This window comes from Sphingopyxis sp. YR583, from assembly GCF_900108295.1.
Taxonomy (GTDB): Bacteria; Pseudomonadota; Alphaproteobacteria; order Sphingomonadales; family Sphingomonadaceae; genus Sphingopyxis.
The window spans coordinates 1-55,859 of record NZ_FNWK01000001.1 but is presented as its reverse complement, the minus strand read 5'-3'; the positions used below and the strand labels follow the sequence as shown (position 1 = coordinate 55,859).

The following is a 55,859-nucleotide window of genomic DNA, read 5'->3' as shown; positions in this document are numbered from 1 at the left end:
CTTTATGCGAAGAACCTGACCGACAGTGAGGGTAAGACGTCGCTGGAAGCCCCGGCCAATATCCCGCTCGGCGCAGCTGGAACCGGTGTCATCCGTCCGCGGACGCTCGGCGTCACGTTGACCGCCGGTTTTTGACGGAACAGGAGTTGGACCAGATGAACGCGCCTATCGGCAGGCTGGAGGGTAGCCTGACCCTGCCGCAACCCTATCTGCTGTTCCTCGGCGATACGACCAATCCGGCCTATGCCAAGACCGCCTTCGGCCTCGCCGATTGGGCGGGAGATCGCTGCACGGGCGAATGGTCGATCGACGGCTGTGCGGTTTCGACCGGGCTGCCGCGCCTGTCGCCCGCCGAAGCGCGGGCAACGGGCGCGCGGTCGCTGGTGATCGGCGTCGCCAATCAGGGTGGGATCATCGGCGCGGCGTGGGTTGTGGTGCTGGTCGAGGCGATGGAGGCGGGGCTCGACATCGTCAGCGGGCTCCATACCAAGCTGACAAGCGTTCCAGCGCTCGTCGAAGCGGCGGCGCGCACGGGGCAGCGGTTGATCGACATCCGTACCCCGCCGCCCGCTATCCCTGTGGGAACCGGACGCAAGCGGAGCGGAAAGCGGGTGCTCACCGTGGGTACTGACTGCGCGCTCGGCAAGAAATATACCGCGCTCGCGTTGCACAGTGCGCTCGTGGCGCGCGGCCTCGATGCCGATTTTCGCGCGACCGGCCAGACGGGCATCATGATCGCGGGTGGCGGTATGCCTATGGATGCGGTGGTTTCGGATTTTGAAGCGGGGGCGGCGGAGATGCTGAGTCCCGATGCTCCGGACACGCACTGGGATGTGATCGAGGGGCAGGGATCGATCTTCAATCCGGCTTATGCGCCGGTGTCGCTTGGATTGCTCCATGGGAGCCAGCCCGACGTGTTCATCGTATGTCACGATCCGACGCGCAACGTGATCTTGGGCATGGAGAGCTTTGCGTTGCCTTCGGTCGAGGAGGTTATCGACATGACGATCCGCCTTGGCAGCCGGACCAATCCGGCGATCCGCTGTGGCGGCGTCAGCTTCAACACATCGAGCTATGACGCCGACGCGGCCGAAGCCCTGATGGCAGCCGAACGGCAGCGACTGGGCTTTCCCGTCGCCGATCCGATCCGCGGCGGCGCGGCGTTCGACGCGCTGGTCGAAAGCATTCTCGCGTGAGTGTGGGCGAGACGGGCAGCGGGTCGAGCTGGTTCCAGCGCTACCTGCTGCCCGGTTTTGCGCTGAAGGCCGTCATTATCGGTGGCGGCTATGCAACGGGGCGCGAGCTGGCGGAATATTTCGTGCCGTCGGGGCCATGGGGTGGGCTGTCGGCGATGCTGCTCGCGACGTTGATCTGGAGTGTCGTCGCGGCGCTGACCTTCGCGCTCGCAATCAAGCTCGGTGCTTATGATTATCGGAGCTTTTTCAAGGGGCTTCTTGGCCCCGCCTGGATCGCTTTCGAGGTCGCCTACATCATCTTCGTCGTCCTGATCCTCGCGGTGTTCGGCGCCGCGGCGGGCGCGATCGGCGCCGCGACCTTCGGTTGGCCCGAACTTGCCGGCGTGCTGTTGCTCGCCGTGTCGATCGTCGCGGTCACCGCATGGGGCACCGGTGTGGTCGAGCAGATGTTCAAATATGTCTCGATCCTGCTTTACGCGGTCTATGGGCTGTTCCTCGTCCTCGCGCTCGCCAGCTTCGGCGGGCTGATCGAGCAGGGGTTCGCGAATGCGCCGCCGCCGTCGGGAAACTGGATGGCGGGCGGCCTGACCTATGCCAGTTACAATATCGTCGGTGCGGTGGTGATCCTGCCCGTGCTGCGCCACCTACGGCACCAGCGCGATGCCGTCGTCGCCGGGCTGATCGCGGGGCCGCTGTCGATGCTGCCGGCGATCCTCTTCTTCGTCGCGATGATGGCCTTCTATCCCGCGATCGGCGACGAGACCTTGCCGTCCGACTTCCTGCTCCGCCAGATGACCGTGCCGGGTTTCCATGTCCTGTTCCAGGTAATGATCTTCGCCGCGCTGCTGGAAAGCGGCGCTGGGTCGGTCCATGCGATCAACGAGCGTATCTCGGGCGCGATCGAGAGCCGCGGGCGTCCCCCGCTCTCGACGGCCGCGCGCGCGATCATCGGTGCGGTGATCCTCACCGGCTGCATGTTCGTCGCGGGCGAGATCGGCCTCGTCGACCTGATCGCGAGCGGATACCGCTTCCTTGCCTGGCTGTTCCTCGGCGTGTTCGTCCTGCCGCTCATCACCATCGGAACCTGGCGCCTGCTGCGCCCGTCCACCGCTCCCCATATGGAGGCCCTGCCATGAAACGCCTGTTTGCCCTGTCGCTGATGCTGTCGGCCGCTGTGCCTGCATGGGCCGAGCCGCCCGCCGATATCGGCGAGAGCGTCGAGGCGCTCCGCAAGAAGGTTGGCGCCGCGGGCGTGTCGATTGCGATCGTCGAGGATGGCAAGACGACGCTCTCGCGCGGCTGGGGCGTGCGCAAGATCGGCGAGCGCGGGGCTGTCGATGAACAGACGATCTTCCAGACCGGATCTACGGGCAAGGCGATGACCGCCGCCGCGCTCGCGATCCTGGTGGACGAGGGCAAGATTGCGTGGGACGATCCCGTCATCAAGCATATGCCGTGGTTCCGCATGTATGACGCATGGGTCACGCGCGAAATCACGATCCGCGACCTGCTCGTCCACCGCAGCGGGCTGGGGCTTGGGCAGGGCGACCTGATGTTCGTGCCGCGCACGCACCTCACGCGCAAGCAGACCGCCGAACGCGTCGCGTTCCTCAAGCCCAAGACCAGTTTCCGGTCGGCCTATGCCTATGACAATATCCTTTATGCCGTTGCCGGCCAGCTGATCGAGGAAGTCACCGGGCAGACGTGGGAGGACTTCATCCGTGCGCGCGTCCTGCGCGCAGGCGGCATGAAGAATGCGACGAGCGACAGCGAAGACCGCTTCCGCATTCCCAACCGGTCGTGGCCGCACGCGCGCCTGTCGGGCGCGCTGCGCGGTCTCGGCCCGCAGGCGGCGCTCAACGAGCGCGACGAGCTTGGACGAAATGGCGCGCCCGCGGGCGGGCTCGCGCTCAGCGCCGACGACATGGCCGCTTGGCTCAAGATCCAGCTCGCGCACGGGGCGCTGCCGAACGGCAAGCGCCTGTTCAGCGAAAAGCAGGCGGCCGAAATGTGGGCGCCCGTCACGCCGATGCCGATCTCGCCGCTGCCCGAGCAGCTCAAGCCCGCGCAGCCGACACAGCAGGCCTATGCGCTCGGCTGGCAGGTACAGGATTATCGCGGCCACCGGATCATCTCGCATGGCGGCGGGGTTTTCGGTTCGATCACGCGCGTCGTGATGATCCCCGACAAGAATGTCGGCTTCGCGATCATGATGAACAGCGAGGACAGCGGCATGCTGCTGGGCCTCACCTACGACCTGCTCGACCATTATCTTGGGTCACCCGATTATGGCTGGATCCAGAAATGGGAGGATTGGTATCAGTCGCGGCTCGCGGGCGGCGTCGAGTATCTGAAACAGGCACAGGCCTCACCGGCAAAGAGCGGTCCCTCGCTCGCGCTGGCGGGCTATGCGGGCCGCTACCGCGATCCGTGGTATGGTGACATCGTGATCGGGCAGGCGTCCACTGGCCTGACGATCGATTTCACCTCGACGCCGCGGATGGCGGGGCGGCTCAAACATTGGCAATATGACAGCTTCGTCACCGATTTCGACGATCCGGCGATCGAGCCCGCCTATGTGACCTTCGCGCTCGACGCCGAGGGCAAGATCACCGGCGTGACGTTGAAGGCGGTGAGCAAGATCGCCGATTTCAGCTGGGATTATCAAGACCTCGACCTGAAGCCCGTGGAGGACAAGAAGTGAAGCGTTTTGCCATATTGCTGACCGCAACCGCGCTCACCGCCTGTTCGACCGGCGAGGACAAGCCGAAGGCAGCCGAGGCGCCGCTGCACAGCCGGATGCTCGTGCTCGATACGCATCTCGACACGCCGCTCCACTTCGAGCGCGCGGGCTGGAGCTTCGCCGATCGTCATGCGCTCGCCGACGATATGGCGCAGCTCGATATTCCGCGGATGAAGGACGGCAATCTCGATGGCGGCTTCTTCGCCATCTATACCGATCAGGGACCGCTGACGCCGAAGGGCTATGCAGACGCGCTCGCCTTCGCGCGCAAACGCTCGGACCTGATCGACAAAACCATCGCGGCGAATTCCGGCACGATCGCGCCCGCGCTGACCGCGGCCGACGCGCTGCGGCTGAACAAGGAAGGCAAGCTCATTGCCTTCAAGTCGATGGAGAACAGCTATCCGCTCGGCGAAGACCTGTCGCTGCTGCGGGAGTTCTACGACAAGGGCCTGCGCCTTGCCGGGCCTGTCCATTCGAAGGACAATCAGTTTGCCGACAGTGCGACGGGCGAGGGACGCTGGAAGGGGTTGAGCCCGCTCGGCAAGCAGTGGGTCGCCGAGATGAACCGCCTAGGCATCGTGATCGATGCGAGCCATTCGTCCGATGCCGCGTTCGACCAGATTCTCGCGCTGTCGAAATATCCGATCCTGCTCTCGCACTCGAGCCTGCGCTCGGCCTATGACCATCCGCGCAATCTCGACGAAGGCCGCTTGAAAGCGCTTGCGGCGAAGGGCGGGGCGATGTGCATCTCGACGATTTTCATGTCGGAAATGAACATGTCGCCGGCGCGCGCCGAACTGTTCGGAAAATATGAGCGTATCGGTCAGATCACGCCCGCCGAGCAGGCTGACCTCAACCGCCAGTGGCGCGAACTCGACAAGACCGAGAAGCTCTGGGCGGCCGATTTCGACGGCTATATGAAGATGGTGCTGCGCGCGATCGAGGTCGGCGGCGTCGACCACATCTGCTTCGGCGCCGACTGGGACGGCGGCGGCGGCTTGCCGGGGTTCGAGGATATTTCGGCGCTGCCCAAGGTCACCGAGCGGCTGAAGGCCGCGGGCTATTCGGACGCGGACATCGAAAAGATGTGGAGCGGCAATATCTTGCGTGTCCTTGCCGCACAAGGGAAGCCGACCGCATAAGCCAAAAAAGGGAGCCGGACAGGTAGGATGCTCGCCTGCCAATTCGTTGGCCGCAGGGAGAAAACGGAAAAATCCCTGCGTTCATCATCTCTGTCGCGTCCGATTAACACGGCTCCACAAGGTCATGGCATGTCCGATGCCTTCGGGCCGAAGCGCGCGGGGAGGGGACGTGCGCGCCCGTCTCGATGGGTGGATTAAAGCGGCGTGCATCTACCCCCGTAAGGTTCAAGATTTGACCGGCTGATTGTACCAACGGCGCCAGAAGGCCCGATGGTACAGTGGCTTTCGCACCTCTCAGGTCTCCAGCCATATGGCCCACCCGGCTATTCCCGATGCAACGGACGCAACCCGCGTCGTGCAGGGAAAGGGCAAGTGCCATGAAGATCGTCGTGATTGGCGGAACCGGATTGATCGGCTCGAAGGTCGTCAGCAAATTAAATGCTCTGGGACATCAGGCGGTCGCTGCCGCGCCGAACACCGGCGTCAACACGCTGACCGGCGAAGGGCTTGCCGAGGTATTGGAAGGAGCCGAGGTCGTCGTCGATCTCGCCAACTCGCCAACCTTCGATAATGCCGCGATCACCTTCTTCACGACCGCTGGTCAGAATGTCGCCGAGGCCGAGAAGGCAGCCGGTGTCGGGCATCATATCGCGCTGTCGGTGGTCGGCACCGAGAAAATGGGCGTCAGCCCCTATTTCCTCGCCAAGCAGGCGCAGGAAAAGCTGATCCGCGAAAGCGGCATCCCCTATACGATCATCCACGCGACTCAGTTTATGGAGTTCCTGCGCGGGATCGGCCAGTCGGCGGTCGTCGGCGACGAAGTTCATTTGTCGCACGCCTATATCCAGCCGATGGCGGCCGAGGATGTGGCCGACGCCGTGACGGCGGTCGCGCTCGCCGAGCCGGCCAACGCGACGGTCGAGATCGGCGGGCCCGAGAAATTCCACCTCGACGAGATCATCGGCAAAGTGATGGCGTTCGACGGCGACACGCGCCCGATCGTGGTCGACGCCGAGGCGCGCTATTTCGGCCTGCGGCTCGAGGATGACTCGCTGATCCCCGGCGCTGGTGCCAAGCTCGGCTCGACGCGCTTCGACTGGTGGCTGGAGAATGTCCCGCCGCCGCCGAAGAAATAATCATCCGCGATCCAAGGGGAGATCATCATGCTCAAGACGATTTGTATCTGGACGGCCATCATCCTTGGCATTGGTGCCGAAGCGAACGGGCTCTTCATGCTCTGGTCGCCCGGCGACTGGTATCTGGCCGTTCCGGGCGTCACGACGACGGGTCCGTTCAACCAGCATTTCATCCGCGATATCGGCCTGATCTTCCTGTTCGTCGGAACGTCGCTCCTTATTGGCGCCTTCCGTCCGCAATATCGCGTGTTGCTGTGGAGTGCGGCGACGCTCTGGCTTTGGGGCCATGCGCTGTTCCACTTCTGGGAAGTCGCGGTCGGCATCTGCGGCCCGGACGCCATCGCGCGCGATTTTCCGGCGGTCACCTTGCCCGCAATCCTGACGGCATTGCTGAGCATCTGGGCGATCGCCGATGCGCGGCAGGAGCGGACACGCGCCGCTTCCGCCTTGTAACCCTCTACGAAGACCAAGGAGAATGATAATGACTCCCCGTATGAATATCTTCCAGGCCGCGCCCGACGCGATGAAGGCCATGCTTGCCGTCGAGGCGACGTTCGAAACTTCGGGTATCGAGCACAGCCTGCTTGAGCTGGTGAAGCTGCGGGCATCGCAGATCAACGGCTGTGCCTTTTGCATCCATATGCACGTCACCGACGCGGTGAAGCATAGTGAAACCAATATGCGCATCCATCTGCTCGATGCCTGGCGCGAATCCCCGCTCTACACCGATCGCGAGCGCGCCGCGCTGAACTGGACGGAATCACTGACCGGCATCGCCGAGACGGGCGCGCCCGACGCGGATTACGAACTGCTGAAGGCGCATTTCGACGACAAGCAGATCGCCTATCTGACCGTTGCGATCGCCGCGATCAATTTCTGGAACACCGTCCAGATCAGCCTTCGCGCCGTTCATCCGGTTGAACAGGCCGCGGCGGCATAAGTCCCCGGGGTGCCGGACCTGCGACCCTGCCGTCCGGCACCGATCCCGGCTGCCGGGGCGCCGCCCTCCGGTGTCCCGGCAGATCCCCGTCCGTCAGGAGATGATCGATGAAGCTCTATTATTGCCCCTGGGCTTGCAGCCTTGCCGCCCATATCGCACTTTTTGAAGCGGGCGTCCCGTTCGAGAATGAGAGCGTCGATATTCGGACGAAAGTCACAGAAAGCGGCGCCGATTTCAACAGTGTGACGCGCAAGGGCTATGTCCCCGCGCTGCAGCTCGACAATGGCGAAGTCGTAACCGAGAATATTGCGGTTCTCGACTATCTCGCCGGCGTTTATCCGCAATTCGGCGTTGCGGGGCCGCTCGGCCGCACGCGGCTGGTCGAAGCGCTGGCCTATATTTCGACCGAACTGCACAAGAGTTTCAAGCCATATTGGCACAATGGAACCGACGAGCAGAAAACCGTCGCGAGCGCCTATATCCAGGCGCGGATGCGGCTCCTCGGCGACACGATCAAGGGTGATTATCTGTTCGGCGACCAGCCGACGGTCGCCGATTTCTATCTGTTCGTGAACACCCGCTGGGCCGAACGCTTTGGCATCGAAATTCCGCCTGCGATCGCCGCCATCCACGATCGGCTGAACGCACGTCCTGCCGTGCAGGCGACGCTGAAGGCCGAAGGGCTCGCCTGACTATCCAGCCATGCGTCTCTTGCCTCTTGGCATTTTGTGCTACGCTGCGCCGAGCAGGCCAGCAGTAACCGGAGTTCCCGATGCCGACGCGTCCCTTCGACTTCCATAATGCCGCCGGCGACCGTCTTTCAGGTCGCCTTGAGCTTCCTGTTGGCTCGACGAAGGCATGGGCGTTGTTCGCGCATTGCTTTACGTGCGGGAAGGATAACAAGGCCGCCGTCCGGATATCGCGCCGCTTGGCCGGTGCCGGTATCGGAGTCCTGCGTTTCGACTTTACCGGGCTGGGTGCGAGCGAGGGCGAATTCGGGGCGTCGGGTTTCAGTCACAATGTGCAGGATCTGATCGCTGCTGCCGGCGCGATGACGGATGAGGGTATGCCGCCGATGTTGCTGGTCGGGCACAGCCTAGGCGGAGCGGCGGTCATCGCGGCGATGGAATCGCTGCCCGGCATTCATGCCGTTGCAACGATCGCGGCGCCCTTCGACGTCGAACATGCCCTCCATCAGTTCGACCCGAAGGGGCTGGAGACGATCGAGCGAGAAGGTAGCGGCATCGTCGCGATCGGCAACCGGCCTTTCACCGTCCGCAAGGAGTTTGTCGCCAGCCTGCGCGAGCAGGATCAGGGCGCGCGGCTCGCAAAGCTGAAACGGCCCTTGCTGCTCCTCCATTCGCCGATCGATCAGGTGGTCGGGATCGAAAATGTCACCAGCATGTACCTTGCGGCCAGGCATCCGAAGAGCTTCGTCTCGCTCGACGGCGCCGACCATTTGCTGACAGATGCGCGCGACGCGGATTTTGCGGCCGACATGATCTCGACCTGGGCCGGACGCTATCTGCCCGCTATGCCGCCGACCGCCGGGAGTCAGTTCGATGCCGAGGCCGAGGAAACGCGGCTCGGCAAATTTCAGCTCGCGATGCGGGCAGGGAAGGCCGCCTTCATTGCTGACGAGCCTGAAAGCGTCGGCGGACTAGGGTCGGGGTCGACGCCCTTCAACCTGCTCTCCGCCGCACTCGCCGCCTGTACGACGATGACGCTACGCCTTTATGCCGACCGCAAGGGATGGCCGGTCGAACGCATCCGCACCGGCGTGACGCATCGAAAAGACAAGGGTTTCGACAAGCCCGACATCTTCAGCCGCCGCGTCGAGATCGAGGGGGCGATCGACGAGGCGCAGCACGCCGAACTGATCGGCGTCGCCGACCGTTGCCCCGTGCACCGGACTCTCGAGACGGGATCACGCTTCGAGGCGACCGAAGCGGGGTGGGCGGATGCCGTCCCGGCCGGAGACCAGGCACTCGCTTAGTCCAGGGCGATTGTCGCGTCTCGGTTCTGCCGCCCTTTGTGCCTTTGGCTTAGGTTTTCCGCACATATCGCGGAGGATTGCCATGAAAATCACCATCATCGGCGGAACCGGATTGATCGGCCGCCGCCTTGCCACCCGGCTGCGCGAAAGCGGGCATGAGGTCATTGCGGCCGCCCGGTCGACCGGCGTCAACACGATCAGCGGCGAGGGGCTGGCCGAAGCGCTCGAAGGCGCCGATGTTGTGGTGGACGCCTCAAACTCGGGCTATGGCGACGCTGCCGACATGCGGTCCTTCTTTGCGGCATCGAGCGATAATATATCGTCGGCTGCCCGTGCCGCCTCGGTCGGGCATCTCATCGCGCTGTCCGCGGTCGGTGCGGATACGCAGAAGGGCGGCTATTTCCGGGCCAAGCGCGATCAGGAAGAGCGGGTGTCGAACGCGGGCGTCCCGTTCACCATCGTCCGGTCGACGCCCTTTTTTGAATTCGTTTACAAGATTGTCGACGCAAGTGGGGACGGCGACCGGATGCCGCTTGCGCCCGTCACGATGCAGCCGATCGCCGCCGACGATGTCGTCGCGGCGCTGGCGGAGGTGGTCGCCGAAACGCCGGCGAATGACATTATCGAGATTGCCGGACCCGATATCTTTGGACTTGCCGAACTCGCGACCGGAATATTGACGGCTAACGAGGATATGCGATGGATTTCCGTCGATCCCGAAGCGCATTATTTCGGGGCGCGGTTCGATGGCGAGCCGCTTACCTGTACTCGTCCACGGCTTGCGCCGACGCGGTTCGACGACTGGCTGCGCGAATGGATTGCCTTCGCCTGAAGGTCAGCGCTCGTTGTTGATGCGGACGATCGTCGCCTCGTCGACCATATTGTCGAACCAGGTGATGAGCACCGACCGCAGCAATATCTCGTTCGACGCCTCGGCAAACAGCGTCAGCGACGCGTGGAGCTTCGCCGCATCGACTTCGCCGAACACCGCGCGCGCGCTCGTCTGGACGAGGCGGAAGAGCGTCTCCACACACTCGCGATAGCGGCCTCCAAGCGGAGCGAAATCGAGATAGGCGCGCGCCTCGTCGAGCGACGAGAGCGCATAGGCGCCGCCATTTCCATCCTCGCCCCCGAGCCTGGGGAAGATGAAGTCCATATAGGGCGTACACATCGCGCCGCGGCGCAGGATGTCGATGGCGTCGTCATAGGCTTTTGCCTGCGCCGTGACGAAGCGCTGGAGATGATATTCGTCGGTCATGACGGTTTCGCTAGCCGGCGACGACGTCGGCGAATTCGGGATGGCGGCCAAAGAAATTGACCATGAACTGGCAGCGCAGGATCGCCCTGCGGCCCGTCTGCCGCATCAGATGAAACGCGCCTTCCGCGAGCTGCGAGGCAATACCCATGCCCCAGAATTCCGACGGCACTTCGGTATGGATCAGGACCAGCCGACCCTCCCCGTCGATGCGGTAAAATGCGGCGGCGGTCGAACCGTCGGGCAGGTCGAGTTCGAAACAGCGTTTTTCGACATTGTCGACAACTTCGGCGTCCATGGCTGCTCACCTTTCCTTCAAGAGAGATGCAGGCAGTCTAAGCGCACGCCATCGTCGCAACAGACCCAAGGACTGGCGATCTGATTGTACTAACCCGCCCTGGACAGCGCTGCGCGCGGCTCGGTTTCGCTCCACGCCTTTGCATGCAGCGAAAGCTCTGCTTTCGCCCGTCGCATCGCCGCCGCCCGCTCGACCTCGTGTGCGAACTGCATCGGCTGCGCGTCGACGAAAACGGGATCGGTGACGCCGATGAAGCCGAACGCCGCACGAAGCGCAGGCGTTAGCGCGTCCATCGCCGCAAAGGGTGTTCCGGGCCGCAGATCGACGCCGCGCGTCGTCAGGAACAAGGTCTTCCTGCCGCCGAGCGTGCCGACATACCGCCCATCGTCTGTCGCCACATAGGTCAGGCCGCCGCGCACGATCATATCGACGAACGCCTTGAACGCCGCGGGCATCGTCCAGTTGTGCATCGGCATCGCGAAGAGCAGCGCGTCGGCGCTCAGCAGACGCGCGCATAGCGCGTCCGACACGGCCAGCTCTGCACGCATCTGCGGGGTTCGCTCTTCGGGGGACGTGTAGGTCGCGCGCGCGAAGATTTCGGTCATCGCGGGCGGAGCCTCGGCCGCCAGATCGAGATAATCGACCGACAGCGAGGGCGAATACGCGCGAAGCTGGTCGACGAAAAAGCGGGATAGCGTGCGCGAACTGGAGCTGGCTTGCTTGGGGCTCGCATCGACATGCAGCAGTTTCAACTTCGCCCCCGTCACGCGGCCCGCGCCGAAATCGGCGTCGCGGCGCCTTCGTCGATCAACGCCGCAAGCGCGTCGCATGCCTTGCCCAGCACCTGCTCGCGTAAATTGGTGACGCACAGCAGCAGCCCGGACTGCGCTTCGGCGGGGTTGGCGTACCAGATCGACAGGGGCGCTGGTGCGATGCCCAGTTCCAGTGCGCGCTTCGCCAGCGTGACATCGTCGTAGCCCCGCGGCAAATGTATGATCACCGCCAGCCCGGCGAAGGCGTCGACGGCAATGCCCGGATCGAGCCGCGCGTGAAGTGCATCGCGCCGCTCGCGATACAGCCCCTTCATATGGCGCAGGTGGCGCAGGAAATGGCCGTCGGCGAGGAAGTCGGTGAGCGCGAGCTGTGTCGTCACATTGGGTGCGGGGTTGAGGCAGCCCGCAACCTCGCCGAACCGCGCGGCCAGTGCGAGCGGCGCGACGACGAAGCCGAGGCCGAGCGCGGGGCTGATGGTTTTGCCGAACGTGCCGATGTGGATCACACGTCCGCCGGGATCCTGCGCCGCCATCGCCGGAGCAGCGCGGCCGCCGAGCTGGAGTTCGCTGAGATAATCATCTTCGATGATCCACGCCTTCTCGCGTTCCGCCCAGGCGAGCAGCGCCGCACGGCGTTCGGGGGAGAGGGTGACGCCTGTGGGTGCTTGTTGACCCGGCGTGACAATCGCCAGTGCCGCGTCGGGGGCGGCGCGAACGCCCATGTCGACGCGAATGCCTTTGGCATCGACGGGAATGGGCACGGGTTTCAGCCCGGCAATTTCCAGCGCCATGCGCGATACGGGATAGCAGGGATCTTCGACCCATGCGGCGCGACCTTGCACGCCGAGCGCCATCAGGGTCAGGCAGAGCCCGTTCTTGTAACCTGAGGTGAGGATGATCTGGTCGGGATGGCAGGAGATGCCGCGCGTGATCGCAAGTTGCGCCGCAATCTGGGCGCGCAGTTCGGGCTCGCCCCGCGGATCGGCCGGGCCGACAGGGGCCATGGCATTGGCGCGGACTGCGCGGGTGCGTAGGCGGGCCCAGAGCTTTGCAGGAAAGGCGTCCTGCGCCGGAACCCCCAGCTGGAACGGCAAGGGGCGCAGCGAAAAGCCGCGTTCGAGATTTTGCAGCGGCCGCGGAATGTCGATCTGCTTCGCTTCCACCAGTTTCGGCGCGTCCCGTTCGGCGACACGCGTCCCGGCGGCGCCGGCCGAGAAGACCAGCAGTTCATCGGCCAGCGATTCATAGGCGGCCTTTACCGTCCCGCGGGCGACACCGAGCTGCGATGCCATGTCGAGCCACGACGGTAGCCGCGTCCCGGGCCGGAGCCGTCCGTCCATGATCGCTGCGCGCAGGGTCGCGGCGATCTGCGCGGTAATGGGTGTCGCATGCGAGCGGTCGATCTGGAAGGAGACCCGCCCGGCATCCCATGGTGCAGTCATCTCGTCACCTCATGGTACTGTTAAAACGCTTTCGATGGGCCAGAGGCTATGCCCCGCGCGCCGGGTCTGTCGAGACGGGGGAGACCTATGCGAAGGTACAGGGTGCGCTGCCTTGCCGGTTAGGACGGAAGGGTTTTTCCCGCATTTCGGCCGGCAGGCGACCGGTTTGGTACAGGCGCCTTGTCAGCTCTCGCGCCTGCCGCCGACGGCCGGACTGCCTATCTTGTTCGCTTTACCCGCCGCCGCGCGGTTGAGTCAGGAGGGCAGCGAAATGGACGGCCAAACCGCCGTGAGCCGCGAGAAGATATTGCACGCGCTTTATGAAGCCGCGGAACTCGAGCAGAATCTGATGTGCACCTATCTCTATGCCGCCTTCAGCATGAAGGATGGCGAAGGAGAGGGGCTAAGCGCATCGGAGGCAGAGGCCGTCGCGCGCTGGCGCCGTGCGATCCTCGATGTCGCGATCGACGAGATGAGCCACCTCGTTGCGGTGTGGAACATCACATCGGCACTCGGCGGGGCGCCGCGGTTCGGGCGCGCGAACTTTCCACTCGATCCGGGCTACCTGCCCGCCAGCATCAATGTGAAACTCGCGCCCTTCAGCGCCGATGTGATCCAGCACTTCATCTACCTCGAGCGGCCGGAGGGTTCGGCGGAGCCCGATGGCGAGACGTTCGTGATCGCGAATGCGCCCACCCGCGCGCCTGTTGGTTCAAGGCTCACCCCGGCCAGCTGCGACTATGCGACGATCGGAATCTTTTATCAGAGGATCGAGGCCGAATTGCGCGCGCTTGTCGATGCGATCGGCGAGGAGGCGGTCTTCTGCGGCGATCCGGCATTTCAGCTCTCGACCGCCGAGGTCAATTTCGGAGGCGCGCGCCCCGTAACCGATCTCGCCAGCGCGCTTGCCGCACTGGCCGAGATCATCGTAGAGGGCGAGGGCGCGCCGGCGCATCGCGATGGATCGCACTTTCAGCGCTTCGTCGAAGTGCGCGGCGAAATGCAGCGCCTTGCCGCAGCTAACCCCGGCTTTACCCCTGCACATCCTGCGGCGATCAATCCAGTGCTTCGCAAGCCGCCGCGCCCCGAGGGGCGTGTCTGGCTGGACGATGCCGATGCGGTTGCCACGGTTGACCTCGCCAATGCCATTTACGCGCTCGCGTTGCGTCTGCTTGCGGGCGGCTACGCGGTTCCGTCGTCGAACCCCGACAAGGCGCTCTACATCGGTTCGGCGATCGGGTTGATGCATGCGCTGACTGCCGTGGCCGAGCGTGCGGCGCGCCTCCCGGCCGGGCCGTCGAACCCGGGTTGCAACGCCGGTGTCTCCTTCACCGCGCTGCGCGAGGCGGCGTCGCTGCCGGCGGGTGCGAGCGCCCGGCGGCTCTATATTGAGCGTGTCGAAGAATTGTGCGCGGTTGCCGGGACGATGAACCCTTCCGATCCTCGCTGCGCCCGCTCGGCGCGGATTCTGGAAAAACAGGCGGCGCGGCTACGCGATGCGCCGATCGGTGAGGCCGCAGCTACAGATGCTCCCGCCACGACGCCCGCGCGTGCCGCACCTTCTGCCCCGCCAACGACGTCGGCCGACGGCGTCGATCGCGCAGAGGGCAAGGACATCGCCGTGATGTTCGACGGAAAACGCTGTATCCATGCGCGCTTTTGCGTGACGCAGGATCCTGCGACCTTTCTCGCCAATGTCGACGGCCCGTGGATTATTCCCGACGCGACCGAGATCGAATATCTCTGTGGCACCATCCGCCAATGTCCGTCGGGAGCGCTGACCTATGAGCGCCGCGACGGCCAGGCCGAACCCGTGCCGCCGGTCAATCTGATCACGCTGCGCGAGAATGGTCCCTATGCGGTGCGCGCCGATCTCGCTCTCGACGGCGAGAATGCGGGATTTCGCGCGACGCTCTGCCGCTGCGGCGCGTCGAAGAACAAACCTTTTTGCGACAAGTCCCACAAATATATCGGTTTCGAGGCGACCGGTGAGCCGCCGACGAAGGAGGGGCCGAGGCTCGCCGTTCGCGACGGCCCGCTGACCGTCGAACCTCAGCTCGACGGGCCGCTCCATGTGCGCGGAAATCTGGAAATTCTCAGCGGAACGGGCCGCAAGGTCGCCACTGTCGAGACCGCGCGCCTGTGCCGCTGCGGTGCGTCGAAGACCAAACCCTTCTGCGACGAAAGCCATCGCCGGATCGGCTTTCGCAGCGAATGACGTCCTCCCCCACGAAAGAAGGTATTTTATGACAAGCTTGAACGAAAAGGTCGCGGTGATCACCGGCGGCAACAGCGGTATCGGATTGGCGGCGGCAAAACTTTTCGCCGCCGAAGGTGCGAAGGTGGTCATCACCGGCCGGCGCCAGCAGGTCGTCGACGACGCGGTGCATGAAATCGGAGCCTCGGCATTCGGCATCCAGGGCGATGTGGCGGACCCCGATCATCATCGGCAGGTTGCCGAAATCGTCAAGGAACGGTTCGGCCACGCCGACATCTATATGGCGAACGCCGGGATCAACACGATCACCCCGTCGCACGACGTGTCGGAGGCCGAATATGATGCCCAGTTCACGATCAACGCGCGCGGCACCTTTTTCGGGGTGCAGAAGATCGCACCGATCATGCGCGACGGCGGCTCGATCATTCTCGTTGGTTCGCTCGCCAGCGACAAGGTGCTCGACGGGCATGCGGTCTATGCCGGGACGAAGGCCGCAATCAACGCCTTCGCGCGCAGCTGGGCGATCGAATTCAAGGCGCGTGGCATCCGCGTCAATATGCTGAGCCCTGGACCGACGGAGACCGCGATCCTCGAGAAGCTCGGCGTGGCGCCCGAAGACCATGACGCGTTCGTTGCAATGATGTCGGGTGCGATCCCGCTCGGCCGCCTCGGCCAGCCGGGCGAACTGGCGAGCGCGGCGCTATTTCTTGCCTCCGACGCAAGCAGCTTCGTTACGGGAATCAACCTGCGGGTCGACGGCGGCATGGCGCTGCTTTGACGATAGCCGTTCCGACCGATGATGGGGCAGAAACGCGCCGCTCCCCCGAATGGGGGTGGTGGCATGCCCCGGCCAGTCTCTACTGGCGAAGGACATGAACAAGGAACCTTCGCCAGCACAGCGGCCGTATGGCGCCCGATCCGCCAATGGGATATTATCGGGTCGGGCAAGCCTCGACGGCGGGATGGTGTCGCGTCGACTATCATGCGACCTATACAGAGCCGTTGCGTACGCTTTTGGATGCCCGCACCTGACCCGGAGAGGGCAATGATTCCGACCGAAAGTCACGAACCGCCGCTTGTTCTGATCGTCGACGATGACGAGGAGGTCCGCACAGCGATCAGCGAACTGATGCTGTCGGTCGGAATCGAGGCGAGCAGTTATGGTTCGACACGCGAACTGCTCGACTCGCCTTTGCTCGAACGCGCGGGCTGCCTCGTTCTCGATGTTCGTATGCCGGGGTCGAGCGGGCTCGACTTGCAGCAGCATCTGGCGGCGGCTGGAATCGCAAAGCCGATCGTTTTTCTGACCGGGCATGGCGACATCCCGATGTCGGTGCAGGCGATGAAGGGCGGCGCTGTCGATTTTCTGACCAAGCCGGTGCGCGACCAGACCCTGCTCGACGCTGTCGTCGCGGGGGTCGAGCGCGATGTGGCGGAACGCGCCAACGCGCAGATCGTCCGGCAGCAGGTCGAGCGTTTCGCCACGCTCACGCCGCGCGAAACCCAGGTCATGCGCGAAGTCGCGCGTGGCCGGCTCAACAAGCAGATCGCATACGACCTTGGGATCTCGGAAATCACCGTCAAGCTCCACCGCAGCAATGTGATGAAGAAGATGCAGGCGGCGACGGTGGGCGAATTGATCCGCGCGTGGGAAAAATTGCCCGCACAATTGCGCGAAACCGGCGAGGCCTAGACTTTGGTATGGTTACAAAGCTTTATAAGCTGAGCGACTATGGCGTCATTGGCCGTTCGGGTCGTGAGAAAAAGGGCCAAATCGCTTGCCCAAAACGCCTCTTGTCGCAGTCGTGGATGATGACGAAGCCATCCGCGAAGCATTGTGCGACCTGCTAATGGTTACCGGACTGGAGTGCAGCACCTTCGACAGTGCTCCGGCGTTCCTCGACAAGATGCAGGATCGTTTCGATTGCCTGATTACCGACGTGCGGATGCCCGGCATGAGCGGCATCGACCTGCTCGAACGGGTGCGGGCAGGCGGGTCGGATCTGCCAGTAATCGTGCTGACGTCGGTTCTGGATCTGAGCGCCCGGGCAAGGGCGCTCCACCTCGGCGCGCAGGCTTGGCTGACCAAGCCGGTTGCGGACGACGCTTTGCTCGATCAGTTGAAGACAGCGATCGGGGCGGAGGACTGGCCCGACGGGCCGGAGCGGTGAGTTCCGGACCGCCCCGGGTGGCGACGCAGATATCCGAGCCGGATATTGCGGATTTCGCGTCCGAAAGTGTGGTCATTTTCGATGTCGAGGGCGCTGTCCATTATTGGAATCCGGCATCGGAGGCGCTCTACGGCTGGCCTGCGCTGACGATGATCGGGCGTGGTATCGGCCATCTATCGACGCACAGCGAAAACGAACGCGAGCATTGGCGGATGTTGCTTCAGGAAGGAACCTGGCAGGGCGTCGTCAGTAGGCGCACGTCGTCGGGCATCCATATCGTCGTCGATATCCGCCAATATGTCCGCTTCGCGCAGGACGGAACGGCGCGCGACGTCATCGAATATGGTCGACAGTCGCTCAGCGACGGCGCCGTACCCGGAGCAGGCTGGCACATTCCCGACCGGTTGATGGCGGCGAGTTGGGAAATCGACGTCTCGGATTCAAAAACGCTGATCGCGAGCATCGCGCGGTTGCGCGGCGAGAACGGGGACGAGGAGCGGTTGAATGCCGGTTACACGGAACTGGTGAAGGCGGCGCGCATCGTCAACGTCAACGACCGGACGATGCGTCTGGTGGGCGGCAACCGCGGACGCGACCTGATGATCGGCCAACCGGTTGCCGGTTTCTGGCCCCTCGAAAGTCGCGCAGCGCTGGGTGAGTTGATCGTCGATGCCATGACAGGCGACATCCCGGATGCGGCCTATCGGCGGCAATTGCCGTCCGACGGAATTTTGCGCGATCCGCTCGTGACGGTCTGGCGCGCGGAAACCTCGGGCCGGATCTATGCTGCGGTCAACGGGGCGGCCGACGACGACCGGTCCTATGTCTATCTCCGCGCCAGCGAGGCGCGATACCGCAAGCTTGTCCACCATATGCCGATCGCGCTGTGGCAGGTCGATGCCAGCCATATGGGCCGTATCTATAATGACATACGTGCAACCGGCGTCACCGATTTTGGCGCTTATCTCGATGAGCATCCCGAACTTGTCGAACTTGCCGCGACGACGGTACGGATCACCGATGTCAATCGCGCCGCGGTGCAACTGCTGGGCGGTGGCAGCGCGATCGATCTGATGCGGCCGGTCGGCTACCTCTTCACGGTCAATCGCAGCGCGCTTCGCAATGTGATGATCGGGCGCTTTAACGGCCAGGCAAACCATGAAGAGCTGACGAGGATCGAAACGTTCGATGGCCGTGTGATCGACGTGCGCATGTCGGTCACTTATCCGAAAGTCCTTGCCGAACTCGACGTTACCATTTTCAGTTTCGAAGATGTGACCGAACGTATGGGCATGGAGGCCGAGATCCGCCAGCTTCAGGCGGACTTTACCCATGCGGCACGCATCTCGACGCTGGGCGAACTCACGACGTCGATAGCGCATGAGATCAACCAGCCGCTCGCCGCGATCGTCACCAATGCCGAGACGAGTTTGCGATGGCTGTCGCGCGAAGATCCGAATGTGGAAAAAGTGAAGGCACTGACGACGCGCATCGCGGCGAGCGGGCGGCGCGCGAGCGATATCGTGCAGCATATTCGTGGGATGGCGTCGAAACGCCAGCCCGAACGCGTCGCGACGGACCTCAACGAGATTGTACAGGAATCGCTGATCTTCATCCGCCATGAGATTGAATCGCAATCGATCGGCATCGTTACCAATTTCGCGGGCGCGCTTCCGAGGACGATGGCGGATCGCATCCAGTTGCAGCAGGTTGTCGTGAACCTGCTGATCAACAGCGTCCAGGCGGTCGAGGCGCAGCGGGGCGGGCGGCGGGAGGTCTGCATTGGCACGTCCCTGACTGAAAGCGGTGCCCTGGCTTTCACCCTGCGCGATACTGGGCCAGGTATTCCGCCTGACGATCTAGACCGTATTTTCGAAGGCTTCTTTACCACCAAGGAGGCTGGGATGGGGATCGGACTTGCGATCTGTCAGTCGATCATCGCCGAGCATGGCGGGTCGATCACGGCGTCCAACCATCCGGGCGGCGGGGCGCAGTTCTATTTCGAGATTCCGGTCGAAGCACCCTGACGATCGGCGGGAAGCGGCGCGCTGCCGCCTCCCGCTTTCGCATCATGCACCGGCTGCAAAGACCTTGCGCAGATAGCCGATAGCCTGGCCGATTGCGCCGCGCGCGGCCGGGGTTTCGGCGATCGGGTTGAGCATCATGAAGTCATGGATCGTGCCATTGTAGCGCACCGCGACAACCGGCACGCCAGCGTCCGCGAGCTTGCGGGCATAGGTTTCGCCTTCGTCGCGGAGCACGTCGTTCTCGTCGACGATCAGCAAGGTCTTGGGCAGGCCGGCGAGCTGCTCGGCCGATGCGTTGACCGGCGATGCAAGGATTTCGCCGCGGCGGGCGACGTCGGGCAGATATTGGTCCCAATACCATGCCATCGCCTTTGCAGTGAGCCAGGGGCCGTCGGCGAATTGCTTGTAGGACGGGCTCGACATCGACGCGTCCGTGACCGGATAGAAGAGTAGCTGCGCGACAAAATCGGGGCCGCCGCGTTCCTTTGCCATCAGCGTGACCGCTGCGGCCATATTGCCGCCGACGCTGTCGCCCGCGATCGCGATGCGGTTCGGATCGGCGCTGAACGTGGATGCATTCTCCGCGACATGGCACGCCACTGCATAACCCTGTTCGATAGCGCCGGGATATTGGCTCTCGGGCGAACGATCATAATCGACGAAGACGAGCACTGCATTTGCGCCCACCGCCAGTTCGCGAACCAGCCGGTCGTGCGTTTGCTTGTCGCCGAGCACCCAGCCGCCGCCATGAATATAGACGATTGCCGGAAGCGTGCCGGTCGCGCCGGCGGGCCGCACAACGCGAATGTTCGTCTTTCCCGACGGGCCGACGGGAAGCGTGCTGTCTTCACTATCGACCGCAAGCAGGGGAGGCGTGACCGATTGCTGCACAGATGACAGGACGCCGCGCGCATCGGTGGGCGTCAGCGTGTAGATCGGTGGGCCATCGGGCAGACCTTCGACGAAGGCCTTGGTTGCGGGTTCGAGCGGTGAGAGTGCGATATTCTTCGTCATGTCGATCCTTTCGGTTCCGGACGGGAATGCCCCCCGCCTCGGCCAAAGGATGTGCCAGCGCCGCCGCCAGCCGGGCTATCGTGCCGAAGCAGGTTCGCGACTGTCGAACCCGTGTGGCCGCCCTATCCTTTGGTGTGGGAGGGGATGTGAGAGCAGGACACGAACAGATACTTTGATGTGATATGCGGACCGGGCGTGCGCGTGCATCTCTTGCTTCTCCAACAGCCAAGAGGATGATGACATGTATCGTTCCATTCGTTCGGCGGCGCTGGCCGCACTGCTTTTCTCGGGCACCGCCGCCGCACAGGCCGAAGATCCATCGGTGAAGCCGACCGTCGTGCTGGTCCACGGCGCGTTCGCCGATTCCTCGGGCTGGAATGATGTGATCGCCCGGCTCGAAAAGGATGGTTACCCGGTGATTGCGGCGGCGAACCCGCTGCGCAGCGTTACGGGCGATGCCGAAAGCGTCGCGGCGGTCGTCCGGTCGATTCCGGGCCGCGTCGTCCTTGTCGGACACAGCTATGGCGGCGTGGTGATTACCGAAGCGGCAAAGGGCAATGCCAATGTGAAAGCGCTGGTCTTCGTCGCGGGCTTCCTTCTCGATGCGGGGGAGTCGGCACTGACGCTTTCGGCCAAATTCCCGGGCAGCACGCTTGGCGATGCGCTGGCGCCGGTCAGCCTGCCCGGTGGCGGCACCGACCTTTATATCCAGCCCGCCAAATTCCATGCGCAATTCGCGGCCGATGTGCCCAAAGCGCAGGCGACGCTGATGGCTGCGACGCAGCGCCCGGTAACGCAGGGCGCGCTGACCGACGCCTCGCAGGCGGCAACCTGGAAGAGCCTGCCGACTTATGTCATCTATGGCGGTGAGGATCGCAACATTCCGGCGGCGACGATGAAATTCATGGCCGAGCGCGCGCATGCCCGCAAGACGGTTGCGGTTGCGAGCGGGTCGCACGCCCTGATGGTATCGCATCCGGTCGAGGTCGCCGAATTGATCGAGAGTGCGGCCGCGGATCGCTGAGCCGGCAGGGCGAGCGGGAGCGCCTCGCCGCAACAGGTTCGCGATGATCCCCCGAATTAATAGATCGGGGTGATCTGCATCTGCGGCAACGGCCGCGGCGTTCCGTCGCCGAGGTCGGGGCCGAGATCGGCCCACTCTTCACCGCGGGCGACGAGATCGGCGTACAGTTTTTGCGCGGCCCCTTGCGCTTCAGCCGACCGGAACTTGTACGAAACCGGCGGCGGCGTTCCCGTGCGAACCGTGGCGAAGGACGCTTGATAGGCCAGGATGGGCGGCTCGACCTTCGCGCTGGCGGCGATCCGGACCGTGTAGCGCTGGAGGCCCGAGGCGACATTCCGCCAGCGTACCCAAACATGATTGTCGAAAGAGAATTGGTACAATCGCTCGCCCGCGACCGTGCCTTTCAGCGAAATGCTGTCCAGTATGTCCTGCGACATGTCGAGGTTCATTCCGCCCTCGACCTTGTCGAGCGCGACATGGACGATCCGGTCGCGCTGACCCGGCGCGCGCGACTGCAGCAGATCGCGCCAGTTCTGCATCGTACCGATGATGCCGAAGAGGAAGCCCGAAACCTCGGCCAGCGCGAGCGGCCGGGCAATCGAATTGTAACTGCGTTGCCAGCCGCGATTATTGTGCAGCGGCAGCCACACCGCGGCCTCGGCCCTGTCCTGCGCATTCTGCGGTTCGGGGTTGTCGACCGGGGCATCGTCGGTTTGGGGATAGACGAGGTTGATCGCGAAGGTCGGCCAGCGTGGCAGTGGCGCATCGAACAGGTGAAGCGGGAAATTGCTTGAAACACCGCCGTCCGTGAACCAGCAGATACGAAAACCCTCGATCGGCGAGAAGGGGGCCTCCCCGCCCGTGGTCAGGCTGTCGGTGCTCTGGCTGAGGTTCGCTTCCTTCGCTTCGCGGCTATCGTCGGCAACGTCTGCGTCGGTCCCGCCCCGCGTTCTCCTCCCGGTGGGTTCGTGGAGCGGTACGGCGCTGATCAGCAAGGGAAAGCTGAGGCTCATCCGCATCGCCACGAGCACGGGCATCCGGCCCTTGCCGGGCAGGCGGTAATAGTCTTTTCCATCGACGCGATCGGGCTTTCCCGCCATTGCCACCATCGCGTCGACGACGGTCTGCGGGAACAATAGATCGAATTCGTCACGCAGGAACCAGAAGGACGCGTCGGTGAAGGGCAGCGTCCGCGGTTCGTGATGCGAGACGCCCGTTGTGATCATCTGGAGCGAGATGGCGGTTTCGGTTGCCGGCTCGCCCGGATAGCGGGGCGCGTTCCACAGATCGTCGAACAGCAGCGGTTCGGTGGCGACCTTTCCCGATAAGGATTGCAGAACGTCGTGCAGCCATTCGGTCAGCGCCGGTTTTTCTTTGCCCTTGCCGCCGCTCAGGCCCGAGCAGAGCCCGAGCAGATTGCGCCGCGTGACGCGCGCGACACGCAATGCAGCGGCGATGGCCGCGCCTAGATAGGCGCAGACTGCCGACGGCAGGAACACAGCGGCTATCCCGGACGGGCCCGCTACTCCATAGCCAAGCGCGAGGAACAGGCCGAACAGGAAGATTGCCTCGAGCGGCGCGATGGCGACGACTGCGACCGCGGCCGCGAAGACTTTGCGCGGGGCGCTGGCATTTCCGGCGAGCGTGACGATCAGGCGGTAGGCGTTTCGCCCCCCGCGTGCGGGCTGGAACAGGCCGAAGATAAAGCCCTGCGACGAAAGCTGTGCGGCAACGCGTTCGAGCCCCGCAAAACCGAGCGTCGGAGGGCAGGGGGTGCCCTGCCCAGACGCGACATGCTTGCGGTCGCCCAAAGCGGCTGCCGCGGTGGCGGCCGCGGCGATCGCGCCCGCGGACGTTCCGCCGATATTTTTGAACCGGAAATCGCGTGCCAGCGCCAGAACGGCATTGGGATAGACTATGCCGCTCGTGATGCCGCCCTTCATCACCAGGTCGCAATAGCGCGTTGCTGCTTGGCTCATGTCATCGCTCTCCGGATGGAGGATTTTTCTCATCCTATCCCGGCATGCCGGTCAAGTCGCTGTCCTTCTTGGCGAATGCGACCCATTGGACGCACCCTATAACGCAATTGCTTATGCTGTGTTGGGGCTGTAATACGGGCGCTGCGCATGAAATGGTTCCGTAAACCCGAAGGCCCCGATCCCACCCTCGCCGCCACGCCGGGTGGCCCGTTCGCCGACATCGCAGCGCCGCCGCCGCCCGTCGTTCCCGAGACGCGCGGGCGTAAATGGATGCGCCGCATCTCGCGCGGCTTTGCTATCTTTTGCGTGATTTTCATCCTGCTGGTCGGCTGGCTCGCGCTGACCGCGCCGCTCTCGAAATCGCTGGAACCGATCGCGCCGCCGCAGATTACGCTGCTCGCGTCCGACGGCACGCCGATTGCGCGCATCGGGGCGATCGTCGACACGCCGGTGAAGGCGGCCGATCTGCCCAAGCATGTGACCGGCGCCTTCCTGGCGATCGAGGACCGCCGCTTTTATACCCACTGGGGTGTCGACCCGCGCAGCATCGCGCGCGCGGTGTGGAGCAATGTAACCGGCGGCCGGACACAGGGCGGCAGCACGATCACCCAGCAGCTTGCCAAATTCACCTTTCTGACGCCGAAGCGGACGCTCGGGCGCAAGGCGCGCGAGGCGTTGATCGCCTTCTGGCTAGAAGCCTGGCTCAGCAAGGACGAGATCCTCGAACGCTATCTTTCGAACGCCTATTTTGGCGATAACACCTATGGCCTGCGCGCCGCGTCGCTCCATTATTTCTATCGCCAGCCCGAGAAACTGACCCCGGCGCAGGCGGCGATGCTGGCGGGGTTGGTGCAGGCCCCCTCGCGCCTCGCCCCGACGAAGAACCCCGATCTTGCCGAAAAGCGCATGAAGCTGGTGCTGAACGCGATGGTCGCGACGGGCTATCTCACCGAGCAGGAGCGGCGCGCGCTTCGCACGCCGCGCATCGATGTGCGCACGCGCAATACTTTGCCGACCGGTACTTATTTCGCCGACTGGGCGCTGCCGGAAGCGCGCAAGCTGAGCGACGTCGGCTATTCGCGCCAGACGATCGCGACGACTCTCGATGCGCGGTTGCAGGGCGTTGCGCGCCGCGTGACGAGCCGCGCGGGGCTGGGCAAGGCGCAGGTCGCGTTGGTCGCGATGCGTCCGAACGGCGAGGTCGTCGCGATGATCGGCGGCAAGGATTATGCCGCGTCGCCGTTCAACCGGGCGACGCAGGCGCGGCGCCAGCCCGGGTCGACGTTCAAACTGTTCGTCTATATGGCCGCGCTGCGCGCCGGCTGGGAACCGGATGACATGATTGACAACAGCGCGATCGAAACCGGCTCCTACCGGCCCAAAAACTCGGGCGGCGCCTATTCGAAGGAGATCAGCCTCGAAGATGCTTTCGCGTCTTCGAGCAATGTCGCGGCGGTACGTCTGCTGCGCGAAATCGGCGACGACAAGGTCATCGACATGGCGCGCGACCTTGGCGTTACCGCGCCGATGGCGAAGGGCGATCCCAGCCTCGCGCTCGGTACGTCGAGTATGACATTGCTCGAACTCACCGCCGCCTATGCCGCAGTTGCAGCGAACAGCTATCCGGTCGAACCCCATGCCTTTGAGGCCGATGAAAAGGGCTGGTTCGAGAATCTGATCTCGGGCCCGTCGCGCTTCGGGTCGAGCGAGCATGAGGATATCGAGCAAATGCTGCGCGCTGCGGTCAATCGCGGCACGGGCCGCGCTGCGCGGTTGCCGCAGGCTAATTTCGGCAAGACGGGGACCAGCCAGGACAATCGCGATGCGCTGTTCGTTGGCTATGCGAACGGGCTTGTCGTCGGCGTGTGGATCGGCAACGACGACAATACGCCGCTGCAGGGCATTTCGGGCGGCGGTTTGCCGGCGCGCATCTGGCGCGAATTTATGACCGAGGCATCGGGAAAGAAGGCCGCGCCGCGGCCAAAGAAGGTGGTCGACCCGACGGGGCCTGTCGAGCCGCTCGACGTTCCCGACGTCGGCGCCATCCCGATCGGCGATCGCACTCGCATCGGGATCGAACGCGGCGATGCGGTGATCTCGACCGAGATTAATGGAAGCCGCATCGACCTGCGCCTGCCGATCCAGGACCGCGCCCCCGAGCCGGCGGTGCCCGCTCCGCCACCGCAACCGCCGCCGGCCAACTGATAGCCTGCTTCAACCTGGCACGAGGTCGAAAGCGGCTTCGGCCATCGTCTGCCCATTGACGATCAACTCGACGCGGTGCCGACCGGGATAGTGGCGCCGCGTGCTGAAATCGCGGATCGTCTGTGCGATCATCATCGTGACCGTCTCATTCGCTGCGAGTTCAAAGGTCTTGAATTTGAAGACCTTTGGTGCCGTCTTTCCGGCTGCGCGGGCGTAGTGGATGCGATAGTCGACGACCAGCCTCTGATCGTCCCGCGAGTCCGATACAAGCTCTGCCGCGATAGAGATACTGTCACCGAGGCACACCGTTTCGGGCACTATCGCGAAGCGCAGGACGGTTGCCGCCGCCCCATGGCCGACGCCAATCAGCGCGAGCGCGCGAGGTTCTCCCTGCTTGATCAGCGTGCGCAGTGCATGGCGGACGATCCACCCGGTGCGTGGATTGTCCTGCGACCAGCCTGCAAGGCGATCGAGCAGCCAGTCGGGCCGGTCCTTTGCGATGTCGTTCAGATGGTTCGCAACCGATTTGCGGACATAGAGGCTGGCGTCTGTTCTCAGTGCTTCGAGGATCGGCGATGCGAGTGTCGGATCGGCTTTGAGCGCGGGGACGCGCGCCGCCCAAGGCAGGCGCGGCCGGGCGCCTTCGCTCGCAAGGCGGCGGACATGTTCGTCTTCGCTGTCCGTCCATCGCATCATCGTTACGAGAGCGCGCGGCGTATCGGCGGCAAGAAAGGGACGGATAGCAAATTCGGCCGAACCGAAGCGTGTCAGTTCGGCAAGGACATCCATCGAGCGGTCGAAATCGTCGAGCCCGTAGCGTGCGACATATTCGGTCACCGCCATTGCCTGAAAAGCGTGCGTCAGATGCGGCGCCATCGCACGAATGACGTCCAGCGCTTCAGGATAACTCCATCGCAAGGCGGTGTGGAGTGCGCCCGCAATATGGCGCACGCGTTCCATGATCGATAGGGCGTCGAGCCCATCAGCGGCCGAGCGGAGCAAGGTCGGGCGGTCGAAACGCGCCGACGCGGTCGCGCCCGCGTCGGCGATCGTTTCCAGTGCCGAGGTGCCCAGAATATCCTTGAGCAGGGCAGGGGATGCGGCTTCTTCCGCCATCATGTCCTGTTCCGGTATTTCAGGGGCGCTCGACGAGCCCGCCGCCGAGCGCAACATAGAGGGTGACCAGATTGTCGACCTGTGCGCGGCGGAGTTCGATGAGCGACTGTTCGGCGGCGAACAGGCTACGCTCGGCATCGAGCACTTCGAGATAGGTCGATACGCCTTCGCGATAACGCTTTCGCGCAAGGTCGGCGATCCGCCGCGTCGCGAGCGTGCCGCGTTCCTGCGCTTCGACCTGTTCGGCGAGGTAGCGTCGTCCGGCGAGTGCGTCGGCGACTTCGCGGAAAGCGCCTTGGACGGTGCGCTCATAGGTCGCGACGGCGATATTCTCGCGCGCCTCGGCGACAGTCAGATTGCCCTTGTTCCGCCCGAAATCGAAGATCGGCAGGCTGATCGAGGGACCGAAGCTCCACGTCTGGTTGTCGTTCGTGAACAGATTGTCGAGCGACAGCGACGCAAAGCCCAAATTGCCGGTCAGCGAGATCGAGGGAAAGAAGGCGGCGCGTGCTGCGCCGACATTGGCGCGGGCTGCGCGCAGCCGTTCCTCCGCCGCGACTATATCGGGCCGCGCAATGAGCAGGTCCGACGGCAGCCCGGCGGTCAGGGCCGGCGATTGCGCCTGTGCGACGAGCGGCAACGGTGCGGGCATCGGACCCGCAACCGGTCCGCCAGTGAGCACCGCGAGGAAATTCTCGGCCTGCGCCTTACCGAGCTTCAGGCTTGCAAGCTGCGTCTCGGCCTGCGTCAGCAGCGTTTCCGACTGACGATAGTCGAGAGCCGACGTCACCCCGGCATCGAGGCGGCGCTTGGCGATGCGCAGCCCTTCCTTGCGGCTCGTCACCGTGGCTTCCGCCAGCTCGATCTGCTCCTCGGCGCCGCGCGATGAGAAATAGGTCGAGGCGACGTCGCGGACGAGCGCGAGGCGGAACGCCCGCTCGGCCGCTTCGGTCGCGAGATACTGACTGCGCGCGGCTTCGGACAGATTCTTGACCCGTCCCCAGAAATCGAGCTCGAACGAGGTTACGCCGACGCCGACCGAATAGCGGTTGATCGTCGAAGCGCCCGAACCCGGCACGAGTTGGCTGCGCGACCGTGTCGCATCGGCACTTGCGCCCACGTTCGGCAGGCGATCGGCGTCCTGGATGCGGTAAAGACCTCGCGCTTCCTCGATCTGCGCTACCGAGACGGCAAGGTCGCGATTGCGCGCGATCGCCTGTTCGATCAACACCTCGAGCTGCGGGTCGGCGAAGAAGTCGCGCCAGGCGACGTCGGTTGCCCGCTGCCCGAGCGTGACATCGCCCGCGAATTCGGCCGGATAGTCCGCGGCTGTCGAGAGCGGTGGGCGCTCGTGCTTCGGCGCCATGTTGACGCAGCCGGCGAGCGCAGTCGCCGCGAGCAGCGCGATCAGGTTACGCATGGCCGGTTTCCTCATGATGGCCTTTCTCGGCAGGGGCAGGGGGCCGCTTGCGGCTGAGCCATTTGCGTACCGACAGATAGAAGAGCGGGATGAAGAATATGCCGAGCAAAGTGGCCGCGATCATCCCGCCCATCACGCCCGAGCCGACCGCTATGCGGCTTGCCGCACCGGCTCCACTTGCGATGACAAGCGGCACCATGCCGAGGATGAAGGCGAGGCTGGTCATGATGATCGGGCGGAGACGGAGTTTTACCGCTTCCATCACCGCGTCGAACGTCGACTTGCCTTCGGCTTCCTGCTCGATTGCGAATTCGACGATCAGGATCGCATTCTTCGCTGCGAGCCCGATGATCGTGATCAGGCCGACGTTGAAATAAATGTCCGCCGACAAACCCCGGAACATCGAGAAGAGAACCGCGCCGAGAACGCCCAAAGGTACGACCAGAAGCACCGCGACCGGCACCGACCAGCTTTCGTAGAGCGCTGCAAGCAGCAGGAAGACGACGACGAGCGACAGGCCGAGCAGCATGCCGATCTGGCCGGCGGACTGCTTCTCCTCATAGGAGATGCCAGTCCATTCGAACGCGAAGCCCGCAGGGAGCTGCTGCGCGAGCCGCTCCATTTCGGCCATCGCCTCACCGGTCGACTGACCGGGTGCGGGTTCGCCCGAAATCGTCATAGCGGGATAGCCGTTATACCGTTGAAGCTGCGGGGCTTCGGCCGACCATTCGGCCTTGCTGAACGATCCAAAGGGAACCATGTCGCCGTTAGCGCTGCGCACGCGCAGTTCGAGTACGTCCTGCGGCGTCATCCGGCTCGCGGCGTCGGCCTGAAGCAGCACACGCAATACGCGACCCTCGCGGGTGAAGTCGTTGGCGTAGGCGCTGCCGAAGCTGATCGCGAGCGTCGCATTGACGTCGCCGATCGACAGGCCGAGCGCGCGCGCCTGAATTCGGTCGATATCGACCTTCAGCACCGGCGCGTCTTCCTGTCCTTCGGGGCGGACGTTCGCTAGCAACTTGCTCTGCATCGCGCCGCCCAGCATCTGGTTGCGCGCAGCGATCAGCGCGTCGCGCCCGTTGCCACCACGATCCTGCAGCTTGAAGGTAAAGCCGCTCGACGTCCCGAGTTCGGGGATCGACGGCGGACTCAGCGAGAAGGCAAAGGCTTCCTTGATGTTTGCATAGGCGCCCATCGCCTTGCCCGCGATCGCATCGGCGCTATCGCCGTCGCCCTTGCGTTCGTCCCACGGCTTCAGCGGCGTGAACATGATCGCGTTCGCCTGTCCCTGGCCGAAGAAGCTGAAGCCGTTGACCGACACGACATTGGCGACCTGCGGTTGCTCGGCGAAGAAGGCCTTGACCTGCTTCGTCGCTTCGTTGGTGCGCTGTGTCGTGGCGCCCGGGGGGGCCTGGATGACGGTGATCAGAAAGCCCTGATCCTCCTGCGGAAGAAACGAACCGGGCAGGCGGAAAAAGAGGAGCGCGGTGATCCCGACCATCGCCAAGAACACGCCGAGCCAGCGCAGCGGCGCTGCGAGCATCTTGCCGACGCTGCCTTGATAACGGTCGGTCGTGCGCCCGAACCAGTCGTTGAACCGACCAAAGAAGCGGTCGAAGAAAGCGCCGATGCGACCCTTGCGTTCGGTGTTGTCATGGGGCTTCAGCAGCGTTGCGCAGAGCGCGGGGGTCAATGTCAGCGCGAGCAACGCCGAGAAAGCGATAGAGATCGCCAACGTCATCGAGAATTGGCGATAGATGCCGCCGGTCGAACCGGGGAAGAAAGCCATGGGGATGAACACCGCGATGAGCACCAATGTGATGCCGATGATCGCGGACGTGATCTGTCCCATCGCCTTCACCGTCGCTTCATAGGGCGGCAGATGTTCTTCGTTCATGATGCGCTCGACATTCTCGATCACGACGATCGCGTCGTCGACGAGGATGCCGATCGCCAGCACCATGCCGAACAAGGTGAGCACATTGATCGAGAAGCCGAACATCCAAAGGCCCAGGCAGGCGCCCGCGAGCGCGATCGGCACGACGACAGTCGGGATCACGGTGGCGCGCCAGTTCTGAAGGAACAGGAACATGACGAGGAAGACGAGTAGCATCGCCTCGGCGAGTGTCTTGACCACCTCTTCGATCGACAAGCTGATGAAGGGGGTGGTGTCGTAGGGGATCGACCAGGTGATGTCGGGCGGGAAGCCCTTCGACAACTCGTCCATCCGCGCGCGAATGCCCTCTGCCGTCGCCAGCGCGTTGGCGCCGGGGGTCAGCTGAACCGCAAGGCCCGCCATCGGTTTGCCGTTGAGTTCCGACGAGAAAAGATAGCTTGCTGCGCCGAGCTCGACGCGCCCGACATCGCCGAGCGTCACCGCCGACCCGTCGGGGTTGGCGCGCAGGATGATGCTTTCGAATTGTTCGGGCTTGGTGAAGCGGCCCTGTGTGGTGATGACGGCATTGAGCTGTGCGCCCTTGGCGATCGGTTGATCGCCAAGCTGCCCGCCAGGGGTCTGGCTGTTCTGCTCCTGCACCGCGCCGAGTGCTTCGGCGGGCGACAGATTATAGGAGGCGAGCTTTTGCGGATCGAGCCAGATGCGCATCGCATATTCGGGTGCGAAAGCCTGAACATTGCCGACGCCGCTTACTCGGCGCAACTCATCGAGCACTCGGGTGTTGGCGAAGTTGTTGACCTCCATCGGGTCGGTGTTGCCGCTCTTCGAGGTGATCGCGACGATGAGCAGGAAGCCCGAGTTTGCCTCGGTCACCGAAATGCCCTGGCGACGGACATCTTCCGGTAGGCGCTGTTCGACGCGGCGCAGGCGATTCTGCACCTCCATCTGCGCATTGTCGATGTCGGTCCCGGCCTCGAAGGTCAGCGTGATCGAAGCGGTACCGTTCGATTCACTGGTCGAGGCCATATAGAGGAAGCCCTCGACCCCGTTCAGTTCTTGTTCGATGACCTGCGTGACATTTTGTTCGAGCGTGCTCGCGTCGGCGCCCGGATAGGTAACCCCGATCGTCAGCGACGGCGGCGCAACCGTCGGATATTGCTCCACGGGAAGCCCGCGCAGCGCGATGATGCCCGACAACAGAATGCCGATGGCGATGACCCAGGAGAAGATGGGCCGGTCGATGAAAAAGCGGGGGGTCATGTCAGATCAGCGCTTCGCCGCGGGGGTGGAGGCGGTTCCCTTGGGCTGCGCGACGCGTACCGGTTGGCCCGGCTGCACCTTCTGTAGCCCGTCGACGATCACCCTGTCGCCGGGTTTCAGCCCGTCGAGGATCGCCCACTGGCCCGCAACCATCGTTCCGAGCTTCACCGGGCGCGGCGTCGCGATATTCTTGGCATCGAGCACCATCACGCTCGCGGCATCGGCCGCCAGCTTGACCGCACGCTGCGGGATCAGCACGCCGTCCGACCGGTTACCCGCGAAGATGCGAGCACGGACGAACTGACCCGGAAGCAGCGCCGAGTTGGGGTTCGGGAATTCGGCGCGCAGCGCGGCGGTGCCCGTTGCCTCGTCGATCGAGAGGTCGAGGAAGTCGAGGTGGCCGACGACCGGGAACGCTGTGCCGTCCTCGAGGATCAGCTGCACCTCGACGCGGTCAAATTGCGGTACATTCACCTTGCCCGACCCCATGTCCCGGCGGTTCGCGAGCAGGTCCGAACTCGATTGCCCGAAATTGACATAGACGCGGTCGATCTGTTCGATCGTCGTCAGCAGTGTGCCCGAGGCTGCGCTGACCAGCGCACCTTCGGTGACTTCGGCGCGGCGCGCACGGCCCGAAATCGGTGCTGTAACGGACGCATAGCCGAGATTTAGGCGCGCCGATTCCAGATTGGCCTGCGCCGCCTGAACATCGGCTTCGGCGGTACGCTGCGCGGCGACGGCGGCGTCATATTCCTGCTTGCCGATCGCCTGGTCGGCGAGCAGCGGTTGATAGCGTCCGACAACCTGTCGCGCGTTGGCGGCAGTCGCCTGGGCACGAGCAAGTTGCGCGCGCGCCGCATTGGAGGTCGCGATCAGCTCGCGTGGGTCGATTCGGAACAAGGGTGTCCCGGCCGGAACATAGCTGCCTTCGTTGAAAAGGCGCCGTTCGACGATGCCGTTGACGCGCGCGCGCACTTCGGAGGTGCGATAGGCCTGCACGCGGCCGGGCAATTCGATCACATTCGGTACGGCCTGCGTACGGATCGTCACGATATTGACCTCTGGCGGCGGAGGAGCGGGGGGCGCTTCCGACGAGCAGGAGGCCAGCAACAGTGCCAGCGCAGCACCGGCGGCGCTGCCAAGAGGACGAAAGCGACTCATATGGACCCCTGAAAAATCGCAGTTGTGCGGGAGTTGGTTATACGCAAAAGCTTGCGCTCACGCGCCGTGTAATTTAAATTACAGAAAAGGGCAAGGGAAGAGGATCTGCAAATTGAAGATGCCGGAACCGGATATATGTCAGATAGATAGGCCTTCGCCGCGCGAACGTCGGCAAAGCGCCATTCTTGATGCCGCGGAGTCGCTCTTCCTTGAGCAGGGCTATGAACGCACCAGCCTCGCCGAAATCGTGAAGCGGTCGGGCGGGTCGCTCGCGACGCTCTACGAATTGTTCGGGAACAAGCAGGGACTCCTCCGCGCGATCGCGACGCGCTGGTGTGACGAAGCAATGCTGCGTTCGCTCGAGGAGGACGCCACCAAGGGATTGTCCAGCGTCGAAATCCTGAAGCGTTACGCGCATCGCCAGCAAGAGCTGATGGAATCGCCGCACGCTGTCGCGCTGATGCGGATGCTGATATCGGAAAGTTTGCGCGACCATGAATTCGCAATGCAGATCTATCTCGACCTTCACGTGCCCGCGCTGGAAGAGCTGATCGACCTGTTCGCCGAATGGGCGGTGACGGGCAAGGCCGAGATCGATCGCCCGGATGCCGCGGCACGCCTGTTCTTCGACATAGTCGTGGGCGATTCCATGCTGAACACGCTGATGGGGATCGAGGTCGAATGGCTGGACAGCGAACAGATCGACTGGCGACTTCAGCCGTTCATTTCGCATTTCAAGATCCGGTAGCATCAAACCGCTTCAGATCCATATTTGCGCTACTGTTGACGTGGCTGTAAATAGCTGGAAGCTTGCGGTTTCCTGTTTAAGGAGCGCCGCGCCTTGGCCAGTACTACCCTGCCTTCGGCCAAAATATCGGACAAGAGCGCGGTACTGCGCCCTCGCACGGTTGCGGCCTATGCCGCCACGGCGGGGCCGACCGTAATCCTCGGCTTGCCGTTCAGCGTCTACCTGCCGCCTTACATCGCCGAGGGTGGTGTGGTTTCGGTGGCGCTGGTCGGGCTCCTCTTTTCACTTACGACTGTCTGGGACGGCGTCGTCGATCCGCTCATCGGTACGATGGTCGATCGTGTCCGCACCGGGCTAGGCGCTCACCGGCACTGGATGCTGATCGCGCTCGTGCCGTTGGCGCTGCTGTTGCTCGCATTGGTGACGGTCGGCGACCAGCTCCCCTTCGCGGCACTCTTCCTCATGATGGTCTTCTTTTATTCGAGCTACAGTCTCTACGAGGTCGCGCAGCTCTCTTGGGGCTCGGCGCTGGTGGGATCGCCGGCGGATAGCGCGCTCCTCTACGGGATGCGTGACTGGTTCGCGAAGATCGCGCTGATCCTCGCCTTTGCGGCCCCGGCGGTGGCGCAGTTGTTGATCCCGGGGCTCAGCCTGCAGGGGCGGATCATGGCCTATGCCAGTCTGTTCCTGCTGATGGTACCGATCGCGCTTTTTGCGCTTCGCCGCGTCCCGCCACGTGCGGTGGTAGCTGGGCCTGGCATCGGCTGGCGGCACGAGATCCGCGCGTCGCTTTCCTTTCTGCCGCTGACGCTGTTGTTCGGTGTGCAGTTCCTCAACAGCTTCGCGTTCGGGTCGCTGACATCGCTGTTCGTCTTCTTCGCCGCCGCGGTGCTCGATCTCGATGGGCACAGTGCGGTGCTGCTCTTCGCGAGCTTCGTTGGCGGTGCGCTTGCCTCGCCGGTCTGGACAGTGCTTGCACGCCGCTTTGGAAAGCCGCCGATGATGATGGCGATGGGACTGCTGATTTCGGGATTGCTCGTCACCACCCTTGCGCAGGAGCCGCGCGGACTTGTGCAGGCGGTCGGCTTTTCTTTGATGCTCGGGACAGGCTTTGTCGGCCTGCTCTTTACCTATTCGGTGCTTGCCGACCTGATCCCGCAGGATGCCGGTCGTTGTGGCCGCAATCGGTCGGCCTTTCTGTTCGCATTGCTCAATCTGATGCAGAAATTCGGCGTCGCCGCTGCGATTGCGGTCAGCTATCTTCTGCTCGACCTTGTCGGCTTCGATCCGAATGATGGAGCCTCGGCGGCGCGCGAACTGCACCTGATCTTCGTGCTGCAACCGACGGCTAGCTGGATCGTCATGGTCGGTCTCCTCCTTTTGATGCGGCGGGAACTCGGCCGTGCGCCCGACCCTGCACTTGCAATCGCCGCACGGCCCAAGTAAAGGCCGCTTTCATTCGGACAGATGCGCCGTTTTCCTTCCGCCTTTCGCCGACACGCTCGGGGAGGGTGGGCGGACTATTGCCCGAAGCGCGCTTGACGCGCTGGGGGCGGCAACCCATCTGGCCCGGATCATTGACGTAAAGAGACAGGACGATCGACATGGCGAAGACTAGCCCGGCTGAGTTCATCAATCAGGTGCGTACCGAAGCCCGCAAGATCGTGTGGCCGACGAGCCGCGAAACGGTGCAGACGACGATCATGGTGCTGATCATGACGACGATCCTTTCGCTGTTCTTCTTTGGCGTCGACACGGTTTTCAACGCGATCGTCAGCTGGCTGACGTCGCTCGCGCGCTAACGCCCGCGGTTACAGGGACAGGATACGGATACACATGGCGCGCTGGTACATCATTCACGCCTATTCGGGTTTTGAGAACAAGGTTCGCGATTCGGTGCTTTCCGAAGCCGAGCGTATGGGCCTGACCGATTTCGTCGAAGCGGTCGAGGTGCCGGTCGAAACCGTCACCGAGGTGAAGCGCGGCAAGAAGGTCCAGGCCGAACGCAAATTCTTTCCGGGCTATGTCCTCGCCAAGCTGACGATGACCGACGATGTCTATCACCTCGTCAAGAATACGCCGAAGGTGACTGGCTTCCTCGGCTCGATGGGCAAGCCGCAGGCGATCAGCGAAGCCGAAGCCGCACGCATCCTGAACAGCAAGGAAGAAGCCGCGGCGCGTCCGAAGACCGAAATCCGCGTTGATTACGAAATTGGCGATCAGGTCAAGGTTCTCGACGGCCCCTTCGCCAGCTTCAACGGGCTGGTCGAGGAGCTCGACTTCGAAAAGGCGCGCGTCAAGGTGTCGGTGTCGATTTTCGGTCGCGCCACCCCGGTCGAACTCGACTTCGAACAGGTCGAACGCTTCAAATAATATCGCGGCGCGCCTTTGACGGCGCGCGCCATCCCATCGAATGGAAGCAGTCATGAGCCTCACTCCCGAAGAGATGCAGGCTCGGGCTGCCCATGCGCGTGAAATCTATGCCGGCGTCGATCGCGCACGGCTCGTCCGGCATATCGTCCATCTCTTCGATCTCGAGGCGGCGGACGAGCCCGACGAGTTCAGGTATCCGGCCTTCACCAAACCGCGGCGTCAGCGCATTTTTGGCGGGCAGGTGATCGCGCAGGCGATGGTCGCCGCTGCGCGCACCGTGGATCCGGGAAAGAGCGTCCACTCGCTTCACGCCTATTTCTTGCGCGGCGGTGACGAGGCAAAGCCGCTGCATTTTCGCGTCCATCGCGACTTCGACGGGCGCAGCTTTGCCAACCGTCGTGTTGTCGTCCGTCAGGATGGCAAGGTGATCTTCAACCTCACCGCCTCGTTCCAGGCGCCTGAAAAGGGGCTGTCGCACCAGATCCCGATGACGGGCATCCTGCCGCCCGAGGAATGCTGGGACTTCGCCGATTTCGTTGCGGTCGATCCCAAGATCAGCGACCGGCGTATCGAGCATATGGCGCGCATGCATCCGTTCGAGGTGCGTGCCTTTCGTCCGCTGCCGTCCGAAAAGGCGACGATGCAATATGAATGGTTCCGCATTTCATCGCCCGTTGGGGACGATCCGCTGATCCACCGCGCGCTGCTTGCCTATGCGTCCGACATGGGGCTGCTCTCGACGACGATGATGCCGCATGGCCTGACCTGGGATACGCCGGGCGTCTTTTCGACCAGTCTCGACCATGCGATGTGGTTCCACGACGACATCCGCGTCGACGAATGGTTCGTCTATGTGATGGACAGCGACTGGAGCGGCGGCGGGCGCGGGATCAACCGCGGGCGCATCTATCGCCGCGACGGTACGCTGATCGCTTCGGCGGTGCAGGAAGGGCTGATCCGCTATGATCCGTCGGCCGGATAACCTTCTTCTTGTCTGACTTCGTCGGCACGAGGCCGTGATTTCGCTCAACCTGTTTTAAACCTGACGCGGCAAGGGCGGCCGGAGGGCCGCCCTTGTATCGCGCAGGTGCGAAGGTCAGTCGGCGATCGGACGGCGGCTCGCCTTGGCCGCCAGATAACCAAGCCCGACCATGACGATCAGCAGGGCGCCCTGTGCCACGGCGAAGGGCGGTTCGGTGCCGTTCGGTGCGAGCGCGTTTAGCGTGGGCACTTTCAGGAAGGACTGGACGACGAGCACGAAGAGGTTGAGCCAGAGCGCCATCGTCGCGGTGATCGCGTAGACCTGTGCGGCGCGGCCGGCGAGCTTGCGGGCGTACCAGGCCCAGAAAGCGACCGCGAGGACCAGCGTCGAGACGATCCCGGTGCCGAGCGCCGGCGTGAAGGCGACGATCGGGAAGAGGAAGCCGGTCAGGCTGGTCAGAAGCGTGAACCAGAGGAAGACAGAATTGGTTCGAGGCAGGATGTGCCCGCGGGCAAAGGCGGGAAGCGCAATGATGCCAGCAATGATGCCGACGAAGCTGATCAGCACATGCAGAGTGGTGAATTGCGGGATGGTCAGACCGAGGATCATGGCACGTCTCCTTTATGTGAGAGGAGGCGCGGTCGGGGGCCCGCGCCTCTTACCTATCAGTTGTTGATGAATTCGAGAAGGTCGGCGTTGAACCGGTCCTGCTCGGTGACGGTCAGGCCGTGGCTGCCGCCCTTGTAGACCTTGAGCACCGCCTGCTTGACGATCTTGACCGTCGAGAGCGCCGCGGCGCCGATCGGCACGATCTGGTCGTCGTCGCCGTGGAGGACGAGCGTCGGCTTGTCGAACTTCTTCAAATCTTCGTTGAAGTCGCTTTCCGAGAAGGCGCGGATGCTGTCGAGCAGGCCCTTCAGGCCGCCGTTCATGCCCTGACGGACGAATTCGTCGCGGACGGCTTCGGAAACCGCGGCGCCTTCGCGATTGTAGCCGTAGAAGGGGATCGTCAGATCCTTAAAGAACTGCGGACGGTTGTCGAACGTGCCCTTGCGGATGCCGTCGAAGACGTCGAGCGGAAGGCCGTCGGGGTTGGCTTCGGTCTTCAGCATCAGCGGGGGGACCGCGCCGATCAGCGCGACCTTGGCGACGCGGCCGGTGCCGTGCCGGCCGACGTAGCGGGTGACTTCGCCGCCGCCGGTCGAGTGACCGACGAGGATGACGTCCTTGAGGTCCAGCTGTTCGATCAGTTCGGCGAGGTCGTCGGCATATTGGTCCATCGTGTTGTTGTCCCAGACCTGATCCGAACGGCCGTGGCTGCGGCGGTCGTGGGCGATGGTGCGGAAGCCCTGGTTAGCGAAGAAAACCATCTGGGCATCCCAGGCGTCGGCAGAGAGCGGCCAGCCGTGCGAGAAGACGATCGGCTGGGCGTCCTTCGGGCCCCAGTCTTTGAAGAAGATGTTGGTGCCGTCCTTGGTGGTGATCGTGGTCATCATGCGTTCCTTTCGTATCTGGCGAGGCGGGTTCGTCCGCCGGTGATCTGGAGATAGGCTGGTCCGGGCTTGTGCGGGATTGGCGGACACGACATTATGCGGGTCAAATCCGACATATGTGCAATTGGGGGAGGCGAGATGCCCAAGTTGAAGGTGCCGGACGTCCCGACCGCGTTGGTCGAGGTCGGAATGATGCTGTACCCCGACTGCCAGACCGGGATGGTTCACGGCATCACCGACCTGTTCCACGTCGCCGGGCGGTTCGCGGTCGATCACGGCCGCCGCCCGATCCGGGTCAGCCATTGGCGGTTGCAGGAGGGCGGAGGGTTCGCTCGCTGTTACGACAGTCATGCCGAGGAACGCGCCGCCAATTCGCCCGCGGTGCTGATCGCGCCGGGCAGCCTGCACAAATTGCTCGAGCCGGGCGAGGTCGAACCTTATGCGCGCTGGCTGCTCGACCGGCACGCGCAGGGCACGGTGCTCGCGTCGAATTGCGGCGGCGCCTTTGCGCTGGCGGCGACGGGATTGCTCAGCGGTCGGCCGGCAACGACGCACTGGTTCTTTGCCGAGGAGTTTAAGAGCCGCTTTCCCGACGTCAGGATGGAAGCCGACCGGATGGTGGTCGACGATGGCGATATCGTCACGGCGGGCGGGCTGATGGCGTGGACCGATCTGGGGCTGCGCATCGTCGAACGGCTATTGGGGCCGACGGTGATGATGGAGACCGCGCGCTTCCTGCTGATCGACCCGTCGGGGCGCGAGCAGAAGAATTATGCGAGCTTTGCGCCGAGGCTCAACCATGGCGACGAGGCGATATTAAAGGTGCAGCACTGGTTGCAGGCGAAGGGCGCGGGGCCGGTCGCGGTGCCCGAGATGGCGGGCGAGGCGGGGATGGAGGAACGGACCTTCCAGCGCCGCTTCAAGGCCGCGACGGGGATGACGCCGGTCGAATATGTCCAGCATATCCGCGTCGGCAAGGCGCGCGAATTGCTGGAATTCACCAAGCGGACGGTCGACCAGATCGCATGGTCGGTGGGTTATGAGGACGCGGCGGCGTTCCGCAAATTGTTCCACCGCCTGATAGGGCTTTCGCCGCACGAATATCGCCAGCGTTTTTCGACCCCGCAGTCGCTGGCCGAGGTCGCCTGAAAACTTTTTCCCGGCGCGTGTCGATTTGGCGGACACTCGTTCGTCGTGTTGGCAGGAGCCGCTTTTGGCCCGATCGAAAAGGAGATCGACGATGCGTGTAATGGTCTTTGTCAAAGCGACCGAGGATAGCGAAAAGGGCCTGCCGCCAACCGAGGACATGACCGAAATGTTCGAGGCGATGGGCAAGTTCAACGAGGAACTGGTGAATGCCGGGGTGATGGTCGATGGCGACGGGCTCAAGCCCTCGTCGTTCGGCAAGCGCATCGCCTTCGACGGCGCGAGCCGCGCGGTGATCGACGGGCCCTTTGCCGAGACGCGCGAACTCGTTGCCGGCTATTGGGTCTGGGAGGTCAAGGACATGGACGAGGCGGTCGCATGGGCGAAGCGTTGTCCGAACCCGATGCCGGGGCCGAGCGAACTCGAAATCCGGCCCTTCTACGAGATGGAGGATTTCGGCGACGCGATGACGCCTGAACTTGCCGCGCAGGAACAGAAGCTGCGCGAGAAGATGAGCGGCGAATAGGTCTTGGCGGACGCCATGCTTGCCTCTCCTGCTTCGTTGTCCGAGAAGGCAGGCATGGCGACCAATGAGACCCATCGCGCGATTGAAGCGGTGTTCCGGATCGAGCGTGCGCGGTTGATCGCCGCGCTCGCCCGGATGACGCGCGACGTCGACCGCGCCGAGGAAATGGCGCAGGAGGCGCTGCTGATCGCGCTGACCGAGTGGCCGAAGTCGGGCGTGCCCGACAATCCGGGCGCCTGGCTGGCCGCGGCGGCGAAGCGGCGGGTGATCGACGGGGTGCGGCACCATGCGATGCGGGAGCGGAAACATGCCGAAATCGCCCGCGAACTGGACGAGGAACGCGATATGAGCGCGGAGGCGGTCGAGGCGGCGCTCGACGATCCGCTGGGCGGCGAACTGCTCGGGCTGATCTTTGCCGCCTGTCATCCGGTGATTTCGCCCGAGGCGCGCGCAGCGCTGACGCTGCGGCTGGTCGGCGGGCTGACGGTCGAGGAGATTGCGCGCGCCTTCCTGTCGAACGAGGCGGCGATCGCGGCGCGGATCACGCGGGCGAAAAAGGCGATCGCCAAGGCGGGGGTGGCGTTCGAGGTTCCGCGCGGGGCGGAGCTTCAGGCGCGGCTCGGTTCGGTGATCGAGGTCGTCTATCTGATCTTCAACGAAGGCTATGCTGCGACCACGGGGCCGTCGCTTGTGCGCCCGCCTTTATGCGCCGAGGGGCAGCGGCTCGGGCGGATTTTGGCCGGGCTGATGCCCGATCAAGCCGAGGTGCTGGGTTTGCTCGCGCTGATGGAAATCCAGGCGTCGCGGCTGGCGGCGCGGGCGGGGCCCGATGGGCGGTTCGTGCCGCTGACCGAGCAGAACCGGGCGCGGTGGGATCAGTTGCTGATCCGTCGCGGGCTTAACGCGCTGGGTCGCGCCGAGGCGCTGGGCGGGGCGGATGGACCTTATGCTTTGCAGGCGGCGCTCGCGGCGTGCCATGCGCGGGCGCGCTCGGCGGAGGACACCGACTGGCAGCATATCGCGACCCTTTACGACCGGCTGGGGGAGGTGATGCCGTCGCCGGTGGTCGAGCTGAATCGCGCAGTGGCGTACAGCATGGCGTTCGGTCCTGAAGCCGGATTGCGGCTGGTCGATGCGATCGCAGAGGAGGCCGCGCTTCGGAACTATGCGCCGCTGCCCGCCGCGCGCGGCGACTTCCTCTTTCGCGCCGGGCGGCCGGGAGAAGCGAAGGCAGAGTTCGAGGCGGCGGCCGCATTGTCGGGCAACGAGCGTGAGCGCGAGTTCCTGCTGGCCCGCGCCGCCGAATGCACCCGATGACGACAGTCACGGTCGAGAGCATCGGCGTCGAAGCGCAGCCGCTCGTCGTCCTCGATGATTTCGCGCCCGATCCCGATGGCTTGCGGCGTTTTGCGCAGGCCGCGGAATTCGCCCCGGCGTTCAACCATTTCCCGGGCGTGCGGGCGGCGTTGCCCACCGACTATCTCGCGATGCAGCTCCCCGTCATTGCGGCAGCGGCCGCCGAAGCATTCGGGCGGACGGGGCCGATCACCGTCGTCGACGCGAGTTTTTCGATCGTGTCGACCCCGACGGGCGAACTTACCATCCCGCAGCGCCTGCCGCATATCGACGCCTTCACCGAGGATCGCATCGCGCTCATCCATTATCTCTCGCCGGCCGGCGGCGACGGCACCGCCTTCTTTCGCCACCGCTCTACCGGCTTCGAGACGGTCGATGATGCACGGCGCGACCTGTTCTTTCGGCACCTCGACATCGAGTTGCGCCACCGCGGGGTGCCGCCACCCGAATATGTGCTGGGGGATACGCCGCTGTTCGAATGCATCCGCACCGAGCCGGCGCGCTACAATCGCGCGCTGCTCTATCGCAGCTGGAACCTCCATAGCGGGGCGATCTCGCCGGATAATATGCTGTCGGCGGATCCCGGGATGGGGCGGCTGACGGTGACGGGCTTCCTTTCCATAGGGTAAGAGCGCGCCCGCCGCGATTTTGACACGGCTGCGCGACGGTTTTGGGCCGCTGTTCCGGAACGGGACAACGGCCTGTCGCACTTCAGTGTAAGCCGGGCGATGAACGCCCTATGGGCGCTCGCCTTCCCATTGATAACTGGACTATAACCCGTGGCCCTTTCGACCCGCATCCTGTTCTCCGCCGCCGTCGTAGCGACTGCGTTGACGCTGCCTGCGCTGGCGCAGAGCAAGGCGATCACCGGCATCGACGCGCTGCGCGAATGGAATCTCGTCGTGCTCGGCAATCTCGAATCCTCTTCCGAAGTTGAAGGGCGGACGTTTGTTGGCGGCAACCTCGGCGGCAATTCGTCGAATTACGGTATCCGTGCCACGACCTCGCCGAATGGGCAGCCGGGGCTGACCGTCGTCGGCAATGTCACGGGCAGCCACAAGAATCTGAACAACGGATCGGGCGCGGTGATCGGCGGCAATGTGTCGAGCGGCTTCAACCTCAACGGTCCGAACCAGACGGTGAAGGTCGGCGGGACGATCAGCAATACCAACGTCAATCAGAACAAAGTCATCTCGAACCTCGACCGGAGCGATCCCGGATTCGGGCTGGCGCTGCAACAGCAGAAAACCGATTTGAAGGGCAGCATGGGCAGCCTGTCGTTCGAGATGGGGGCGCTCAAGTCGAACAGCCAGCTGACGGTGCAGGGCAATCGCGGCACGTTCACGGCGCAACCGAATGCACAGGGGCTCGCGGTATTCAACATCACGGCGGCGGACCTCGACAAGATCGGCGAGATCCAGTTCAATCTCAATGGCGCCGACACCGCGATCGTCAATGTCAGCGGCCGGTCGATCAACCTCAATGACAATTTCCTCGGTGGTACCAACAATCTGGGTGAACGGGTGATCTGGAATTTCCCCGAGGCTGAGGATCTGAAGCTGACCACCGCATGGGGCGGATCGGTGCTCGCGCCGCTCGCCGATGCGGAAACGCGCAATTACATCCAGGGATCGGCGGTGTTCGGCAATCTCAAGCAGAATGGCGAGATGCATATCGGGACGTTCAAGGGCGGCTATACGACATCGCCATCGGGCGGCAGTTCGAGCGGCGGCGACAGTTCGACCGGCGGCGGAGCAACGCCGGTGCCCGAGCCCGGAATGGCCGGGCTGTTCGGGCTGGGTGTCGGCGGCTTGATCCTTTGGCGCCGACGTCGGATGCAAAGGACCGCCGAATAGGGCGACCCGCTAAGGGGCCGCCCTGTGGTTCGGGGTCAGAAACGCTCGCCAACCATTTCCTCGCTCTTCGCCCACAGCGCCTTGGCGTTGTCGGGGTCGATCGCATAGGCGCGGACGCCGGCGCGCAGGCTTTCGTCGTCGGCAAGCTCGGCGACGTGGCAATCCTCGAGATAGCGTCCGCCGACCTCGGCCGGATCGGCGACGGCGGCGGCCCAGACCGAGGTGGCCGCTCCCTGCGGGATCGACTTGAACTCGAACTCCTCGCCGCCCGACGCGCGCGCTGCGGCGTTGACCTGTTCGAGTAAGGCTTCGATCGCGCCTTCGTCGAGGTGACGGCCGAGTTCGGTGTGAATGCCGCCCGGGTGGAGCGCGATCCCGCGCACGCCGCGATCCCTGTGGCGGCGGTCGAACTCGACGGCGAACAGGATGTTCGCGGTCTTCGCGCGGCCATAGGCGGCCCAAGGCTCGTAATCGCCATTGTCGAAGTTCGGGTCGTCGAGGTTCACGTTCGAGAAGCGGTGCCCCGAGGAAGCGAGGCTGACGAAGCGGCCGCCGTCCTTGATCAGCGAAGCGATGCGGTTGACGAAGGTGAAGTGGCCCAAATGATTGGTGCCGAACTGCGTTTCGAAACCGTCGGCGGTCTTGCCGAAGGGCGTCGCCATCACGCCGGCATTGGCGATGACGACGTCAAACTTGCGGCCGCCGGCGACGAGCGCATCGGTGGCGGCGCGGACGCTGGCGAGCGAGGCGAGGTCGAGCTGGATCAGCTCGAAGCTGCCGCCGCTTTTCGCCGCGGCGTCGCGGACTTCGGCGGTCGCGCCTTCGGCCTTGGTCAGGTCGCGCGCCGCGCCGACGACATCGGCGCCGTGGACGACGAGAGCGCGGGCGGTCTCGACGCCGAGCCCGGCCGAGACGCCGGTGACGAGGAAGCGCTTGCCGCTGAGGTCGACGCCGGCCAGCACGTCGTCGGTGGTCGATTTGGCATTGAACTGGGTCATGATGGACTCCTTGCGTTGCAGGGCGGGGGAGGGGATGCCCTGTCGCAATCAAGATAGGCCGGACGTTCGGCATTGCGCTGCCCGATCATGGCGTTCGCTTGCCTATTTCTATCAATGGAAAGCGTCGTTCTGGTCCAAGTCTTGTGTTCGGTCGCGCTGCATCCGATGTTGCAAGCATGCAAGACAGGCTCGACTCGATCTGCGCACAGGTGCTGCGCCACGCGGTTTCTCCCTATTATGAGACGCCGGTGCCGCGGCTGGTCGTCGCGACGCAATGCGCGCCGACGAGCGGGGTCGCGACCGTTTACGAACCCGTCACCTGCCTGATCCTGCAAGGAACGAAGCAGGTCGTGATTGGCGACCAGGTGCTGCGATACGATGCGTCGAGCTATTTCGTCGCATCGCTCGACCTGCCGGCGGTCGGCCGGGTGGTCGAGGCGACAGCCGACAAACCCTATGTCGCCGCGGCGCTGCGCCTCGACCGCGCCGTGCTTGCCGACCTGATCGCCAGCATGGATCCCGCGGCCATCGGTCATGCCGCATCGGGCGACCTTGCGGGCTTTGCCGTCGCATCGGTGACCGAGGAGTTGGTCGAGGCGTGGGCGGGGCTGCTCGGACTGCTCGACCGTCCCGGCGACGTCGCGATGCTGGCGCCGATGCGGGAGCGTGAGATCCTCTATCGCCTGTTGCAAGGGCCGCTGGGCGGGCAGCTTTGTGCCATTGCCCAGGAAGACAGCAGATTGTCGCGGGTTCGGCGGGCGATATTGTGGATGCACGACCATTTCGACACGCTGCTGCCGACGGCAAAGCTGGCGGAGATCGCCGGGATGAGCGTTGCGTCCTTTCATCGGCATTTCAAGGCGGCGACGGCGATGAGCCCGCTGCAGTTCCAGAAGACGCTGCGCCTGCACGCGGCGCGGCGGCTGCTGGCGGGGGGTAGCGAGGCGAGCCGCGCGGCCTATTCGGTGGGGTATGAGAGCGCATCGCAGTTCAGCCGCGAATATGCCCGGGCGTTCGGGATGCCGCCCTCGCGCGACGCCGAGCGGCTGCGCGGAATGGTGCAGGTGGGGGCGGCGGTCTAGTCCGCCGCCGCACATTCAGACTTTCGCCACCGCAGCGGCGGCAGCAGCCAGCGCGTCCTTTTCGGCGCGCAATTGTTCGGTGTGGAGCAGCTTGTCGGCCATCGCCTGCCATGCCGCGGCGGCGCGCAAATTGCGGTCGCGGACCTGCGTCAGCGCCGAGGCTTCGGCCTCTGCGGTGCATTTTTCGGCCTGCGTGACATAGAATTCGATGGTGGCCGACATGGCTGCTTCCTTGTTTATGGGTGGTCGATCAATCGACCATATCGGCGATCAGACGCCGAAGCTCGCGGCGCGACAGCGTCGGGCGGCGGCGGCGCGGCGGGTTCGCTGTCATCGCCTTGCCGGCCAGCGAAAGCGCGGGCAGAGCGGGGAAAATCGAATTATTATTATTGAACATAGTCATCATCTTTATCTTTGGTTTTAAATATTCTGGTTGTTGGAGGCGGCGCCTTTGCGCCGGCCCCTTTGGTCAGAGCCCGCGTTTGGTCAGAGCCCGCGCCGTTTGCGCTGGCTCGGTGCGACCGGCCCGCTTCCGCGTTCGCGGTAGACGAGGCGGCCCTTGCTGAGGTCATAGGGCGTCATTTCGACGCGCACGGCGTCGCCGACGACCGACCGGATGCGGAAACGCCGCATCCGGCCTGCCGTGTAGACGATCACCCGATGACCATTTTCGAGCACGACGCCGAAGCGTCCATCGGGCAGGATCTCGTCGATCTGCCCCTCGAAAGTCATCAGTTCCTCTTTGGCCAATAATCAGGCCGACTGGAGGTTGATCGCCGAAACCTTGCCGTTGCGGCCGGTTTCAAGTTCGTAGGAGACACGCTGTTCCTTGTGGAGCGTGTCCATGCCCGCGGCCTGGACCGCGGTGATGTGGACGAAGCTGTCGCCCGAGCCGTCTTCATTTTCGATGAAGCCATAACCCTTGTCGGTGTTGAAGAATTTTACGGTGCCGATGGCCATGAGATGTTTCCTTTCACGAGAAACGGGAATCCACCGGCAAAAGCACCGGCGGAGCTGGTAGCGTGTGAAGGGAAGAGTCTGCCCCAAGGGGCCGTCAAATTCCGTCGCATGCGACGTTAGCTCGCCGAATATGGGAGAATAATGTCGAAAAGTCAAGGTTGCGTCCAATTGCCGCAAAATCGCCGCCGATCGGGGCGGAGTATTTCATCGGGGGCGCAAGCCGAAATTCGTATCGCTGGTCCGGGCATTATCCGGCCGGAGAGGACGGCAAGGAACGAATATTTGCCGCCATCGGCCATCATTGCTGCGGCGGGCGATAAAAGCGATAACGGTCGACTTCGCCGTCGATGATGTTCGCGGCGAGCCGCCGGCGGATCTCCTCGGCGCCGTCGCGAGTCATGCAGACCAGTCGCGTGCCACCCGATTTCAGCGGCTCGATCGCGCTGATGCCGATGCGCGCGGCGCGGCAGATCGCGATCAGCTCGCTTTCGGCGAGACCGAGATTGATCGCGCGCGTCATGTATCGTTCGCGGCGCGCGCGCGGATCGCGTCGGCGACGCGGGCGAAACCCTCGACACTCGCGGTTGCGAGCGCCAGCGGGCGGCCGCCGAGTTCGGCATCCTCGCCGTTGAGAAAGGCGATCGCCGGATCGCGCCCGCCCATGTGGAGGAAGGCGAGCTGGCTGATATCACCCTGTCGCTGCACCTCGTCACGCGGCAGCGGGGTATGGGTCTTGCGAAACATATAGCCGCTGCGCGGCTTCGCGGGCGTCGGGGTTTCGGGGCCGCCGGGCCGCGTGTCGGAATCGGGGGTGTCGGACGGCATCGGCGCGGCTCCTCTTGCGTAAGCGGGAGCGCGCGGTCTCTCAGCCGCGGCGGCCTACAGGACGTATGTGCCGCGATGGCTTTTATATGGGGACGCGCGTCGTGGATTGTAAGGGCTAGCCGCTGGCCGATTTGCGCGCCTCTCCGTCCTGCGCTTCGGGATCGTTGGCGGGATCGGGAAGGGCGAAGAAGGCGCGGCGGGCGGCTTCGCCGGCTTTGCGCAAGGGGGCATAGGCCCTGGCGCAGGCCTCCTCCCACGCGATTTCCTCCTCGGCATCGAGGCTGCGTTCATAATCCTCGTCGCCGAACCGGCCTTCCTCGCTGCCGACAAAATCCTCGGGCGGCGGGAAATTGGTGCGCAGTTCGCCGGTGACGTCGTCGGTCCAGATCGTCATCGCCGCCGCCTGTTCCTCCGGGGTCGGCTCGTCTTCGCAGGCGTCTTCGGGCTCATTGTCGGAAAGCGCGGAAATCTGCGCAACTTCACTCGCGATTCCAGTGCCGCGCCACAGGGTGGCGAGCGGGTTGGCGCGGTTATCGCGGCCGGCGAGCCAGAGCGCGAGGGCGGCGTTATGCCCCTCGGCCTGTGCGTTGTCGGCATCCACGTCGAAAAGTGCGAGGAAACCCGGCCAGTCGCCGGCGATGATCCGCGCGAGCATTTCCTCGCCCGCCTGCGCGCGCGTTTCGACCATGCGGTCGAGCCGCGCGAGCATCGCGAGGCCGAGGCGCGATTCGATGCGGCGGCGTTTGGTGAGGCTGCGGTCCTCCTCGCGCATGACGGTGGTCATCTCCTCATGCCCCCAGATCGCGCGGTCGAGCAGTTCGTCGGCGAGCCGCCCGCGCGCGATCAGCACCGCCGCCGCCCAGCCGAGTTTGAACGCCGCACCCTGCGTCTTGTGCTTGAGGTCGTAGGTGGCGCGCGGCGACATGCCGACCGAGGTGCTGGCGATCTTCACCGACCCGGTGGTCGCAAGGCTCTCCAGAAACGCGCGCTGGAGTTTGGGTGTCCAGTGATAGCTGCCGGGGGCGGGGATGTCGGCGGGATTGGGGGCGGCGTCGTCCATCGATTCGTCCTTTCGGTTTGGTGAAACCGATAGAATGAACCATATAGGTGAAATGTAGGAAAGGGTAAATTTTTCTCCCCTCTTATGCTGCGAGGTGACATAGAGGACTTGTGCTTTCCAATTCTTGCGACATAGCGCCGGAAAATGCTCGTGCGACGCCATCCAGGGTAACGTTTGCTCCGCTAGTTAAACTAGCGGCTTATCAAGAGCTTTTGCATAAAAGCGGGATAAAGCCCGAATCCATTGAAGATAAGATATCTTCAATCAAAGCGCAGAAGATAACGAATATCTTCTTTTTGCCTGCCGGGGGCGATTTGGCGGAAGACCATATCGTCCGCTTGGATGAGGCGCAGTCAATGCCGGTCTCGATCCATGAAAAAAGTGAAGAGAGAGAGAAGCTCTTTACGCTTAGTATGGCTGGGTTTTACATGCTGGTCTTCAAGATTTCGGTTCATTTCTGCCGTCTTCAAGAGGGTATCCCAAGGGGACACGCGGCGGCGACTGCTGCTTAATGACGCCATACTCCCGCTCTAAGCCCCATTAGCCGCCGACAAAATCGCCCGCACGCTCGCCGTCGCGACGTCGGTATCCAGACCGCAGCCGAACAGGCTCCTGCCGTCCGCGGTGCGGCATTCGACATAGGCCGCGGCCTGCACATTGCTGCCCTGGCCGATCGCGTGCTCGCTGTAATCGACGATGTCCATCACCGGGCCGCCGCTTTCGCTGAGTGCGGCGATGACGCTCGACATCAGGCCGTTGCCGCGGCCGCTGACGCTGCGCGGGGTGCCGTCGATGGTGAGCTTGCCGGCGAAGATGCGGTCGGTGCCCGAGTGCGTCTCCGACCAGTCGACGAGCTGGAAGCGCTTGGCTTCGGTCGCCAGATATTGGCGCTCGAAGGCGTGCCAGATGTCCTCGGCGCCGAGTTCGCGGCTCGTTTCGTCCGCCAGCGCCTGCACGACATGGCTGAAGCTCGCCTGCATTTTCTTGGGCAGTTTCAGGCCCTTGTCCTGTTCGAGCACCCATGCGACGCCGCCCTTGCCCGACTGGCTGTTGACGCGGATCACCGCTTCGTAGCTGCGGCCGAGGTCGGCGGGGTCGATGGGCAGATAGGGGACTTCCCAGCGCTCGTCATTCTGGCGCTCGCGCGCGGCGAAGCCTTTCTTGATCGCGTCCTGGTGGCTGCCCGAAAAGGCGGTGTAGACGAGCTCGCCGCCATAGGGGTGGCGCGGGTGGACGGGCAGATTGTTGCAATATTCGACCGTCTGGATGACCTCGTCGATGTTCGAGAAGTCGAGCTGCGGGTCGACGCCCTGCGTGTACATGTTGAGCGCGACAGTGACGAGGCAGGTGTTGCCGGTGCGCTCGCCATTGCCGAACAGGCAGCCCTCGACGCGGTCGGCGCCCGCGAGCAGGCCGAGCTCGGCCGCCGCGACGCCGGTGCCGCGGTCGTTGTGGGTGTGCAAGGAGATGATCGCGCGGTCGCGGTTGGGCAAATTCTTGCAGAAATATTCGATCTGGTCGGCATAGATGTTCGCAGTCGACGCCTCGACCGTTGCGGGGAGGTTGAGGATGATCGGCTTGTCGGCGGTCGGCTGGAGGATGTCCATCACCGCCTCGCAGCAGGCGATGCTGAAATCGAGCTCGGCGGTCGAGAAGGTTTCGGGGCTATATTCGAAGCGCCAGTCGGTGCCGGGCAGGCGCGCGGCATTGTCGCGGAGCTGCTTTGCGCCCTCGATCGCGATGCCCCTGATCTCGTCCATCTCCATGCCGAAGACGATCTTGCGCCACGCGGGGCTGACCGCGTTATAGACGTGGACGATCGCGGTCTTTGCGCCTTCGAGGCTGTCGAAGCTGGTGCGGATGAGGTCGGCGCGGCTTTGCGTCAGCACCTGCGGCGTGACGTCGCCCGGGATGCGGCCGTTCTTGACCAGTCCCGAGATGAAGTCGAATTCGGTCGCGCCCGCGCTGGGGAAGCCGACCTCGATCTCCTTGAAGCCGCATTTGACGAGCAGGTCGAAGAAACGCGCCTTTTTCTCGGCATCCATCGGGTCGATCAGCGACTGGTTGCCGTCGCGCATGTCGGTGGAGAGCCAGATCGGCGCAGTCGTGGTGACGCGGCCGGGCCATTCGCGGTTCGCCAAGGGAACCTGCGGGAAGGCGGAATATTTCGCGGACGGGTCGCGGAGCATGGTCATGGTGTGAAAACTTCTTCTGGTGGTTGCGAGTGCTTGTCGATCGGACCCTTGAGCGGGTGGCCGCGACTAGCGCGCAGCCAGTGTCACGCCCAAGGGCGTGTAAGTCGCAGAAGAAGAAGGGCGTTGCCGCGCATGGCGGCTCTAGTGATGCAAAATGTCGCGCTTGGCAAGGGGGGAATGCGAAAATTGCGCGGGATATGCGCTCAGCCGGTCACCCACTCGACCTTCGGATCGGTGAAATCGACGACGTCGGCGAGTTCGCGGACGTTCGGATAGCCATAGCCGACGAGATTGATGAAGGTCTGGATATTGAGCGCGAGTGGCGCCGATTTGAGCGGCACGGGGCTGCGGTGGTTCGAGAAATTATTGTTGCAATAGATGAGGATGGGGCGGTCGGGGTTCGCGCCGATCACCGCGGCGAGGCTCTCCGCCGTGAAGTCGGTGAGCGGGAGGTTGACCGCGCCCTTGATATGGCCGCGCTGGAATGCGTCCTTCGAGCGCGCGTCGAGAAGGAGGGTGCCGGGTTTCGCGGCCTCGGCCTTGAACGCGTCGAACTTGACGAGGCGGGTGGCGCGTTCGGGGGCGACGCTGGCGGTGAGCGCCTGAAAGCCGGGATAGTCGATCTGCGGGTTGGCTTGGGCGAAGGCGGGGGTGGCTGTCAGGGTGAGAGCGAGAAGCAGGGTGCGCATGGTGATCCTCCCTTGAATGGAGGGGACGCTACGCCGGCTTGGCTGGCTCTGCGATGAACCGAAAATGTCGCCGGGCCGCCTTGCCAGCCAAATGGGCATGCGGCGGCCCGGCGCAGTGCAGGGGACTATCGAGGGGCGAGCGTCAGGCGGCTTCGCTCTCGTCGTCCTCGTCCCACGGTTCGAAAACCTCGTCCTCGATCAGATTGTCGACCGCATGGACGCGGACGGCGATGCACCAGTCCTGAAGCTCGCCTTCCCATGCGGCCTCGACTTCGGTGAGGGCGTCGGTCGCGTCCGCGGGGCGATCGCCGACGAGGTCGAAATCCTGCATGCCGTCGTCGGGCGGGGTGATGGTGACATGCGGTTCGAGCCGGACGTTGGTCCAGCCCGCGGTGGGCGCGAGGCCCTCGACCTCGACAATCAGCAGCGGATTTTCCTCGTCGCCGTCGATCGAGGCGTTCACTTCGACAATTTCGCGGACCAGTTCGCTCATCACATGGCTCCTGTACGAAAAGGGGCGGGGCCATCGCTGGTCCCGCCCCCGTTCATACGCGGCGCGTGTGACAGATTGGGGTGCGTTACTGCTTTTCGAACGCGGCGTGGATTTCGAGTTCGACTTCGTCGCTGACCATCGGGATGCCCATCGAAATGCCGAAATCGCTGCGCTTGATCGTGGTTTCGGCCTGGAAGCCGATCGTTTCCTTCTTGTTCATGCCGACGCCCGCGCCGTGGAAATCGACGTCGAGGGAGACGGGCTTGGTCACGCCGTTGAGCGTGAGGTTGCCGGTGACCTTGGCCTCGTCGCCATCATCGTCGAGGACGACGCGGGTCGAGACGAATTTGGCGTCGGCGGGGGCGGCGCCGAAGAAGTCGGGCTTGCCGCCATCCTTGCCGGCGCGGAGCAGGTGGCTGGTCAGGCCGGCGCTGGCGGTCGTGACTTTCGACACGGGGATCGTCACGTCGACCTTGGCGGCGGCGAGATTTTTGGGATCGATCACGAGCGTACCGGTCACGTCGCCGAAGATGCCGGTATATTTGCTGAAGCCGAGGTGATCGACTTCCCACACGACCATCGTGTGGCCGGCATCGGCGGCGTAGGTGCCCGCGGTGACGCGTGATTTGTCGGGGGCGCCGGGGGCGGAACCGCCCTGTGCGAGGACGATCGGGGTCGCGACGACGGCGACAAGGGCAGCGGCGGCGTAGGGGAGGATGCGGCGCATGGGAAATCTCCTGTTGGGGAAGGCGCGAAGCTAGGCGAAGCGACCGGACGGCGTCAACAAGCGGCCCGGAAACGCTGCGTTTCGCTTCGCACGCCGAAGATCATATCATCGCAAGTCGCTTGTGTTGCGCGCTTTTTCATGCTGCAACGCAGCAACTGCTGAGGCTGGGGGGCCTTGCATCATGGATAGCCTGTTCGTCCGCGAGGCGGGCGAGATCGAAAACGCCTTTCTGGCGGCGCCGTTCGAGGAGGACGGCTGGAACGCGGCGCTGCGCCTGTTCGCGCGGCGAACGCGCTCTTCGCACGCGCAATTGCTGGGGCTGGGCGACGAGGCGACGCTGTTCAACTTCATGCCCGATATCGACGCCGCCTATCAATGCGAATTCCAGGAAATCGAAGGATGGCGGCCCGAGGTCAACTGGCGCGTCGCGGCAAGCGGCCGCCCGCTCGAGATCGTGAGCGAGGTGCATTACGACATTGCGCGCGAGCATAGCGGCACCGACGATTATGAGGACCATATCCGCCGCTGGGGCGGGGTGCATGGCTGTCAGACGGTGCTGGTCGAGGGCGAGGGGCTGCTCGTCGGGCTCGCGGCGCTGCATTCCGAACGCGAGGGCCGGACCGCAAGCCGCGACCGCAATATGTTCGCCACCGGCGCAACCTATGCGCTGGCGGCGGTCCGGATGCAGCAGGCGATGGCGCAGCGCGGCGCGGCGATGACCGTGGGGGCATTCGATGCGATCGGCGTCGCGGCGTTTCTGATCGACCGGCACGGCGCCGTCGCGGCGCTGTCGGCGGCGGCCGAGGCGATCGTCGGCGACCGTGCGGACGGCGCGCTGCGGCTTCGTCGCGGGCGGCTGGGCGCCGCGCGGCGCGATGCCGACACGCTGTTGCAGGAGGCGCTGGTCCGCGCGCTGAACGGGGAGGCGATGCAGCAGTATTGGATCGGATCGCCGCGCGACGGCGGTCCGGGCATGTTGTGTGAATTGTTCCGCCTGCCGCGGCGCGAATGGGATTTCGGTTTCGACCCGCGGGTGCTGGTCGTGGTGCGGCGCGCAGCCGATATCCCCGCGATGCGGACCGCGCCGCTGCGCGCGGCGCTGGGCCTGACCGCGTCAGAGGCCGAGATCGCGTTGCGGCTGGCGAATGGCGAGGCGCGCGAGGATATTGCGACGGCGCGCGGGACGAGCGCGCAGACTTTGGGCACGCAGATCAAGTCGATCTTGCGCAAGAGCGATGTGGCGCGCGAAGCCGAGCTGACGGCGCTGGTGAACCGGCTGTTGCGGTAAAGCGGGGAAGGACCTGGAAAGGATATCGACGGTGGGTCGCGACCGCCGATATCCCCCAGCCGAACGCCGGTGCCACAGGAGCGGCCGCGCCCGGTTTTCGATTGCCCCCACACACAATCAAGTCCCTCTGACGCGCCCGATATCAGCGATGTAGAAGGGGGTCATACCCCGCGCGGGGTATATGCGACGAGTGGAGGCGGGTCGTGCCCGGCCGTGAAAAATGGGCCGGGAGATCGCTCTCCCGGCCCCGTCCAATCCGCTCAGCCGGTGGTTTCGGACACGAAATGCCGCATCTTGTGCGACGGTTCATATCCGTCCAGCCGATTGGCATCGGGCCGGATCGCCTGCATCACGGCATGCCGCGACTTGGGGTGGCCCATCGGATCGCCGTTCTTGCGGACGGTGAAGACGAAGCGCCGCGCCTCTGGATCGAGCGTCTGCAGGCTGAGCCCGACCTGCTTGTCGTCGAGATGCGCGACCGCATCCACCGTCGCGCGGATCCGCGCCTGCAGCGCGCCGAGCCTTTCGGTCAGGATCGAACGAATGGTGTCGAAATCATACCACAGCTCTTCGGGGATCACCCGCCGCATCGTGTCGAGATCGTCGCCGTCGTTCATCAGGTTCCAGATACCGAGCGGGGTGACGTTGGAAATCAACGCATGGACCCGCCGATATTCGGCGCCCTTGACCTTCAGCCGCAGGCCGCTGGCGAATTGCACGACATAGCCTTCGTCATCGGCGGGCAGCGCATCGGCATGCGCGACCATCGCCGCCGCGCTGTCGAACCGATACCGCCGCGCCGCGCGCCAGCCGATCCGGTCGGCGAGCGTGACGATGTCCGCATAGGGCAGCTCGAACCCCCCGGCATCATAGGCGCCGAGGAAAACGAGCGCGCTTTCGTCATATTTCACGACGATGCGGTTTTCCGGATACACCGCCTCGGCCAGATAGGTCGTACCCGGCACGAGCACCGAAAGGTCGGTGCGATCGACGATGTCCTGCGCCCAGCGGCCCTGCGCGGATTCGAACGATCCGCGCGTGACCGCGTTCCAGCGGTCCGCATGGTGGAACAGGATGATCAGGCTGCCGTCGAGCTTTTCATACACTTCGAACGGCTCGTCGGGGATCGTCTCGTCCATCTCGCCCAGATTGAAAAATTTGGGGAAGGGGGTCGCGACGATACGCTGCGCGCCCGGGTCGAGGATCAATCCGCGCGCGACCATTGAAAAGTCGTTCCAGCCGCGGTCGTACACGCAGCTGTTGGTGTATTTGTAGAGCATCAGCCCACCCGGCCCCTGCCGGCTGGTGACCAGATTTGCCGCGACCGCCTGATCCAGCCCGGCGACAAGCCGGTCATAGGGGATGGTCCGTGCGAAATGCTGTTGCGTCATAACTCGTTACCGCCTTGTCATTGCCCGACAGGCTGGCACGAGATCGTCAAGATATGGAAAACCCCGTGCAATGCCTTTGCCGGGGTTTGTGGATGGTCCGTCTAGACCGTTCCATGCCCCGTGCGCGCGCCTTTCGACACGGCAAAATGATTTGCCGCGACGTAGGTCATGGGAAGGGCGCGTAGCTGGGTCATGGGGCGCCGCGTCTAGGAGCGATCGGGGCCGGGGTCAAAGCCGAAATCCGGCGCGCGCTGTTCCGGAATGGAACGCGGGCGGCGATGGACGGGCGCGCGTCAGGGCGCGCGGCGCGCCTCGAACCACTGGCGCATCGCGGCGGCGGCGCAGCCGGTGAAGCCGTAGGAGCCGACGGGCGAGCAACTGCCGGGGCGGGTGGCGCGAGCGACATTGTCATAACCCTCGACCGCCGAGGCCCAGCTGCCGCCGCCGGCGGGGACATCTTCCTTGATTTCCTCGCGCAGTTCCTTGGGCACGCGGTAGCGTTCGGTTTCGGGTTGCTGCGCGCAGACGACGATTTCGTCGCCCTGCGCTTCGGGGCAGGGTTCGTCGCCATAGGTGTAGAGGACCGAGGTGCGTTGCGGCGGCTCGGCCGACTGGGCGAGCGAGCTGTCATTCTGTGCGAACGCGGGCGCGGCGAGCGCAAGCGTCGCGAAGAGGGGGAGGAGGAGGCCGGCACTAGTTTTCATAATCGATCGCGTTCCCAGACCCCGTATCCCCGCGGCGCAGATTGATGCGCCGAGATGAACCTAAGCCGAACCCGCCGGGCGTAACCCGTTGCGTTTCGGGGGGCGACGCATTCGAGATGGTGATTGGGCGACGGGAAACCAAGTGGTGGCTTGGGGTTGTGGATGCCTAGGTCGGCTTTGGGGTGGTTTGCGGACGTTGCGCGGATCGTGGAGATCGGCCAAGATAAAGCTATGAATGACTATCAATGCTGGTTTTGCGGCGAGAGCATCGCACGGGCCGACGAGGGCGCGGTAATCGTTAATATCGAGAGCTTGTGGCGCTGGGATGCGGGTTCGCTAGGTGATGATGGTCCGTCGCAGGATATCTATGCTCACTCTATATGCGCAAAAGAGCAAATGAAGGGCGCAACGATGAACCTTGAGCCAAACGTCTTTGGCGAGGAAGGCTGAACGTCCGCAATCGGTCGTTTCCTGCCATAACAGCCAGATCGGCGGCATATGTCGCGAATGGGGTGGAAAGAGGACATAGGATTGGTAGGTCTATGGCCCAA

At 64.1% G+C, this 55,859-nt stretch carries 57 protein-coding genes and 1 pseudogene (1 of these 58 running past the window's edge); 32 read left to right on the top strand and 26 right to left on the bottom strand.

Annotated features, from left to right (window positions below):
- The 11 genes from BLW56_RS00285 to BLW56_RS00235 all read left to right on the top strand — a co-directional run.
- Positions 1 to 135, top strand: the 3' end of a protein-coding gene (locus BLW56_RS00285) for a TonB-dependent receptor (protein ID WP_256203232.1). 2,028 nt of this gene lie to the left of the window's left edge; 135 of the gene's 2,163 nt are visible here — the last part of the coding sequence; the start codon falls outside the window, past its left edge; its stop codon occupies positions 133 to 135.
- A gap of 20 nt (positions 136 to 155) precedes the next feature.
- Complete coding sequence (locus tag BLW56_RS00280) at positions 156 to 1,196, top strand: DUF1611 domain-containing protein (RefSeq protein WP_093508704.1); 1,041 nt, start codon at positions 156 to 158, stop codon at positions 1,194 to 1,196.
- Entirely contained in the window at positions 1,193 to 2,332 is a 1,140-nt protein-coding gene (locus BLW56_RS00275; protein WP_093508703.1) for a YkvI family membrane protein, read from the top strand. Before BLW56_RS00280 ends, BLW56_RS00275 begins: the two co-directional genes overlap by 4 nt.
- A complete protein-coding gene (locus tag BLW56_RS00270; RefSeq protein ID WP_093508702.1) occupies positions 2,329 to 3,900 on the top strand; it encodes a serine hydrolase in 1,572 nt (523 codons plus the stop codon). Before BLW56_RS00275 ends, BLW56_RS00270 begins: the two co-directional genes overlap by 4 nt.
- A complete protein-coding gene (locus tag BLW56_RS00265) occupies positions 3,897 to 5,084 on the top strand; it encodes a dipeptidase (RefSeq protein WP_093508701.1) in 1,188 nt (395 codons plus the stop codon). Before BLW56_RS00270 ends, BLW56_RS00265 begins: the two co-directional genes overlap by 4 nt.
- Positions 5,085 to 5,461: 377 nt before the next feature.
- Positions 5,462 to 6,220: an SDR family oxidoreductase gene (locus BLW56_RS00260; protein ID WP_093508700.1), complete on the top strand. Its 759-nt coding sequence runs from the start codon at positions 5,462 to 5,464 to the stop codon at positions 6,218 to 6,220.
- 27 nt (positions 6,221 to 6,247) lie between these two features.
- On the top strand, positions 6,248 to 6,673 hold the full coding sequence (locus BLW56_RS00255; protein WP_177175739.1) for a hypothetical protein: 426 nt from the start codon (positions 6,248 to 6,250) through the stop codon (positions 6,671 to 6,673).
- Positions 6,674 to 6,701: 28 nt separating this feature from the next.
- Positions 6,702 to 7,160 carry a carboxymuconolactone decarboxylase family protein gene (locus BLW56_RS00250; protein WP_093508698.1) on the top strand — a complete coding sequence of 153 codons (459 nt, stop codon included), beginning with the start codon at positions 6,702 to 6,704 and terminating at the stop codon, positions 7,158 to 7,160.
- A gap of 107 nt (positions 7,161 to 7,267) precedes the next feature.
- Positions 7,268 to 7,852 carry a glutathione binding-like protein gene (locus tag BLW56_RS00245; protein ID WP_093508697.1) on the top strand — a complete coding sequence of 195 codons (585 nt, stop codon included), beginning with the start codon at positions 7,268 to 7,270 and terminating at the stop codon, positions 7,850 to 7,852.
- Between the two features lie 80 nt (positions 7,853 to 7,932).
- Entirely contained in the window at positions 7,933 to 9,156 is a 1,224-nt protein-coding gene (locus BLW56_RS00240; protein WP_093508696.1) for a bifunctional alpha/beta hydrolase/OsmC family protein, read from the top strand.
- A gap of 82 nt (positions 9,157 to 9,238) precedes the next feature.
- Positions 9,239 to 9,988 (top strand): SDR family oxidoreductase, encoded by a 750-nt coding sequence (locus BLW56_RS00235; protein ID WP_093508695.1) that lies wholly within the window; start codon positions 9,239 to 9,241, stop codon positions 9,986 to 9,988.
- A 3-nt stretch (positions 9,989 to 9,991) separates the two neighbouring features.
- Here the strand turns inward: BLW56_RS00235 and BLW56_RS00230 are convergent, their stop codons facing one another.
- The 4 genes from BLW56_RS00230 to BLW56_RS00215 form a co-directional block, all read right to left on the bottom strand.
- Positions 9,992 to 10,414, bottom strand: a complete 423-nt coding sequence (locus tag BLW56_RS00230; protein WP_093508694.1) for a DUF1810 family protein — start codon at positions 10,412 to 10,414, stop codon at positions 9,992 to 9,994.
- Positions 10,415 to 10,424: 10 nt separating this feature from the next.
- Complete coding sequence (locus tag BLW56_RS00225; protein WP_093508693.1) at positions 10,425 to 10,709, bottom strand: GNAT family N-acetyltransferase; 285 nt, start codon at positions 10,707 to 10,709, stop codon at positions 10,425 to 10,427.
- An 89-nt stretch (positions 10,710 to 10,798) separates the two neighbouring features.
- Positions 10,799 to 11,461, bottom strand: a complete 663-nt coding sequence (locus tag BLW56_RS00220) for an FMN-dependent NADH-azoreductase (protein ID WP_093510699.1) — start codon at positions 11,459 to 11,461, stop codon at positions 10,799 to 10,801.
- Positions 11,462 to 11,472: 11 nt separating this feature from the next.
- Positions 11,473 to 12,924, bottom strand: coding sequence for a MocR-like pyridoxine biosynthesis transcription factor PdxR (locus BLW56_RS00215; RefSeq protein ID WP_093510698.1), 1,452 nt, complete (start codon positions 12,922 to 12,924; stop codon positions 11,473 to 11,475).
- A gap of 271 nt (positions 12,925 to 13,195) precedes the next feature.
- Between BLW56_RS00215 and BLW56_RS00210 the strand changes: the two genes are divergently transcribed.
- From BLW56_RS00210 to BLW56_RS00190, 5 genes are all read left to right on the top strand, one after another.
- Entirely contained in the window at positions 13,196 to 15,142 is a 1,947-nt protein-coding gene (locus BLW56_RS00210; protein WP_177175738.1) for a ferritin-like domain-containing protein, read from the top strand.
- Positions 15,143 to 15,170: 28 nt separating this feature from the next.
- The gene (locus BLW56_RS00205; RefSeq protein WP_093508691.1) at positions 15,171 to 15,920 is read left to right on the top strand and encodes an SDR family NAD(P)-dependent oxidoreductase; all 750 of its coding nucleotides are present in this window, start codon (positions 15,171 to 15,173) and stop codon (positions 15,918 to 15,920) included.
- A 267-nt stretch (positions 15,921 to 16,187) separates the two neighbouring features.
- Positions 16,188 to 16,835 carry a response regulator transcription factor gene (locus BLW56_RS00200; RefSeq protein WP_093508690.1) on the top strand — a complete coding sequence of 216 codons (648 nt, stop codon included), beginning with the start codon at positions 16,188 to 16,190 and terminating at the stop codon, positions 16,833 to 16,835.
- Between the two features lie 112 nt (positions 16,836 to 16,947).
- Positions 16,948 to 17,313: a response regulator transcription factor gene (locus BLW56_RS00195; RefSeq protein ID WP_093508689.1), complete on the top strand. Its 366-nt coding sequence runs from the start codon at positions 16,948 to 16,950 to the stop codon at positions 17,311 to 17,313.
- The gene (locus BLW56_RS00190; protein WP_093508688.1) at positions 17,310 to 19,340 is read left to right on the top strand and encodes a PAS domain-containing sensor histidine kinase; all 2,031 of its coding nucleotides are present in this window, start codon (positions 17,310 to 17,312) and stop codon (positions 19,338 to 19,340) included. Before BLW56_RS00195 ends, BLW56_RS00190 begins: the two co-directional genes overlap by 4 nt.
- Before the next feature lie 42 nt (positions 19,341 to 19,382).
- Here BLW56_RS00190 and BLW56_RS00185 read toward each other — a convergent pair whose 3' ends face one another.
- Positions 19,383 to 20,354: an alpha/beta hydrolase gene (locus tag BLW56_RS00185; protein WP_093508687.1), complete on the bottom strand. Its 972-nt coding sequence runs from the start codon at positions 20,352 to 20,354 to the stop codon at positions 19,383 to 19,385.
- Between the two features lie 241 nt (positions 20,355 to 20,595).
- Between BLW56_RS00185 and BLW56_RS00180 the strand changes: the two genes are divergently transcribed.
- Positions 20,596 to 21,378, top strand: coding sequence for an alpha/beta fold hydrolase (locus tag BLW56_RS00180; RefSeq protein WP_093508686.1), 783 nt, complete (start codon positions 20,596 to 20,598; stop codon positions 21,376 to 21,378).
- A gap of 56 nt (positions 21,379 to 21,434) precedes the next feature.
- Here BLW56_RS00180 and BLW56_RS00175 read toward each other — a convergent pair whose 3' ends face one another.
- Positions 21,435 to 23,357 (bottom strand): patatin-like phospholipase family protein, encoded by a 1,923-nt coding sequence (locus BLW56_RS00175; RefSeq protein WP_093508685.1) that lies wholly within the window; start codon positions 23,355 to 23,357, stop codon positions 21,435 to 21,437.
- 147 nt (positions 23,358 to 23,504) lie between these two features.
- Here BLW56_RS00175 and BLW56_RS00170 point away from each other — a divergent pair, with 147 nt between their 5' ends.
- Positions 23,505 to 25,562, top strand: a complete 2,058-nt coding sequence (locus BLW56_RS00170; RefSeq protein WP_093508684.1) for a transglycosylase domain-containing protein — start codon at positions 23,505 to 23,507, stop codon at positions 25,560 to 25,562.
- Positions 25,563 to 25,571: 9 nt separating this feature from the next.
- On the opposite strand, the gene BLW56_RS00165 is transcribed toward BLW56_RS00170, so the two are convergent.
- Genes BLW56_RS00165 through BLW56_RS00150 form a run of 4 tightly spaced genes read right to left on the bottom strand, consistent with a single transcriptional unit; the run spans position 25,572 to position 32,416 of the window.
- Positions 25,572 to 26,681 carry a DNA alkylation repair protein gene (locus tag BLW56_RS00165; protein WP_093510697.1) on the bottom strand — a complete coding sequence of 370 codons (1,110 nt, stop codon included), beginning with the start codon at positions 26,679 to 26,681 and terminating at the stop codon, positions 25,572 to 25,574.
- A gap of 16 nt (positions 26,682 to 26,697) precedes the next feature.
- Positions 26,698 to 28,098, bottom strand: coding sequence for an efflux transporter outer membrane subunit (locus BLW56_RS00160; RefSeq protein WP_093508683.1), 1,401 nt, complete (start codon positions 28,096 to 28,098; stop codon positions 26,698 to 26,700).
- On the bottom strand, positions 28,091 to 31,255 hold the full coding sequence (locus tag BLW56_RS00155) for an efflux RND transporter permease subunit (RefSeq protein WP_093508682.1): 3,165 nt from the start codon (positions 31,253 to 31,255) through the stop codon (positions 28,091 to 28,093). Before BLW56_RS00155 ends, BLW56_RS00160 begins: the two co-directional genes overlap by 8 nt.
- A 6-nt stretch (positions 31,256 to 31,261) precedes the next feature.
- On the bottom strand, positions 31,262 to 32,416 hold the full coding sequence (locus BLW56_RS00150; protein ID WP_093508681.1) for an efflux RND transporter periplasmic adaptor subunit: 1,155 nt from the start codon (positions 32,414 to 32,416) through the stop codon (positions 31,262 to 31,264).
- 118 nt (positions 32,417 to 32,534) lie between these two features.
- On the opposite strand from BLW56_RS00150, the gene BLW56_RS00145 reads away from it, so the two are divergent.
- From BLW56_RS00145 to BLW56_RS00125, 5 genes are all read left to right on the top strand, one after another.
- Entirely contained in the window at positions 32,535 to 33,164 is a 630-nt protein-coding gene (locus BLW56_RS00145) for a TetR/AcrR family transcriptional regulator (RefSeq protein ID WP_093508680.1), read from the top strand.
- Positions 33,165 to 33,257: 93 nt separating this feature from the next.
- Positions 33,258 to 34,610, top strand: a complete 1,353-nt coding sequence (locus BLW56_RS00140; protein WP_177175735.1) for an MFS transporter — start codon at positions 33,258 to 33,260, stop codon at positions 34,608 to 34,610.
- 158 nt (positions 34,611 to 34,768) lie between these two features.
- Positions 34,769 to 34,966, top strand: coding sequence for a preprotein translocase subunit SecE (gene secE, locus BLW56_RS00135; RefSeq protein ID WP_062182171.1), 198 nt, complete (start codon positions 34,769 to 34,771; stop codon positions 34,964 to 34,966).
- Positions 34,967 to 35,000: 34 nt separating this feature from the next.
- Positions 35,001 to 35,537, top strand: a complete 537-nt coding sequence (gene nusG, locus BLW56_RS00130; RefSeq protein ID WP_093508678.1) for a transcription termination/antitermination protein NusG — start codon at positions 35,001 to 35,003, stop codon at positions 35,535 to 35,537.
- A gap of 52 nt (positions 35,538 to 35,589) precedes the next feature.
- Positions 35,590 to 36,519, top strand: coding sequence for an acyl-CoA thioesterase (locus BLW56_RS00125; RefSeq protein WP_256203230.1), 930 nt, complete (start codon positions 35,590 to 35,592; stop codon positions 36,517 to 36,519).
- A 114-nt stretch (positions 36,520 to 36,633) separates the two neighbouring features.
- On the opposite strand, the gene BLW56_RS00120 is transcribed toward BLW56_RS00125, so the two are convergent.
- Together BLW56_RS00120 and BLW56_RS00115 are read right to left on the bottom strand one after the other, a co-directional pair.
- On the bottom strand, positions 36,634 to 37,128 hold the full coding sequence (locus BLW56_RS00120) for a hypothetical protein (RefSeq protein ID WP_093508676.1): 495 nt from the start codon (positions 37,126 to 37,128) through the stop codon (positions 36,634 to 36,636).
- A 56-nt stretch (positions 37,129 to 37,184) separates the two neighbouring features.
- Complete coding sequence (locus tag BLW56_RS00115; protein ID WP_093510696.1) at positions 37,185 to 38,012, bottom strand: alpha/beta fold hydrolase; 828 nt, start codon at positions 38,010 to 38,012, stop codon at positions 37,185 to 37,187.
- A 138-nt stretch (positions 38,013 to 38,150) separates the two neighbouring features.
- Here BLW56_RS00115 and BLW56_RS00110 point away from each other — a divergent pair, with 138 nt between their 5' ends.
- The 5 genes and pseudogenes from BLW56_RS00110 (at position 38,151) to BLW56_RS00090 (ending at position 42,896) form a co-directional block, all read left to right on the top strand.
- A complete protein-coding gene (locus BLW56_RS00110) occupies positions 38,151 to 39,161 on the top strand; it encodes a GlxA family transcriptional regulator (RefSeq protein ID WP_093508675.1) in 1,011 nt (336 codons plus the stop codon).
- 91 nt (positions 39,162 to 39,252) lie between these two features.
- Positions 39,253 to 39,603: pseudogene (locus BLW56_RS00105) on the top strand (YciI family protein); the annotation flags it as partial.
- Between the two features lie 135 nt (positions 39,604 to 39,738).
- The gene (locus BLW56_RS00100) at positions 39,739 to 41,001 is read left to right on the top strand and encodes an RNA polymerase sigma factor (RefSeq protein WP_093510695.1); all 1,263 of its coding nucleotides are present in this window, start codon (positions 39,739 to 39,741) and stop codon (positions 40,999 to 41,001) included.
- Positions 40,998 to 41,669, top strand: coding sequence for a DUF6445 family protein (locus BLW56_RS00095; RefSeq protein ID WP_177175734.1), 672 nt, complete (start codon positions 40,998 to 41,000; stop codon positions 41,667 to 41,669). Before BLW56_RS00100 ends, BLW56_RS00095 begins: the two co-directional genes overlap by 4 nt.
- Before the next feature lie 150 nt (positions 41,670 to 41,819).
- A complete protein-coding gene (locus tag BLW56_RS00090; RefSeq protein ID WP_371262196.1) occupies positions 41,820 to 42,896 on the top strand; it encodes a choice-of-anchor A family protein in 1,077 nt (358 codons plus the stop codon).
- 35 nt (positions 42,897 to 42,931) lie between these two features.
- Here BLW56_RS00090 and BLW56_RS00085 read toward each other — a convergent pair whose 3' ends face one another.
- Entirely contained in the window at positions 42,932 to 43,894 is a 963-nt protein-coding gene (locus tag BLW56_RS00085; protein ID WP_093508672.1) for an SDR family NAD(P)-dependent oxidoreductase, read from the bottom strand.
- A 176-nt stretch (positions 43,895 to 44,070) separates the two neighbouring features.
- Here BLW56_RS00085 and BLW56_RS00080 point away from each other — a divergent pair, with 176 nt between their 5' ends.
- Entirely contained in the window at positions 44,071 to 44,976 is a 906-nt protein-coding gene (locus BLW56_RS00080; RefSeq protein WP_093508671.1) for an AraC family transcriptional regulator, read from the top strand.
- Positions 44,977 to 44,991: 15 nt separating this feature from the next.
- On the opposite strand, the gene BLW56_RS00075 is transcribed toward BLW56_RS00080, so the two are convergent.
- From BLW56_RS00075 to BLW56_RS00050, 7 genes are all read right to left on the bottom strand, one after another.
- Positions 44,992 to 45,198 carry a hypothetical protein gene (locus BLW56_RS00075; RefSeq protein WP_093508670.1) on the bottom strand — a complete coding sequence of 69 codons (207 nt, stop codon included), beginning with the start codon at positions 45,196 to 45,198 and terminating at the stop codon, positions 44,992 to 44,994.
- Positions 45,199 to 45,226: 28 nt separating this feature from the next.
- Entirely contained in the window at positions 45,227 to 45,379 is a 153-nt protein-coding gene (locus BLW56_RS20480) for a hypothetical protein (protein ID WP_177175733.1), read from the bottom strand.
- 83 nt (positions 45,380 to 45,462) lie between these two features.
- Positions 45,463 to 45,726 (bottom strand): translation initiation factor IF-1, encoded by a 264-nt coding sequence (gene infA, locus BLW56_RS00070; RefSeq protein WP_093508669.1) that lies wholly within the window; start codon positions 45,724 to 45,726, stop codon positions 45,463 to 45,465.
- Between the two features lie 3 nt (positions 45,727 to 45,729).
- A complete protein-coding gene (locus tag BLW56_RS00065) occupies positions 45,730 to 45,936 on the bottom strand; it encodes a cold-shock protein (protein ID WP_093508668.1) in 207 nt (68 codons plus the stop codon).
- Between the two features lie 298 nt (positions 45,937 to 46,234).
- A complete protein-coding gene (locus tag BLW56_RS00060; RefSeq protein ID WP_093508667.1) occupies positions 46,235 to 46,456 on the bottom strand; it encodes a hypothetical protein in 222 nt (73 codons plus the stop codon).
- Entirely contained in the window at positions 46,453 to 46,761 is a 309-nt protein-coding gene (locus tag BLW56_RS00055; RefSeq protein ID WP_093508666.1) for a hypothetical protein, read from the bottom strand. The genes BLW56_RS00060 and BLW56_RS00055 overlap by 4 nt, the downstream gene beginning before the upstream one ends.
- Positions 46,762 to 46,876: 115 nt before the next feature.
- On the bottom strand, positions 46,877 to 47,821 hold the full coding sequence (locus BLW56_RS00050) for a hypothetical protein (protein ID WP_093508665.1): 945 nt from the start codon (positions 47,819 to 47,821) through the stop codon (positions 46,877 to 46,879).
- 110 nt (positions 47,822 to 47,931) lie between these two features.
- Between BLW56_RS00050 and BLW56_RS00045 the strand changes: the two genes are divergently transcribed.
- On the top strand, positions 47,932 to 48,333 hold the full coding sequence (locus BLW56_RS00045) for a hypothetical protein (protein ID WP_143043314.1): 402 nt from the start codon (positions 47,932 to 47,934) through the stop codon (positions 48,331 to 48,333).
- Positions 48,334 to 48,351: 18 nt separating this feature from the next.
- On the opposite strand, the gene leuA is transcribed toward BLW56_RS00045, so the two are convergent.
- From leuA to BLW56_RS00025, 4 genes are all read right to left on the bottom strand, one after another.
- Positions 48,352 to 50,016 carry a 2-isopropylmalate synthase gene (gene leuA, locus BLW56_RS00040; protein WP_093508663.1) on the bottom strand — a complete coding sequence of 555 codons (1,665 nt, stop codon included), beginning with the start codon at positions 50,014 to 50,016 and terminating at the stop codon, positions 48,352 to 48,354.
- A gap of 203 nt (positions 50,017 to 50,219) precedes the next feature.
- On the bottom strand, positions 50,220 to 50,705 hold the full coding sequence (locus BLW56_RS00035; protein WP_093508662.1) for a rhodanese-like domain-containing protein: 486 nt from the start codon (positions 50,703 to 50,705) through the stop codon (positions 50,220 to 50,222).
- Positions 50,706 to 50,847: 142 nt separating this feature from the next.
- Complete coding sequence (locus BLW56_RS00030) at positions 50,848 to 51,198, bottom strand: hypothetical protein (RefSeq protein ID WP_093508661.1); 351 nt, start codon at positions 51,196 to 51,198, stop codon at positions 50,848 to 50,850.
- Between the two features lie 85 nt (positions 51,199 to 51,283).
- On the bottom strand, positions 51,284 to 51,925 hold the full coding sequence (locus BLW56_RS00025) for a YceI family protein (protein ID WP_093508660.1): 642 nt from the start codon (positions 51,923 to 51,925) through the stop codon (positions 51,284 to 51,286).
- Positions 51,926 to 52,106: 181 nt separating this feature from the next.
- Between BLW56_RS00025 and BLW56_RS00020 the strand changes: the two genes are divergently transcribed.
- A complete protein-coding gene (locus BLW56_RS00020) occupies positions 52,107 to 53,213 on the top strand; it encodes a helix-turn-helix transcriptional regulator (RefSeq protein WP_093508659.1) in 1,107 nt (368 codons plus the stop codon).
- 260 nt (positions 53,214 to 53,473) lie between these two features.
- Here the strand turns inward: BLW56_RS00020 and BLW56_RS00015 are convergent, their stop codons facing one another.
- Together BLW56_RS00015 and BLW56_RS00010 are read right to left on the bottom strand one after the other, a co-directional pair.
- Positions 53,474 to 54,604, bottom strand: a complete 1,131-nt coding sequence (locus BLW56_RS00015) for an RNA ligase (RefSeq protein WP_093508658.1) — start codon at positions 54,602 to 54,604, stop codon at positions 53,474 to 53,476.
- A gap of 293 nt (positions 54,605 to 54,897) precedes the next feature.
- The gene (locus BLW56_RS00010; protein WP_093508657.1) at positions 54,898 to 55,308 is read right to left on the bottom strand and encodes a hypothetical protein; all 411 of its coding nucleotides are present in this window, start codon (positions 55,306 to 55,308) and stop codon (positions 54,898 to 54,900) included.
- A gap of 207 nt (positions 55,309 to 55,515) precedes the next feature.
- Here BLW56_RS00010 and BLW56_RS00005 point away from each other — a divergent pair, with 207 nt between their 5' ends.
- Positions 55,516 to 55,758, top strand: a complete 243-nt coding sequence (locus BLW56_RS00005; protein ID WP_256203229.1) for a hypothetical protein — start codon at positions 55,516 to 55,518, stop codon at positions 55,756 to 55,758.
- Positions 55,759 to 55,859: the final 101 nt, after the last annotated feature.

Coding starts and splice junctions, on each gene's coding strand:
- BLW56_RS00280 (WP_093508704.1), top strand. CDS start 156: ATGAACGCGCCTATCGGCAGGCTGGAGGGTAGCCTGACCCTGCCGCAA.
- BLW56_RS00270 (WP_093508702.1), top strand. CDS start 2,329: ATGAAACGCCTGTTTGCCCTGTCGCTGATGCTGTCGGCCGCTGTGCCT.
- BLW56_RS00260 (WP_093508700.1), top strand. CDS start 5,462: ATGAAGATCGTCGTGATTGGCGGAACCGGATTGATCGGCTCGAAGGTC.
- BLW56_RS00255 (WP_177175739.1), top strand. CDS start 6,248: ATGCTCAAGACGATTTGTATCTGGACGGCCATCATCCTTGGCATTGGT.
- BLW56_RS00250 (WP_093508698.1), top strand. CDS start 6,702: ATGACTCCCCGTATGAATATCTTCCAGGCCGCGCCCGACGCGATGAAG.
- BLW56_RS00245 (WP_093508697.1), top strand. CDS start 7,268: ATGAAGCTCTATTATTGCCCCTGGGCTTGCAGCCTTGCCGCCCATATC.
- BLW56_RS00240 (WP_093508696.1), top strand. CDS start 7,933: ATGCCGACGCGTCCCTTCGACTTCCATAATGCCGCCGGCGACCGTCTT.
- BLW56_RS00235 (WP_093508695.1), top strand. CDS start 9,239: ATGAAAATCACCATCATCGGCGGAACCGGATTGATCGGCCGCCGCCTT.
- BLW56_RS00230 (WP_093508694.1), bottom strand. CDS start 10,414: ATGACCGACGAATATCATCTCCAGCGCTTCGTCACGGCGCAGGCAAAA.
- BLW56_RS00225 (WP_093508693.1), bottom strand. CDS start 10,709: ATGGACGCCGAAGTTGTCGACAATGTCGAAAAACGCTGTTTCGAACTC.
- BLW56_RS00215 (WP_093510698.1), bottom strand. CDS start 12,924: ATGACTGCACCATGGGATGCCGGGCGGGTCTCCTTCCAGATCGACCGC.
- BLW56_RS00210 (WP_177175738.1), top strand. CDS start 13,196: ATGGACGGCCAAACCGCCGTGAGCCGCGAGAAGATATTGCACGCGCTT.
- BLW56_RS00205 (WP_093508691.1), top strand. CDS start 15,171: ATGACAAGCTTGAACGAAAAGGTCGCGGTGATCACCGGCGGCAACAGC.
- BLW56_RS00200 (WP_093508690.1), top strand. CDS start 16,188: ATGATTCCGACCGAAAGTCACGAACCGCCGCTTGTTCTGATCGTCGAC.
- BLW56_RS00185 (WP_093508687.1), bottom strand. CDS start 20,354: ATGACGAAGAATATCGCACTCTCACCGCTCGAACCCGCAACCAAGGCC.
- BLW56_RS00180 (WP_093508686.1), top strand. CDS start 20,596: ATGTATCGTTCCATTCGTTCGGCGGCGCTGGCCGCACTGCTTTTCTCG.
- BLW56_RS00175 (WP_093508685.1), bottom strand. CDS start 23,357: ATGAGCCAAGCAGCAACGCGCTATTGCGACCTGGTGATGAAGGGCGGC.
- BLW56_RS00170 (WP_093508684.1), top strand. CDS start 23,505: ATGAAATGGTTCCGTAAACCCGAAGGCCCCGATCCCACCCTCGCCGCC.
- BLW56_RS00165 (WP_093510697.1), bottom strand. CDS start 26,681: ATGATGGCGGAAGAAGCCGCATCCCCTGCCCTGCTCAAGGATATTCTG.
- BLW56_RS00160 (WP_093508683.1), bottom strand. CDS start 28,098: ATGCGTAACCTGATCGCGCTGCTCGCGGCGACTGCGCTCGCCGGCTGC.
- BLW56_RS00155 (WP_093508682.1), bottom strand. CDS start 31,255: ATGACCCCCCGCTTTTTCATCGACCGGCCCATCTTCTCCTGGGTCATC.
- BLW56_RS00150 (WP_093508681.1), bottom strand. CDS start 32,416: ATGAGTCGCTTTCGTCCTCTTGGCAGCGCCGCCGGTGCTGCGCTGGCA.
- BLW56_RS00145 (WP_093508680.1), top strand. CDS start 32,535: ATGCCGGAACCGGATATATGTCAGATAGATAGGCCTTCGCCGCGCGAA.
- secE (WP_062182171.1), top strand. CDS start 34,769: ATGGCGAAGACTAGCCCGGCTGAGTTCATCAATCAGGTGCGTACCGAA.
- nusG (WP_093508678.1), top strand. CDS start 35,001: ATGGCGCGCTGGTACATCATTCACGCCTATTCGGGTTTTGAGAACAAG.
- BLW56_RS00125 (WP_256203230.1), top strand. CDS start 35,590: ATGAGCCTCACTCCCGAAGAGATGCAGGCTCGGGCTGCCCATGCGCGT.
- BLW56_RS00120 (WP_093508676.1), bottom strand. CDS start 37,128: ATGATCCTCGGTCTGACCATCCCGCAATTCACCACTCTGCATGTGCTG.
- BLW56_RS00115 (WP_093510696.1), bottom strand. CDS start 38,012: ATGACCACGATCACCACCAAGGACGGCACCAACATCTTCTTCAAAGAC.
- BLW56_RS00110 (WP_093508675.1), top strand. CDS start 38,151: ATGCCCAAGTTGAAGGTGCCGGACGTCCCGACCGCGTTGGTCGAGGTC.
- BLW56_RS00100 (WP_093510695.1), top strand. CDS start 39,739: ATGGCGACCAATGAGACCCATCGCGCGATTGAAGCGGTGTTCCGGATC.
- BLW56_RS00095 (WP_177175734.1), top strand. CDS start 40,998: ATGACGACAGTCACGGTCGAGAGCATCGGCGTCGAAGCGCAGCCGCTC.
- BLW56_RS00085 (WP_093508672.1), bottom strand. CDS start 43,894: ATGACCCAGTTCAATGCCAAATCGACCACCGACGACGTGCTGGCCGGC.
- BLW56_RS00080 (WP_093508671.1), top strand. CDS start 44,071: ATGCAAGACAGGCTCGACTCGATCTGCGCACAGGTGCTGCGCCACGCG.
- BLW56_RS00075 (WP_093508670.1), bottom strand. CDS start 45,198: ATGTCGGCCACCATCGAATTCTATGTCACGCAGGCCGAAAAATGCACC.
- BLW56_RS20480 (WP_177175733.1), bottom strand. CDS start 45,379: ATGACTATGTTCAATAATAATAATTCGATTTTCCCCGCTCTGCCCGCG.
- BLW56_RS00065 (WP_093508668.1), bottom strand. CDS start 45,936: ATGGCCATCGGCACCGTAAAATTCTTCAACACCGACAAGGGTTATGGC.
- BLW56_RS00060 (WP_093508667.1), bottom strand. CDS start 46,456: ATGACGCGCGCGATCAATCTCGGTCTCGCCGAAAGCGAGCTGATCGCG.
- BLW56_RS00055 (WP_093508666.1), bottom strand. CDS start 46,761: ATGCCGTCCGACACCCCCGATTCCGACACGCGGCCCGGCGGCCCCGAA.
- BLW56_RS00050 (WP_093508665.1), bottom strand. CDS start 47,821: ATGGACGACGCCGCCCCCAATCCCGCCGACATCCCCGCCCCCGGCAGC.
- leuA (WP_093508663.1), bottom strand. CDS start 50,016: ATGACCATGCTCCGCGACCCGTCCGCGAAATATTCCGCCTTCCCGCAG.
- BLW56_RS00035 (WP_093508662.1), bottom strand. CDS start 50,705: ATGCGCACCCTGCTTCTCGCTCTCACCCTGACAGCCACCCCCGCCTTC.
- BLW56_RS00030 (WP_093508661.1), bottom strand. CDS start 51,198: ATGAGCGAACTGGTCCGCGAAATTGTCGAAGTGAACGCCTCGATCGAC.
- BLW56_RS00025 (WP_093508660.1), bottom strand. CDS start 51,925: ATGCGCCGCATCCTCCCCTACGCCGCCGCTGCCCTTGTCGCCGTCGTC.
- BLW56_RS00020 (WP_093508659.1), top strand. CDS start 52,107: ATGGATAGCCTGTTCGTCCGCGAGGCGGGCGAGATCGAAAACGCCTTT.
- BLW56_RS00015 (WP_093508658.1), bottom strand. CDS start 54,604: ATGACGCAACAGCATTTCGCACGGACCATCCCCTATGACCGGCTTGTC.
- BLW56_RS00010 (WP_093508657.1), bottom strand. CDS start 55,308: ATGAAAACTAGTGCCGGCCTCCTCCTCCCCCTCTTCGCGACGCTTGCG.